A 55,326-nucleotide genomic window follows, 5' to 3' on the forward strand; every position below is an offset into this window, starting at 1 on the left:
GCCTGGTCTGCAGCACGTCCCGGGCGACCGCGGCCGAAGGGACGCCGAGCGCCTGCGCGAGCAGCTTGCGCAGGTGCAGGACGTACGTCTGGAGCGTGGTCAGCCCGGTGCGCGGCGGCCGCTCGCCCCACAGCTCGGTCATCAGGGACTGTACGGGCACCATCCGGCCGTCGTTGAGCAGCAGCAGGGACAGGACCTTGCGCGGCTTCATCGCGCTGGGCACCGCCGACTGGTCGCCGTGACACAGCGTCAGCGGTCCGAGGACGCTCACATGCATGGGTGGTGCCACCTCCTCACACATTCACCTGCGGTACGCGCGTACGAACAGGTCGGCGGCCTTCTCGCAGATGGCCGCGGCTTCGTGCCCGGGCAGCGGGCGGGTGCCGTACATCGACTGGTGCAGGCCCTGCTGGACGAGCAGGGCCACGAACTGGCGGGCGACGGTGGCCGGCTCGTCGACGCTCAGCTCGCCGCGCTCGGTGCGGCGGGTGAGCAGGTCGACGAGGTACGTCACGAGCTGCTGGGGCTCGCCGTCCGCGCAGGCCGGGCGCAGCGAGGGGTGGCGGGCCACCTCGGAGATGACCAGGCGGCGCAGCGCGGAGGCGCGCTCGTCGAGCAGGACGCGGAGGACCCGGTGGCCGAAGGAGACCAGGGCCGTCTCGGCGTCCGTGGCGCCACTGGCCTCGCCCCCGTCGGCGAGCGGGGCGTCGAGGCCGGGGGTGAAGCGGGCGGCCACCCGCTCCCGTTCACCCTCGACGGCCGCGAGGAACAGCCGCTGTTTGTCCCCGAAGTGGTTGTAGACGGTCTGCTTGGAGACCCGGGCCTCGTCGGCTATGACGTCCACGCTCGCCCGGGTGTATCCCTCGCGCAGAAAGACGGCGACGGCCGCCTCCAATATGGCCTGTCGCTTGGCGGGCTGAGGGCCCGCCGGCCGGCCCACGGCGCCGCGTGACCGCGGCGCGCTGTCCGTCCGCAAGGCTCCGTCCTCCTGACTCACCGGCTCCGATGCGCTCTTGCCCTCAATGGACTTGCGAGTCTAGCCTTCCATCACTTCACTGGACTAGTCGGTCCAGTCCAATTAATCACGGTCAACGCCCCACGAGGAGAGAGCTCCATGAGCGCACCGGAGAACAGCGACGCCCTGCGCCACCTCACCCTGGCGCCCGAGGCGCAGAACCAGCTGTTCCTGGAGGCCCGTACGGCCAACACGTTCACCGACGAGCCGGTCACGGACGAACAGGTCCGCGCCATCTACGAACTGGTCAAGTACGCACCCACGTCGATGAACCAGCAGCCACTGCGCGTGGTCCTGGTGCGCTCGCAGGAGGCCCGCGCCCGCCTCGTGTCGCATATGACGGGGCGTAACCAGGAGAAGACGGAGAAGGCGCCGCTGGTGGCGGTCCTCGCGGCGGACCTGGACTTTCACGAGGAGTTGCCCCGGCTGGTGCCGTTCATGGAGAACCCGCAGGACATCTTCGCGGAGCCGGGGATCCGCGAGGCCTCCGCACGGTTCAACACCGCGCTGCAGGTGGGCTACTTCATCCTGGGCGTGCGCGCGGCGGGGCTGGCCGCCGGGCCGATGATCGGTTTCGACCACGAGGCCGTGTCCAAGGAGTTCTTCGAGGGCGGCCGGCACCGGGCGGTGTGCGTCGTCAACATCGGCAAGCCGGGGCCCGACGCCTGGATGGGCCGGCTGCCGCGCCTCACGTACGACGAGGTCGTCACCACGGTGTGATCGAGCCGCCTCGGATGCGGACCGCCTGTGCCCCGACGGCGGGGTGCAGGCGGTCCTCTTTGATGAATATCGGCTCTGGCTCGGCTCTGCCTCAGCTCTCGATCAGCTCTCGATCAGCTCATGGAACGCGACGGTGTCGAAGATGTCCTCCATCCTCGTCGCCTTGCCGTCCCGCATCGTCCAGGAGTGCAGGAAGTTCAAGGTCGCGGTGGTGCCGGTGCGCGAGGTCACCTCACGGGTGCCGAGGACGATGACCCGGTCCCCCTGCTCGATGAACTCCCGGGGGCTGAGCTTCATCCCGCCGAGCACGGTCGGGACATGGGCGAGGAACTCCTTGATCCCCGCGTGGCCCAGCTTGGTGCCGCCGAGGCCGTACTTGGCCATCCCGTCCGGGTGGACCCACTCCACGTCCGGGTGCATCCCCGAAAGGATCCCCTCGACGTCCCGGTCGCGGAAGCCCGCGTAGGTCGCCCGGATGGCCTCGATGTTCTGTGACGCCACTGTGGTTCGCATTTCCTCGGTATCTTCTCGGATGGGGCGGCGGATCAGGCGGCAGGGGAAGCGGGAGCGGCCGGGCGCGGCTTGACGTGCTCGGGGTACAGCGCCTCGAGGGTCTGCCGCACCCCCTCGCGCCACGGCACCCGGCAGGGGCCGGTGAGCTCCAGGCGCCGCGCGGGGTTGAACTGGTAGGTCTCCCGGGTGACCTCACTGGGCACCAGCTTGGCCTCGACGCCGGTGAGTTCTTCGAGGTAGCGCACGCAGTCGGTCATGCCGACCGGCTCGTCGCCGCCCCAGTTGACCAGCGTGGCGGGCACGGACGCGGCCGCCCACAGGCTGGGCACCTGGCCGACCAGGTCGTCGGTGTGCAGCAGCGAGCACCAGTTCTGGCCCTCCAGCGGTACCGGTATCGGCTCGCCGGCCAGCATCCGCTTGAAGTAGAGCATCGGCACCCCGCCGTAGCCCCCGGGCCCGTACGCGATGTTGAGCCGGGCGATGGTGGTCGGCAGGTTCAGCACGCTCGCGAAGGCCCGTACGGCGCCCTCGGCGGCGATCTTGCCCACGGGGTAGGCGGGCAGCCAGTCGGCGACCCCGTCGACGGGGTCGTCCTCGGCGTACGGGTGGTCCAGGGTCTGCCGCTTGTAGAGCGCGCCGGTGGAGACGTACAGATACGCCTCCGCGCCGCGGCAGTGGGTCATCAGCCGGCCGCAGGCGACGGAATTGACCTCGGCCGCGGCGTTGAAGTCACCGTCCTCGCCGCGCCGCACCGCCGAGTGGATGACGTGGGTGAAGTCGTCGGGGAGCCTGTCGTACGCGGCGCCGCCGAGGTCGTTCATGTCCCAGCGGTACGTCCTGATCCCGCGGGCGCTCAGCTCCTCCTCGACGCCCGGGGTGGCGAACCGGCCCAGACACCACACTTCGTTGCGGGTGGCCAGCGCCTCGGCCACCGGGCGGCCGACCTGTCCGCTGCCGCCCGTGACCAGGATCTTCTTGCCTTCCAACCTGCTCTTCTCCTCTTGCTTGCCCAGCTCGCCTTGCTCGCCGGCCTTGGTCGGCCGCAGCCTACGTGCCGTCACCCAGGGCGCGGTCCAGCTCCCTGCGCAGGATGGCCTGGAAGGCCGCGACATGCTGGGGCCCCATCAGGGTGTAGTGCTCGCCCGGCACGTCGACGTAGCGGTTGGCCTCGGTGGTGTGCTCGTCCCACCTGCGCAGCTCGTGGTTGAGCCAGTCCTCCTTGGTGCCGCGCAGCGGGATGGCGTAGAAGACCGTCATCGACCGGGTGGTGCCGGTGGGCGTGTAGCTGCGGCCGAGGTCGGTGAGCCCGTTGGCGAGCTCGGCCCAGGCGGCGAACTTTCGTAGATCCAGATCGAGCTCGGCCAGCCGGCCGGCCGGGGCGATCTCGAGGAAGTGCGCCAGCTGCTCCTCCTTGGGCAGCCCGCGCAGCTGCCCGGGGAGGTCGAGGGACTGCTTCTTGTTGATCAGGTCGAGGAAGAACGCGAGATTGGTCGCGGTCTCGACGAAGTCCAGTTCGTCCATGCGGGACTTGATGTGCGGCGGGAGGTTGAGGCTGCCGACGAAGTCCACGCGCTCGCCCTGGGCCTCCAGCGCCTTGGCGATCTCGAAGGCCACGGCGCCGCCGTACGAATAGCCGGCGACGGCGTACGGGCCGTGGGGCTGGGTGGCGCGGATGGCGTCGACATACGTGCCGACCATCTCCTCGAAGCTCTCGAAGGGCCGCTCGCCCTCGTTGAACCCCCGGGCACGCAGGGCGTAGAAGGGCCGGTCGCCGACGAAGTACTTGGCCAGGTTGACGAAGACCAGGACCTCGCCGACGCCGGGGTGCACACAGAACAGCGGCGTCTTGTCGCCGGCGGCCTGCAGCGGGACCACCGGGTCGTACGCCGCGGCGGCGGCCGAGCCGCCCTCGCCGAGCCGGGCGGCGAGCCGGCGTATCGAGGGGGCGGTGAGCACGGTGATGATCGGCAGGTCCCGGGCGCCCAGGCGGCGGCCCACCTGGCGCCGCAGCCGCAGGATGTCCAGCGAGGTCCCGCCGAGGTCGAAGAAGCTCGCGGTGACGCTGACCTCGCCCGGGGCCATGTCGAACATCTCGGCGTAGATCTCGGCGAGCACCCGCTCGGTCTCACCCTCCGGCGCGGTGTATCCGCCGAGCCTGCGGGTGGTCAGCTCGGCGACGCGCGCGATGACGTCGTCGAAGCCGCCGGACTCCAGGCGCGTACGCATCCGCCGGCGCAGCGTCTTGCCCAGACTGGTCTTGGGGAACGCCTCCTTGGGCAGCGGCAGGATGAGGGAGGGCCGGAACCCCCAGTGCATCACCACGGTGGCGCGTACGGCGGTGAGCAGCCGGTACAGGCCCGCCTCGTCGTCCTCCGCCCCCTCGGGGCTGACCGCGATCACCAGCTGCTCGGTGTCGCTGCCCGGCCGCCGGGTCGGGAAGGCCGCGACATAGCCGCCGGCCACGCCGTCCAACTGCTCCAGCGCGGCCTCCATCTCATGGCTGAAGTAGTTGACGCCGTTGACGATGATGCTGTCCTTGCTGCGCCCGACCAGGGTGAGCCGGCCGTCGTCGATACGGCCCAGGTCGCCGCTGCGGAACCAGCCGTCGGGGGTGAAGGCCTCCCGGGTGGCCTCCTCGTCGCGGTAGTAGCCCGTCGTGATCATCGGGCCGCTGAGCTGCAACTCCCCCACCTCGCCCGCGGGCAGCGCGCGATGCTCCTCGTCGGCCACCCGGATGGTCAGGGCTTCGACGGGCGTGCCGAGGTTGGCGAACTCCTGGCCGGCGTCGGCGGCCGGGAAGTCGCGGTTGTAGATGCTGCCGGCGCAGGTCTCGGTCATGCCGAAGGCGGGCCAGAGCGCGGACCGCCGCAGCCCGTACGGGGCGTAGTGGGCGAGGAACGCCTCACCGGTGGCGACGACGTTGGCCTCGCCGCCGCTCACGATGTGGCGCAGCGCGCTCAGGTCAAGCCCCTCCCCGCCCGACGCCGTTTCCTCGGCGAGTCCCTGCGCCGCGGAATTCAGCGGGCCGAGGAGGAAATTCGGGGTGAAGGTCATTGTCACCTTGTGGCGGGAGACGATGCGCAGGAATCGCAGCGGCTCCTCAAGGATGACCGAGGCCGGGGCGTGCAATTGGTTCGCCCCTACGTAAAGCGGCAGTATATGCGCTTCGAGAAGCGCCGCGACATGGTCGTAGGAAATCCAGTTGAAGGTGGTGTCGGCGGCGGAGAGCCGCTGCTTGCCCGCCTTCCCGGCCATGGATGCCAGAAGATTTCCATGGGAGAGCATCACGGCTTTGGAATGTCCGGTGGAGCCGGAGGTCAGCACCAGCAGGGCGAGGTCTTCCGGTGCGGCCCGGTGGATCTCCGGCGTGGGCTCACCGCCCCCGAGCCCCTCCACGGGCGCCACGGCGAGCCCCGGCACATCGGGCAGCTCGGCGCGCATCGCCTCGGTGGTGACCAGCAGCGGGCGGTCGAGCAGCCGGTCGACATGGGCGAGCCCAGCGGCCCAGCGGGCGGGGTCACCCGGCACCGGCACCATGGGGCAGGGGACGAACCCGCCCAGCAGACAGGCCCAGAAAACGGAGAGGAATTCCCTCTGGTCATCCAGCAGCAGTGCGACTTTATCGCCCGGCCTCAGCCCGCGGGTCCGCAGGCCGGCGAGCAATCGGAGCGCGGAATCGAGAAGCTCCGGATAGGACTGGCGTATGGATTCGCTCTCCGCGCCGTCGGGCAAGTAACCTACCCCCGAACGGGGGTACTCCACCGCTGCCCTGACCAGCAGTTGGGCCACCGAACGCAGTTCTTTGGCGTCTTCGGGCGTTGAGTATTGCAAGGACTGTATCGGCATGACCCATTTGACCCTTCCCCCCCGATTCCGAGGCCCTGAAGGTAACAGCCTCGAACATTCGCACTCCATGACTCTCCAGCCAGACCCTAGCGACGCTCTAGCGAATCCCTGCTTGACTCCGTGGGTCCGCGATATATCGTGTCTACCAGGAGACGCGATATGTTGCGTCACATCTGCCACGGGGTTCCGGTCGGGGGTCCCGCCGGCGTCCAGTCAGGGGAGGTCAGGGATGTCAGCCCGATCGAAGTGGTCGTTGACCGAACCACAGAAGCTCACCTTCGACGACCCCGTATCCACCCTCCAGGTGCGCGTCGTGGGCGGCACCGTCAACGTGGTCGGCACCGACACCGGCCCCGCCCGCCTGGAGCTCGCGGAGATCGACGGCCCACCGCTGACCGTCACCCACGAGGGAGGCACGCTGACGGTCGGGTACGACGACGTCCCATGGAAGGGCTGGCTCAAGTGGCTCGACCGCAAGGGCTGGAGCCGTACGGTCCACCTCACCCTCGCCGTGCCCACCGGTACCAGCGCCTCGGTCGGCGGAGTCGGCGTCGGCGCCGTCCTCTCGGGGCTCAGCGGCCGCACCGATGTGCACGGCGTCTCCGGCGACGTCACCCTGGTCGGGCTGACCGGCCCGGTCCGCGCCGACACCGTCTCGGGCCGGGTCGAGGCCCAGGCCGTCACCGGGCGGCTGCGCTTCAACTCCGTCTCCGGCGACCTGACCGTCATCGAGGGGTCGGGCGACTCGGTACGCGCCGACACCATCAGCGGCGACATCCTGCTCGACCTCGCCCCCGCCACCGCACCGGGCGGCGCGGACATCACCCTCACCACCGTGTCCGGCGAGATCGCGATCCGGCTGCCGCACCCCGCCGACGCCGAGGTCGAGGCGCACACCGCGAGCGGTGCCGTCTCCAACGCCTTCGAGGATCTGCGGGTCACCGGCCAGTGGGGGGCCAAGCACATCGCCGGCCGGCTCGGCGCGGGCAATGGCAGGCTCAAGGCCACCACCGTCTCGGGTGCGATAGCGCTGCTGCGCCGCCCGCCGTCCGACGACGACACGCCCACCGACGACACGCCGGCCCCCGACACTCCCGCGGACGTCCCACCCGCCCCGGCGCAAGGCCCTGACCGCCCCGAGGGAAAGGTCCTCTGATGCCCCCCGTATTCGCCCACGGCCGGCTGCGGCTCTACCTCCTCAAGCTGCTCGACGAGGCACCGCGCCACGGCTACGAGGTCATCCGCCTGCTGGAGGAGCGCTTCCAGGGCCTGTACGCGCCCTCCGCCGGCACCGTGTACCCGCGCCTGGCCAAGCTGGAGGCCGAGGGCCTGGTCACCCACACCACCGAAGGCGGCCGCAAGGTCTACTCCATCACCGACGCCGGCCGCGCGGAACTGGCCGACCGCGGCGGCGAGCTGGCCGACCTGGAGGTCGAGATCCGCGAGTCCGTCGCCGAGCTCGCCGCCGAGATCCGCGAGGACGTACGCGGCTCCGCCAGCGATCTGCGGCGCGAGATGCGGGAGGCGGCGCGGCAGGCCCGCTCCTCCGGCAACGGGCCGGCCGACTCGGCCGGCTCCGGCGGCTCCGGCGGCTCCGGCGGCCCGGGCGGGAAGCCCGGGCCGTGGGAGGGCCCGTGGGGGGACAAGGAGGCGTGGCGGCTGGCGAAGGAGGAGATGCGGCGCGCCAAGGATGAGTGGAAGGAGCAGGCGCGCCGGGCCAAGGAGGAGAGCCGCCGCGCCCGGCAGGACGCCCAGCGCGCCCGGCAGCAGGCCAAGGACGCCCAGGACTTCGCGCGCGAGGAGATGCAGCGGATGGCCCGGCGGCTGCAGGAGCAGACACAGGAGCACCTGAGGACGGGCGACTGGCAGAGCGCGGTGCGGGAGGGGCTGGCCGAGGTGTCGCGCGGCATGAGCCGTATCTCGCGGCAGGGCGCCGGGGCCGCGGAGCGGGGGGAGCCGTGCGGACCGGCCGAGCCGGGGATCGTCGTCGAGCGCGCGGACGCGCCGGAGGCGGCGGCCGGGCACGAACCGGAGTGGGCCCGGGACTTCACCCCGTCCGGCGACCCGGCCCGCGATCTGGACCGGCTCCTGGACCGCTTCCGCGACGACGTCCGCGACACGGCCCGCGACCACGGCGTCAGCGCCGCCCAGGCGGCCGAGGCCCGGCGGCGGCTCGCGGCGACGGCGGCCCAGATCACGGCGCTGCTCCGGGGGCAGGCGAAGGGATAGGCCCCGGTCCTCCCCATGCGCCGGCCGTTCTTCGCCCTCGGCTTCCCGCCGCCACGGGGGCGTGGCGTCGCGAACAGTCTTGACCTCAACCTCGGTTGAGGTATCAGGATCGCGGGCGGAGGCGAGACCGCCGCCGCCCGCGATCCTGAAGGAGATCCCCATGCCCGGCGCCACCAGCCCGCTGCCCGACCTGTCGCGTCCCGACGTCGGCGCCGCCCTGTTCTCCACCTGGAGCGTCGGCACGCCGGAACGGCAGCGGGCGACGGTGGACGCCCTCGCCGCCTCCTGGAACGGCCGCTCCTGGCCGACCCCGGAGCTGCTCTCGCAGAACGTCTACGTGGGGACGGACGGCGACACGCTGATGCACCACTCCCAGTGGACGAGTGAGGAGGCGTACCTCACCTTCGTCCGCGCCCACCGCCAGGCGCGGGTCGACGAGATCGACGCCGCCGTGCCGGGCATCGAGCGCAACGGCATCGCCAACTACCGCCGCTACCGGGGCTTCGACACCCGGACGGAGGGCGATCCGCGGGTGCCCGGGTGCATCGTCGCCATCAAGGCCGACTTCGACGACCCGGACCCGGACCTGCGGCGGAAGTGGATCGACCTGGTCATCGAGGCCCTGGAGACCGATCCCGCCCCGAGCCCCGGCCTCATCTCCGCCGACTTCCACCTGATCGTCAGCGGCGCCCGCCATCTGGCCAACAACCGCGTTGAGGTGCTCAACTACGCCCAGTGGACCAGCGAGGAGGCGTACGACGCGGCCATCGCGGCCGACGATCCGACCCCCGAGTGGGAGCGGGTCCGTCACTTCCCGGGCTTCAAGGGCACCACGGCCAAGCGGTACCGCTTCGAGCGGAGCTTCGTACGGCCGTAAAGCCGATAAGAGGCCTCAGACCGTCAGCACGACCTTGCCGAAGAGCTCCCCGCCCGCCATCTTCTCGAACCCCTCGCGGGCCCGGTCCAGCGGCAGCACCGAGTCGATGACCGGCCGCACCCCGCGCGCCGCGCAGAAGCTCAGCAGGTCCTCCAGCTCCTCCTTGCTGCCCATCGTGGAGCCGACGACCTTCAGCTCCAGGAAGAAGATCCGGTTGAGCTCGGCGGACTTGGGGCTGGGTCCGCTGGTCGCGCCCGAGATGACCAGCGTGCCGCCGGGCTTGAGCGACTTGACCGAGTGCGACCAGGTCGCCGCGCCGACCGTCTCGATCACCGCGTCCACGCGCCGTGGCAGCCGCTCCCCCGGCTCGTACGCGCCCTCGGCGCCCAGGTCGACCGCGCGCTTGCGCTTGGCCTCGTCCCGGCTGGTGGCCAGCACCCGCAGCCCGGCCGCCGCGCCCAGCACGATCGCCGCGGTGGCCACGCCGCCGCCAGCGCCCTGGACCAGGACGCTGTCGCCGGGGCGCACGCCCGCGTTGGTGAACAGCATGCGGTAGGCGGTCAGCCAGGCCGTCGGCAGGCAGGCCGCCTCCTCGAAGGAGAGCTCCTGGGGCTTGGGCAGCAGATTCCAGGTGGGGACGGCGACCTTCTCCGCGAACGTGCCCTGGTAGCGCTCGGTGAGGATGGAGCGGGGCTCGCGGGGGCCGACGCCGTGCCCGCTCTGGCCGATGACGGAGTGGATGACGACCTCGTTGCCGTCCTCGTCGATCCCGGCGGCGTCACAGCCGAGGATCATCGGGAGCGACTCGTCGCCGAGGCCGACGCCGCGCAGCGACCACAGGTCGTGGTGGTTGAGCGAGGCGGCCTTGACGGTGACGGTCGACCATCCGGAGCGCTCCTCGGGCTCGGGGCGCTCGCCCAGTTCGAGGCCGTTCAGCGGCTGGTCACGGTCGATACGTGCGGCGTAGGCAGCGAACATGATCCCGACGATAGGCGCGGCGGCCGGGCGGCGGAACCACGCCGCAGTGTGACACGCACCGCGCGCCCCCGCCCGCGGGCCGCACGACCGGGCCGGCCGACACCCGCGCGGCCGCAGCTGCCCCGGGCGGCCGGCGCGCCCGCGCTACCGAGGCGGGTGAGTGGCGGGGGGCCGTACGGCGGCCGGGCCGCTGCCTCGTGTGGAGGCGGCGGCCCGGCCCGTACGGGATGCGGCCCCTGGCGGGGCGGGCGTCAGCGGCGCGCCACGCCCTCGGCGCGCGCCGCCGCCGCGACGGCCGCGGTCACGGCCGGGGCGACCCGCTCGTCGAACGGCGAGGGGATGACCTTGTCGGCGCTCAGCTCGTCGGCCACCACGGCGGCCAGCGCCTCGGCGGCGGCGAGCTTCATGCCCTCGGTGATCCGGGAGGCCCGGACCTGCAGCGCGCCGGCGAAGATGCCCGGGAAGGCCAGCACGTTGTTGATCTGGTTCGGGAAGTCGCTGCGGCCGGTGGCGACGACAGCGGCGTACTTGTGGGCGACGTCCGGGTGGATCTCCGGGGTCGGGTTGGCCATCGCGAAGATGAAGCAGCCGGGCGCCATCTTCGCGACCGCCTGCTCGGGGACCGTGCCGCCGCTGACCCCGATGAAGACGTCCGCGCCGTCCAGCGCGGCCTCCATGGGACCGGCCAGCCCGGCCTTGTTGGTGAAGCCGGCCAGCTCCCGCTTGACGGCGGTGAGGTCCTCGCGGTCGGCGGACACGATGCCCTTGCGGTCACAGACCGCGACGTCGCCGATGCCCGCCTCGACGAGGATCCTGGCGATGGCGACCCCGGCGGCGCCCGCGCCGGAGATGACGGCGCGCAGCTGGCCGAGGGAGCGGTCGGTCAGCTTGGCCGCGTTGCGCAGGGCGGCGAGCGTGACGACGGCAGTGCCGTGCTGGTCGTCGTGGAAGATCGGGATGTCGACGCGCTCCTGGAGCTTGCGCTCGATCTCGAAGCAGCGCGGGGCGGAGATGTCCTCCAGGTTCACGCCGCCGAAAGAGGGGGCGAGCCGGGCGACGGTCTCGACGATCTCGTCCACCTCGCGGCAGTCGAGGGCGATCGGCACCGCGTCGACGCCGCCGAACTGCTTGAAGAGGATGGCCTTGCCCTCCATCACCGGCAGGGAGGCCTCCGGGCCGATGTCCCCGAGCCCGAGCACCGCGCTGCCGTCCGTGACGACCGCGACGACCTGGGACTTCCAGGTGTACTCATGGACCAGCTCGGGCTTTTCCGCGATGGCGCTGCAGACCTTCGCGACGCCCGGCGTGTAGGCGAGGGACAAGTCTTCCTTGTTCCGCACCGGCACCGTCGCCTCAACGGCCATCTTGCCGCCCCGGTGGAGCGCGAAAGCCGGATCGAAGGGCTCTCCGTCCGCGACACCCTCCGCGTCTCCGGCGCTTCCGTTCGTACTGTCGCTGCGAGGATTCGCGATCTCCGCTGCCACTATGTGACCCCTTTGTCGTATTTCTGTTGAGGGTAGCCGCCCCTGGTTGGGGAGCGGGCGGGCACCGCGTCCGGGTCCCACTGGACAGATATCCGCCGCCTGGAACCAGATACGAACGCCGGGCGCGCCGCACACGCGCCCTGAGCCCCGGGTGAGGGGTGTAACCGCCCGTTCTACCGGAAGGGCTCTTCCGGGGACGAACGATTTCCCGCCGCGGCCGTGTATGTGGTGTTCGATTACCTCGCGTTACCCGCGAAAGCGATTGAATCACCCTTGAACGTCCAACACTCGACACGTTTCCTTATGTGATGAAACGTGATGAACGTCTCGTTCCGCCCATTGGCCGCGGTCCTCCGGCCCGGCGTTTCCGCCGCTGTGCACCACGGGGGTCGCCCGTTATCCGATTTTGACATGGCTGAACGTCTGATCGAGCCAGTCCGGTGGCAAGATGCCCCAATCACACACGGTCGCGACACCCACAAACGTGTTCCGGCCCACACGGATACCCTCTCACCCCGCAGGAGGAGCGAGCATGACCGCCAGCATTACGCGCCGACGGACCGGCAAAAAGCCCAGGGCGGCCGTCGTCGGCGCGATAGCGGTCACCGGTGCCCTGCTCCTGACGGGCTGCGGCGACCAGAGAGACAAGACGAACACCACCAGAGGGGCCACCACGGCGCCGCTCTTCAGCATGTTGCCGAAGAAGATCCAGAGCGCGGGTGTCATCAAGGTCGGCTCGGACATCAACTATCCGCCGGTGGAGTTCAAAAAGGACGGCCAGGTCGTCGGCCTGGACCCGGACCTCGCCGCCGCGATGGGCAAGGTGCTCGGCGTGAAGTTCGAGTTCAACAACGCCGGGTTCGACACCCTGCTGACCGGCCTGCGCGCCAATCGGTACGACATCGCCATGTCGGCCATGACCGACAACAAGGGCCGCCAGGACGGGGTCAACCCGGACAACGGCAAGAAGGTCGGTCCGGGCGTCGACTTCGTCGACTACTTCACCGCCGGCGTGTCGATCTACACCAGGAAGGGCGACGACCAGGGGATCAAGACCTGGGACGAGCTGTGCGGCAAGAAGATCGTCGTGCAGCGCGCCACCGTCTCGCACGACCTGGCGAAGGCCCAGTCGAAGACCTGCGAGGAGAAGAAGAAGGGCAAGATCTCGATCGAGGCGTTCGGCAACGACACCGAGGCCCAGACCCGGCTGCGCGGCGGCGGGGGCGACGCCGGCGCCAGCGACTTCCCGGTCGCCGCCTACGCCGTGAAGACCTCCGGCGGTGGCAACGACTTCGAGATCGTCGGCGAGCAGGTGGAGGCGGCCCCGTACGGCATCGCCGTCGCCAAGGGGAACACCGAGCTGCGCGACGCGCTCCGGCAGGCCCTCGCCTTCATCATCGCGAACGGCGAATACGACAAAATCATCGCCAAGTGGGGCGTCCAGGACGGCGCGGTCCTCAAGGCCATCGTCAACGGTGGCAAGTGATCCGGCCTCCCCTCTCTCACGCGCTCCCGCTGAAAGGCTCTTTCCGTGACTGTTGAGATCGACAAGGTGGGCCCGAAGGACGCCCCGCCACCCCGCGCGCCGGAGACCATCAAGGCCATCCCGGTGCGCCACTACGGGCGCTGGGTCGCCGCGGTCGTCGTCATCGCCTTCCTGGCGTCGATTGTGTACGCCTTTTCCCAGGGGAAGGTGAACTGGGGCGCCATCCCGGACAACTTCTTCAACGACCAGATCCTCACGGGTGTCGGCAAGACCGCCTGGATCACCCTCGCCGCCATGGCGCTCGGCGTGGTCCTCGGCATCATCCTGGCGGTGATGCGGCTGTCCAAGAACCCGGTGACCGCCGCCATCGCCTGGGGCTACATCTGGTTCTTCCGCGGCACCCCGGTCTATGTGCAGCTGCTGCTCTGGTTCAACCTGGGGCTGATCTTCGACTACATCAACCTCGGGCCGATCTACCAGGACGAGTGGTCGGACTTCATGACCCCGTTCCTGGCCGCCCTGCTCGGGCTCGGCCTGAACGAGGCCGCGTACATGGCGGAGATCTGCCGGGCGGGCATCCAGTCGGTCGACGAGGGCCAGACCGAGGCGGCCCACGCGCTCGGCATGAGTCACGCCAAGACGCTGCGCCGGATCGTGCTGCCGCAGGCGATGCGGGTGATCGTGCCGCCGACCGGCAACGAGTTCATCAACATGCTCAAGACCACCTCGCTGGTCATCGCCGTGCAGTACTTCGACCTGCTGCAGGCCGCGCAGGAGATCGGCCAGACCTCCGGCGCCGCCGCTGAGATGCTGTTCCTGGCCGCCGCCTGGTATCTCATCCTCACCTCCGTCCTGAGCGTGGGCCAGTACTACCTGGAGCGGTACTACGCCCGCGGCTCGAGCCGGAGCCTGCCCATGACCCCGCTGCAGCGGATCCGGGTCAACCTGTTCTCCTTCTCCAACCGCTCCGCAGGAGGTGTGGGCACGTCATGACCGCCATGGTGAAGGCCGAGGGCGTCCACAAGTCCTTCGGCGCCGTTCAGGTCCTCAAGGGCATCGACCTGGAGGTCGCGCCCCGCGAGGTCTTCTGTCTGATCGGCCCGTCCGGCTCCGGCAAGTCCACCTTCCTGCGCTGCATCAACCACCTGGAGAAGATCAACTCCGGGCGGCTGTACGTGGACGGCGAGCTGGTCGGCTACCGGCAGAAGGGCGACAAGCTCTACGAGCTCAAGGACCGCGAGGTCGCCGAGAAGCGCCGGGACATCGGCATGGTCTTCCAGCGCTTCAACCTCTTCCCGCACATGACGGCGGTGGAGAACGTCATGGAGGCGCCGGTCCAGGTCAAGCGCGAGAGCAAGGCGGTCGCCCGGGAGCGCGCGCTGAAGCTGCTGGACCGGGTGGGGCTCTCCGACAAGGCGGGCAACTACCCCTCGCAGCTCTCCGGCGGCCAGCAGCAGCGGGTGGCCATCGCCCGGGCGCTGGCCATGGAGCCGAAGCTGATGCTTTTCGACGAGCCCACCTCGGCGCTCGACCCCGAGCTGGTCGGCGATGTGCTGGACGTGATGCGCGGACTGGCCGAGGACGGTATGACCATGGTCGTGGTGACCCACGAGATGGGCTTCGCCCGGGAGGTCGGGGACTCGGTCGTGTTCATGGACGACGGGGTGGTCGTGGAGTCCGGGCACCCGCGCGAGGTGCTCACCAATCCGCGGCACGAGCGGACGAAGTCGTTCCTGTCGAAGGTTCTTTAGGGTTCTCCAGAGCCGTTCGGCAGCGCATGAGCGATACGGGCGGTACGGGCCGGATTCGGCCCGTACCGCCCATACGCGCTTCCGCTACTTCAGCCCGAGCACCATCGCGTCCGAGGGGGAGCACCACACGGCCCGCGCCTCGCCGAACCCCACCTCGCGCAGCGTGTCCGCGTGCCAGCCGACCGGCTGGAACGCCTCGGCCACGCCGTTCGCGTGGTCGGGTCCGTCGGCCGGGTTACCGAAGATCTTGAACCGCTCGGCGGCCGGCGCGCCGAGCGCCGTGTCCGCGGCCGCCGCCTGCCACCACGCCACCCAGTCCTGCGCGCCCTCGGTCCTGGCCCGCTCCTGCCGGGCGTGCTCGAACGCGCGCACGGCGGCGTCGATCCGCGGCGTACCCTCCCCCGGCATGTGGTCGGCGTTGAGGAACACCCCGCCGTCCCGCACCACGCCGGCCAGCTGCCCGTACAGCGCGCGCAGCGCGTCGCTGTCCAGCCAGTGCAGCGCGGTGGCGGTGAGCACGGCGTCGTACGAGCGGTGCGGCAGCTTGGCCGTCCACTCGGGGTCACGCAGATCCGCCGTGACGAACCGGACCCGGTCGTCCGCCGCGAAGTGGCCGCGCGCGATGGTCAGCAGCGCGGGGTCCAGGTCCACGCCCGTGCTGGTCGCGCGGGGGAATCTGCGCAGCGCCCGGTCGGTGATGCTGCCCGTGCCGCAGGCCAGGTCCAGGATCCGCGGCTCCGGGCCGACCAGCGCCTCCACCGCGTCCAGCATCACCCGGAACCGCTCCTCGCGGTCCGGCATGTACCACTCCTGCTGCCGATCCCAGCTCTGCTGCCACGCCCGCCAGTCCGGCGCGGCGACGGTGTCCACCATCGTGCTCTCCCCGTCTCTTCGACGTAATACCCTCGTACCTAGAGCAGCCATTACCGACCCTAGACCCGCCCTCGTAAGGACCACAAGTGGAACTGGCTTATTACTCGGATCTCGCCGTGCGCCTGATCAACAGCGAGGAACCCGCGCGCGGCACCGACACCCTCACCTCGGTCGAGGCCGTGCGCGAGCTCTTCGGGGCGAGCCAGCAGGCGGCGCGGCGCGCCACCGACGCCGATGTCACCCGGCTGAGATCGGTGCGCGCCCGGCTGCGCGCCGTCTTCGAGGCGGCGGCGGGCGGGGACGAGGTGCTGGCCGTGGACCTGCTGAACGCGCTGCTGATCGAGTTCCCGGTCAGCCCGCAGATCTCCGGGCATCAGCACCGGGACGAGGACGGCCGCCCCGACTGGCATATGCACATCGCCGACTACGCGGCCAACGCGGGCGCCGGCTATGCCGCGACCGCCTCCATGGGGCTCGCCTTCCACCTCACCGAGCTGGGCGTGGACCGCCTCGGGATCTGCGAGGCGCCGCCCTGTCGCAACGCCTATCTCGACACATCGACAAATCGATCCCGGCGCTACTGCTCCGACCGCTGCGCCACCCGCGCCAACGTCGCCGCCTACCGCGCCCGCAAGCGCCTGGACGCCGAGCGCTCCGACAGCGCCCCGCGCCAGCCCAGCAGCGACCGCGCGGACCGCGATGGCCGCACCGGCCGCACCGGCCGCACCGCGGACACCGCCCACGACAGCATCCCGGTCACCGACCGCTGACCCGACCCCGCGCCCGGCAGCGGCCGCAGCCGCACCCAACCCCTGGCCACCACCAGGTCGTCCGGCACGACGCCGAACTCCCGGCTGTCGTTCTCCACATACGGGTTGTCCCCCATGACCCACCAGCCGCCGTCGCGCCGCTCCACCGCGCGCTTGACGATCAACAGGTCCTGGCGGAACGGATGCCGCAGCACCACGACGTCACCCGCGCGGATGGCCGCGCCGTACCGGACGACCAGCTGGTCGCCGGGGTTCAGCGTCGGCACCATCGACGGGTTGTACACCTCGGCGAGCCCGATCCGCAGCAGCCCACCGCGCTCGCGGTCCTGCTCCTGCCCGCGATCGTGCAGCTGCTCTCGCATCACGGCACCTCCGGTCACGTACACATTCAGCATCCCAGGCATCCCAGGCTGCCACTGGACTTTTGACCTAAGCCCCCCGGGGCACCCGAGAAAAGCCTTCCCCCACGGAGTAATCTCGCACCTGAGAAGACGATCACTAAGGAAGGACAGCTGTATGCTCTCCCGCCTGTTCGCCCCGAAGGTCAAGGTCAGCGCGCACTGCGACCTGCCCTGCGGTGTGTACGACCCGGCCCAGGCCCGTATCGAGGCCGAGTCCGTCAAGGCCATCCAGGAGAAGTACCAGGCCAACGAGGACCCGCACTTCCGGGCTCGCGCCACCGTCATCAAGGAGCAGCGCGCGGAGCTCGCCAAGCACCACATCTCGGTGCTGTGGAGCGACTACTTCAAGCCGCCGCACTTCGAGAAGTACCCGGACCTGCACCAGCTGGTCAACGACGCCCTCAAGGCTCTGAGCGCCGCCAAGGGCTCCACGGACCCGGCCACGGGTCAGAAGGCTCTGGACTACATCGCCCAGATCGACAAGATCTTCTGGGAGACGAAGAAGGCCTGATCCCGGATCAGCCTTCGGGACCGCACCCGGTCCGCAGATCGCCGAGCACGGCGGCCTGACGGACCGGGTGCGGCCTTGTTACCGGCCTTCTTTCCGACAGGCCTTCTCACGACAGGCGTCGCCCTCGCCCGAGTTCCGCGAGGCGGGCCAGCGCGGGCAGCGCGTCCGCGATCGCCTGTCGCTGTTCGGCGGTCAGCCGGGACAGGAGCGGCGCAAGATGCCGCGTCCGGTCCTCGTGGCGCGACCGGCCGATCTGCCGGCCGGCCTCGGTGATGTGAACCAGGACAGCGCGCCCGTCGCTCGGGTCCGGGCGGCGCTCCACCAGCCCGTCCCGCTCCAGCCGGGTGACCAGCTGGGTGATGGCGGGCTGGGTGACCTGCTCGGTCCTGGTGCGTTCGGACAGCGCCGCGGCCGCCCGGGGCGCGGACCTGGAGATCGTCGCGGTGAACGACCTCGGCGACGTGGCGACCATGGCCCATCTTTTGGCCTACGACTCGATCCTGGGCCGCTTCCCCGGGGAGATCACCGCCGAGCCCGGCGCGATCCGCGCCGGCGACACGACCCTCAAGATCCTGGCCGAGCGCGACCCCGCCGCCCTGCCCTGGGGGGACCTCGGGGTGGACGTGGTCATCGAGTCCACCGGCATCTTCACCGACGCCGCCAGGGCCCGCGCGCATGTCGAGGGCGGCGCGAAGAAGGTCATCATCCCCGCCCCGGCCAGCGGCGAAGACGTCACGATCGTGCTCGGCGTCAACGACGACGCGTACGACCCGGAGCGCCACACCATCATCTCCAACGCCTCCTGCACCACCAACTGCCTCGGGGTGCTGGCCAAGGTGTTGCACGACGCCGTCGGCATCGACTCCGGCATGATGACCACCGTCCACGCCTACACCCAGGACCAGAACCTCCAGGACGCCCCGCACAAGGACCTGCGGCGCGCCCGCGCCGCGGCCCTCAACGTCGTCCCCACCTCCAGCGGCGCCGCCAAGGCCATCGGCCTCGTCCTGCCCGAACTCCGGGGCCGGCTCGACGCCTACGCCCTGCGGGTCCCCGTCCCCACCGGCTCGGTCACCGACCTGACCGTCACCACCCGCCGCCCCACCACCGTGAACGAGATCAAGGAGATCTACGCCCGGGCCGCCGCCGACCCGGATCACTCAGCCGTATCAGCACCTCGCGCCGCCTCGCCGAGGCGCCGGGCGATGCGGCGCACATCGGCCCCGGTGGTGCGCCAGTTGCTGAAGGCCGCCCGCAGCGCGGGGACGCCCGCGTAGCCGGTAGGGGTGAGGAAGACCTCGTCGGCCAGCGACTCGGCGAAGGCGGCGAGCCGTTCGGGGGTCGGGTCCTCGGCCAGGGTGAAGCAGACGACGTTCAGCCGGACGGGCGCGAGGAGCCGCAGCCCTGGGGTGGCGTCGACGGCCTCGCCCAGGGCCTGGGCGCAGTCCGTGCAGCGCTCGACGATGTCGCGGTGCCCGTCCCGGCCGTAGGCCCGCAGCGTGAACCAGGCGGCGAGGGCGCGCAGGCGGCGGGAGTTCTCGGGGGTGAGGTGGACGAGGTCGGGGATCGCGCCGAGCGGGCCGAGGTAGGCGGCCGCGTTCTGGAAGACGCGGGTCTGCAGGTCGCGGCGGCGGGTGAACTGGACGGCGCTGTCGTACGGCACATTCAGCCACTTGTGGAGGTCCACGCAGACCGAGTCGGCCGCGTCCAGGCCGGCCACGAGGTGGGCGTGGCGTGGGGAGAGTGCGGCGAAGGCGCCGAAGGCGGCGTCCACGTGGAGCCAGAAGTCGTGGCGCTCCTTCAGCGCGGCGACGGCGCGCAGGTCGTCAAAGTCGACGGTGTTGACCGTGCCCGCGTTCGCGACGACCACGCACGGGCCGTCGGCCCGGTCCAGCGCCTCCTCCAGCGCGGCCGGGTCGACCGCCTCCCGCCCGGGCAGGGTCGCCACCGGGACCAGCGCGCCGCGGCCCAGGCCGAGCATGGACAGGGCCTTGGCGACGCTGGAGTGCGGGCTGCCGGACAGCACTCGCACCGGCCCGAGGGCCGCCGCTCCGGCCTCGGCGACCGAGACGCCCCGGCGCTCCCCCAGCCACTCGCGGGCGATTGCCAGGCCGACCGTGTTGGACATCGTGGCGCCGCTGACGAACGCGCCCTCGTGGGCCGCGCCGAGGCCGAACAGCTCACGCAGCCAGCCGACCGTCTGCCGCTCCAGGTGCTGCCCGGTGCCGTCCAGCGAGGAGTTGGAGTTCTGGTCCAGGGCCGCGGTCAGCCAGTCCCCGGCCAGCGCGGCCGGGGTGGTGCCGCCGGTGACGAACCCGAGGTAGCGCGGCCCGGGGCTCGCTCCGAAGGCGGGCTCCCAGCGTTCGGCGAACTCCGCCAGCGCGGCCCGCAGTCCGGCCCCGTCGGCGGGCAGCGGTACCGGCTCGGGCGGCCGTACGGAGGGGACCACCGGCCGCTCCTCCAGCCCGTCGAGAACGCCCGTGGCGAGCAGCCGGGTGGCCTCCAGGGCGTCGGGCAGGTCGGCCAGGTCATGGGCGAGTCGAGGGTGCATATCGGCTCCGTTCTCCGTCTCGGTGGGTGCTCGGGCCGACCCTAGGCAGGCAGGAGGTCAAGGAGCCTGGTCCAATCGTGGAAAACTGGACCAGTGGGCGACGTCCGTACGACCGATGTCCGTAACGGCGATCTCAGCGATCTCCGTATCAGCGCTGAGCAGCTGGTCAGGATGGTGGGCGAGTGGCGCGAACCCGGCACTTCCCTGGTCGCCGCGCTGGCCGGGGCCATACGGGAGGCCGTGCTGGACGGTCGGCTGCGCACCGGCGGCAGGCTGCCCGCCGAACGCCGCCTGGCCGCCGCGCTCGGCGTCAGCCGCGGCACCCTGACCGCGGCGCTGACCACACTGCGGGACGGCGGGTGGCTCCACACCCGGCACGGCAGCGCCAGCACCGTACGGCTGCCTCCCGCGGCGGCCGCGCACATCGCGCCCCTCTCCGCGACCGGGGAGGCCGGCGCCATGGACCTGCGCCAGGCCGTGCCGGCCGCGCCCCGCGCGGCCTATCAGGCGGCCATGCTGCGGGCCGCCGAGCGGGCGGACCCCGTGCTGGCCCAGGACGGGGAGCCGGGGCCGGGGCTGCCCGAGCTGCGGTCGCTGATCGCCCGGCGGCACACGGACGAGGGGCTGCCCACCCGGCCCGAGCAGATCCTGGTCACCTCGGGCGCCCGCGCCGCCCTCGCGCTGATCGCCGCGCATCTGCGCCCACGCGTCGCGGCCGTCGAGATCCCCACCTATTTCGGCGCCCTCCCCTTGCTGCGCGGGGCCGGAGCACGCCTGACCGGTTGCCGGGTCACCGGCGACGGCTGGGACCTCGACCAGCTCGACGACTCCTTCCGCGCGGCCCGCGGCGGACTGGCCTACCTGGTGCCCGACTTCCAGAATCCGACCGGCGCGCTCATGACGCCCCGTACCCGGCGGGCCGTCGCCGAGTCGGCCGCACGCCACCGGGTCACGGTCGTCGCGGACGAGACGATGCGCGACCTCGACCTGCGCGAGGACGCCGGGAGCCGGGCGGCGCCGCCCCGCATCCGCCGCGCCCTGCTGATCGGCTCGGCGGCCAAGACCGTGTGGGGCGGTCTGCGCATCGGCTGGATCCGGGGGCCGGCCGGCCTGATCGGCGAGCTGAGCCGCGACCCGCTGTGCCCGCCGCTGTCCGCGTCGCCGATGCAGCAGCTGGTGGCCGCCGAGCTGCTGAGCGACCCGATGCCGGTGCTGCTGCCGCGCCGGGCGGAGCTGCGGCGGCAGCGCGACCACCTGGCCGGGCTGCTGGCCGGGGACGAGCGCTGGAGCTTCGGCGTCCCATCCGGAGGGCTCGCCCTGTGGCTGCGGCTGGCCGGCGCGCGGGCCGACGCGGTGGCGGCGCGGGCCCGTGCGCTGGGGGTGGAGGTGTCGCCCGGCCCGGGCTTCGCGGCCGACCGCACGCTCACCCACTACCTGCGGCTGCCCTACACCCCGCCGACCTCTGCGCTCGACCGCGTCGCGGCCGTCCTGGACGCGGCGTACGGGCCCTGACAGCAGCGCGCCACCGGGCCCTGACGGCAGCGCGTACGGGCCGCGACGAAGGGGTCCGCGGCGCACACCGGTTGATGTGAGGACGGATGTGCACGACGCTGGATCTGCGCGCCCTGGTGACCTCCTCCCCTCGGAGGCCGGGGCCAGGCGTGGTGAAGGTGGGAAAGATCGACGATGACGGGCCACGAGAGCGCCCTTCCCGGTAGCGACGGGCTCGGCGACCGGCGGGTCGACCCGTTCGACGAGGCGGCCACGGCCAGGGCCACGATCAGCGCTGACGCAGTCGTGACCAGCTGGAACGAGGGCGCCCGGCGGCTGCTCGGCCACCTCCCCGCGGAGGTGGTGGGGCGGCGGGCCGCCGCGCTGCTCGCCGAGGAGGTCTCCCCTGCCGACGTACGGGCCGTCATGGCCCTCTCCCGCTGGAGCGGCACGCTGACCCTGCGCCACCGTGACGGCCGCCCCGTGCGGGTCCGGCTGCTGGCCCACCGCGGCGAGCCGGCCGACAAAGCTCCGGGCGACTGGCTGCTGGCCGCCGCGCTCCCGGGCCCTGCCGGCGGAGGCGATGACGTCGAGGGCGCGGAGGCCGCCAGGGCCATCGAGGAGGCGGGGGACGACACCCTGCTGGCGCTGGCGTCCCAGCAGTCCCCCTGCGCGGTGGCGATCTACGACAACATGCTGCGGCTGCGCAAGATCAACGCTCAGATGGCCCAGGTGATCGGCGCGCCCGAGGACGAGGTCCGCGGCCTGCGGCTGTCGGAGATCGGCGGGAAGCTGGAGAGCGAAGAGCTCGAACAGCACATGGCCGAGGTGTTGGGCACCGGGGAGCCGCGCGATGTGGAGACGTACCGCCGCGTCGGCGCCGAGGCCCACGCACACGCCTGGTCCGCCCGCCTCGCCCCGCTCAGGACGGCGGACGGCGAGGTGCACGGCGTCTGTCTGGCCGCCCATGACATCACCGAGCAGTACCTCGCCCGGCAGCGGCTGCTGCTGCTCAGCGAATCCAGCGTGCGCATCGGCACCACGCTCGACGTCACCCGCACCGCGCAGGAACTGGCCGACGTGGGCGTCCCGGGCCTGGCCGACTTCATCAGCGTCGACCTGCTGGAGCGGCAAGGCCATGGCCAGGAGGCCGAGGGGGCCGGGGCCGAGGCGTTCGGCGAGCCGCTGCCCGGCCCGCTCGTCGGCCCCGTCGTACTGCGCCGGATCGCCCACCAGTCCATCCTCACGGGCACGCCGGAGGCCGTGGTGAAGCTGGGGCAGGCGGACACCTATCCGGAGTACTCCCCGCAGGCCACCTCCCTGGCGGCGGTCCATCCCATCATCCACCGCGAGACCGACCCCGCCATCAGGCGCTGGGCGGCCGAGAACGCCGCCCTCGCCGCCACGCTGCGCACCTACGGCTTCCACTCGATGATGTCCGTGCCCATCCGGGCCCGCGGGATCACCCTCGGGGTGGCCGTCTTCTCCCGCCACACCCGGCCCGATCCGTTCACCCACGACGACGTGCTGCTCGCGGAGGAGATCACCACCCGGGCCGCCGTCTGCCTGGACAACGCGCGCCGCTTCACCCGGGAGCGCGACACCGCCCTGGCGCTGCAGCGCAGCCTGCTGCCCCAGACGCTGCCCAGGCCCACCGCGCTGGACGTCGCCTTCCGCTACCAGCCCGCCGGGCCGTACGCCGGGGTGGGCGGCGACTGGTTCGATGTGATCCCGCTGTCCGGGGCGCGGGTCGCGCTGGTCGTCGGCGACGTGGTCGGCCACGGGATCCAGGCCTCGGCCACGATGGGCCGGCTGCGTACGGCGGTACGCACACTGGCCGACGTCGACCTGGCGCCCGACGAACTGCTCACCCACCTCGACGACCTCGTCATCCGCCTGTCCGCCGAGGGCACCGCGGGCACGCCCACCGGGGACGCCGGGGCGACCGAGGACATCACGCCCACCGGGGACGTCGGGGCCACCTGCCTGTACGCGGTCTACGACCCGGTCGCCCGCCGCTGCTCGCTCGCCCGCGCCGGCCATCCGCCGCCGGTCCTGGTGGCCCCCGACGGCACGGTGAGCCCCGTCCAGGTGCCGGCCGGGCCGCCGCTGGGCGTCGGCGGTCTGCCCTTCGAAGCGGTCGGATTCGACATGCCCGAGGACGCGGTGCTCGCCCTCTACACCGACGGCCTGATCGGCGGCCGGGGCCGCGACCTCGACGAAGGGCTCACCGCCCTCACCGGCGCGCTGTCCCGCCTCACCCCCTCCCTGGAGGCGGGGTGCGACAGCGTCCTGCGGACGCTGCTCCCCGAGCACGGCGCCTCCGACGATGTCGCCCTGCTCCTGGCCCGCACCCGCGGTCTGGACGCGTCGCGCGTGGCGACCTGGGACGTGCCCGCCGACCCGGCCCTCGTGGCCCGGGCCCGCCGGGATGTGACGGACCAGCTGATGGCCTGGGGGCTGGAGGAGGCCGTGTTCACCACCGAACTGGTCGTCAGCGAGTTGGTCACCAACGCCATGCGGCACGCCACCGCGCCCATCCAGCTGCGTCTGATCTACGACCACACGCTGATCTGCGAGGTCTCCGACGGCAGCAACACCGCCCCGCATCTGCGCCGCGCCCGCGTCTTCGACGAGGGCGGCCGCGGGCTGCTGCTGGTCGCCCAGCTCAGCCTGCGCTGGGGCAGCCGGCACTCGGCCATCGGGAAGACGATCTGGGCGGAGCAGGCGCTGCCGTCGTCCGAGTGACGGTGGACCGCTTCGGCCTCACGCCGAGGCCTCCCGGACCGAGGGCGGGACGGGGCGCGCGCCGTCGCGGGTGAGCAACAGCGGGCGGAGCGGGCCGTCGTTGCGCAGCAGCCACTGCCGGTACGCCGTGCTGGCCCAGGCCGCCTCCAGGTAGGAGTCCCTGAGGTCGGCGAAGAGGGCGTCCGTGTCGGGCGGTTCTGCGGCGCGGGAGGCCAGGGACAGGCGGAGGGTGAGGGGGTCGTCGCGCAGGGGGCGGATGGTGAGGCCGGGGCGGGGGGTGGCGGTGGGGCGGCAGGGGGTGATGAGTTCGCCGGAGGCGACCAGGTCGGCGGCGGTGGGGTAGTCGCCGTAGACGACGCGGGGGCTTTGGCCCGCCGTGGCGAAGGCGCGGCGGAGGGTGGCTTCCTGGCCGTCCAGCGCGGGGTCGACCATCCACTGGTCGGCGGCGAGATCGGTGAGGGGGACGACGGGGCGGGCGGCGGCCGGGTGGGCGGCGGGGAGAGCGACGAACTGGGGCTCGCGGGCGACGAGGACCCGTCGCCGTACGCCGTCGGGGAGGCGCAGCGGCGCGTCCTCGGCCTCGTGGACGTAGGCGACGTCCAGTTGGCTCTCGGCGACCATCCGCAGCAGCGAGTCGGCCCAGACGTCTATGTGGATGGCGGTGTCCGCGTCGGGGAAGCGGGCGCGGAGCCGGCGCAGCCATCCCGCCACGGCCTGGCTGCCCGTGCTGCCGACGCGCAGCCGGGTGCCGGTGGCCCGGCCGGCCTCCTGTCTGGCCTCGGCGACCAGGGCGTTCATGTCGGCCACGATGGGCCGGGCCCGGCACAGCACGGAGCGCCCGAGCGGGGTCGGCCGGCTGCCGGTGAGCTCGCGCGAGAACAGCGGGCCGCCGATGGCGTTCTCGATGCGTCTGAGCTGGGTCGTCAGCGAGGGCTGGCTCATGCCCAGCTGCCGTGCGGCCTTCCGTAAGCTGCCGGCGTCGGCGATGGCGCACAGTGCGCGAAGGTGCCTGACCTCGAGCTCCACGGCGTGAGCATAACGGGGCATCAGGACGTCACACCAGACACTCAATGCCCACGAACACCACATCCCGGGCAGCCGATTGGCGCCAACGGGACAGCCGGAAGTGCGACGGCGCATGGGGGCTATGTGATGGTGCTATCGCCAGTTGATATCTCCGCGTGGCGCCGGATCTGACCAAGACTTCGGGGCACCAAGCGTTCATCCCACGGCCTCGGCCCGCCACCCCACACCACGGCGGCCGACCGGGGCCTGACGGACGATGAGGAGCCCCCCACATGAGATTCTCCACGTCGGCGCTCGTGGCCACCCTGGGCCTCGGCCTGGCCTCGACCCTGTCCGCCGTACCCGCCTCCGCCGCCGCACCCGGCAGCGATGCCGTCAGCCACACCGCCAAGTCCGCGTACATCGCGAGCGGCGACAGCCGCGGCGACTCCGACGCCTTCCTCAAGGCCGTGATCAAGTCGGTGCTCGCCAAGCGGGGCGTGGTGCCCGGCACGCAGGCGGTCACCGTCACCTACAGCGCGAGCAAGGCGCCGACCTTCAAGGCCGTCATAGCGCGCAGCGCGCAGATCTGGAACTCCTCGGTGAGCAACGTGCAGCTGAAGGAGGGCAGCAGTGCCGACTTCGAGTACCGCGAGGGCAACGACCCGAGCGGCTCGTACGCGAGCACGGACGGCCACGGCAACGGCTACATCTTCCTGGACTACGCGCAGAACCAGCAGTACAACTCCACCCGCGTCGCCGCGCATGAGACCGGCCACGTGCTCGGCCTGCCGGACCACTACTCCGGTCCGTGCAGCGAGCTGATGTCGGGCGGCGGGCCGGGGACGTCCTGCACCAACGCCCAGCCCAACGCGGCCGAGATCAGCAGGGTGAACCAACTGTGGGCGAACGGCCTCGCCGCCCTCGGCAAGACGCTCGAGGTGAACGCCCGATAGGGCCACGACCAGCACCTCGCACCGCACCCGGCATCCGCTCCACGCCGGGTGCGGTCCGGTGTCCGCGGGGAGTACGGTAAAGGCACCGGGAGCATTTCGCACATACCGGCCGGATTCCCCCAGGCTGGGGCCCGAGCCGCGGGGAGTGAGCACCATGGAGACCATCGTCACCGTGGCCGTGATCGCCGCGCTGATCGCCGTGGGCGTGGTGGTGATCCACCGGCTGAACGGCCAGCACGGCAATCGGGTCTCCGCTCTCCGCTATGGCGACACCCCGCCCGGACAACGCCCCCTGCGGCACCATCGCGCCCTCGGCCGCCGGCGGCCGGGCCACCGCGTCGGCCCCGGCCGGAACCGGCGGGCCTGAGCGGCCGGGCCCGAGCGGTCCGGGCCCCGGCCCCGGTCAGTCCTCCCGCAGGGCGTCGGCCAGCGTCGGCACCGGGCACAGCACGTCGAGCAGCCCGCCCACGCGCAGCGTGCGCAGGATCAGGGGGCTCTCACAGACCACCCGCAGCCGTCCGCCGCGGTCGCGCACCCGGCGGTAGGCGCGGCACAGCAGCTCCACCCCCGAGCAGTCCAAGAAGCACGTCGGGGTCAGGTCGATGACGACGGCGGGCGCGGGCGGGGAGGTGGCCCGGTCCAGCTCCAGGCCGACGCACTCCCGACCGACGATGTCGATCTCGCCGTGGAGCTCCACGACCGTGTACCCGCCGACGCCGTACGCGCAGGCGCGGGGCTCCGCACTCCGGTCCGCCCGGAAGTGCTCGGGGGTGATGGCGGCAGGCCAAGGTGCCTCCCGGCGGGGAGCGCCTTGCTGCGTCATCGCGAAATCACCTCGGAACGGCACACTGCCCCCTTTCACCGTCGATAGGGTCCCGGAAGCAGACAGAGCCCGCATCGGGACGGATACCACCGGGGTCCTGGGTGACGTGCCGCGAGCGTAGAGGGGTGACCGCCGGTTACGGAGGTAGGCACCCCATATTTCCCGGAGTAAATGCGCTCGTACGAGTGAATTTCTGCTCTTACTATTGACAGTTGGTCAGACGTACTTTACCCGATGACGCCGTTACTCCCTCCGGCGCTCACTTCCCCCGACTGCGTGACGGCCAGAGCCAGGTCGTCCACGACCTCGAAGGCGTCATCGAGCCGGACCATGCGCAGCAGCCGGGTGAACCGCGGGTCGACGATCACCAGCCGCAGCCGCCCGCCGCGCTCCAGCACGCGATTGCGCAACCGGCACAGCAACGACACCCCGGCACAGTCCAGGAAGGTCACCATCCGCAGGTCCAGGACCAGGTTCGGACGCGCCGCGCGGGCGAGGGAATCCAGCCGGGCGGAGATCCTCGCCGCGGCGAAGATGTCCAGCTCACCCGTGATCTCAGCCACCGTGACGCCACCGAGCACACGCACCCGGGCACCGAATGCGGGCCGATCGTCAAACATGAAAGCCCCCTTGGGGTGAGGGAGGCGCGACTCCGTCAGTACATGACATACCCACCTATCCGCTCACCAGTCAACGGACGAGGGGGCAAGTGTCGTTGGCCTATCTACGGTGATGTCATGAACAACGCCCCGCGGCCCCTGCGGCGGCGCCTGACCGCCGTCAGCAGCGTGAGCGCGGCGGCCACCACGGCCAGCAGGCCGCCGCCCACGGTCAGCAGCCACGCGGGGATGCCCCCTATGGTCAGCAGCTTGTGGTCGTACGTGACGCGCTGATAGGTGCCGTCCTTCTCCGCGCGCCGCAACTCATGGTCCCCATTGATGAGTTCCGGCCGCGGAAACGACTGCTCAAAGCCCGTCAGAAACATCCGCCTCCCCGCCAGCTCCGCCAGGTCACCCAGCGGCGCCTGCCCCGGGGTGAACCACCCGGCGTAGGTCACCCGCGGCGCCCCGCCCCCGATGTCGCCGCGCGGCTCCATGCGATGCGGCGCCAGTACGTACAGCTCGAGGTTCTGCGGTGTCTTCGCCAGCCGCGACAGCCGCATCGGATAGACCAGACGGTTCGAGTCGAAGGTGAGCCGCAGCGGGTCGAGCGTCCCGCCGAGCACCTCCTTGGCGTCTTCGCCTCGGGCGTCCGCCGCGGGCGCCAGGCGCACCGCGACGTACTCCCACTTGGCGCGCACATACGGCTTGAGCCCCTCCGCCAGCCGGTCCGGCAGCTGGAAGCCGTGCTCTTTCAGCCAGTCGCGCAGCGCGCCCGGGTCGGTCGCGGTGAGCCGGGCGACGTCGAACGGGCCGAGCCGCTCACGGCTGACGACGCCCACGCGCGGGGGCGCCTTCGCCCCGGCGCCGTCCGGGGCCCCGGCCCCGTCCACGTATCCGACCTTTCGGTCGTCGAAGGGCCAGTCGCCCGGCCTCGGCCAGAAGTAGTGACGCGTCCGGTGGACCGGCGCGGTGACCTCACGCACCTCGTCGAACAGGGCGCGGTTCCCGAGCCGGACCGTCGCCCGGTGCGGCACCGGCATGATCCACGCCGCCTCGTGGGCGTCGCCGCCCACCGTCAGGCTCATGACGATCTCCTCGGTGCGGCCGTCCCAGCGCACCACCGACGCCTCCCGCGCCACCGCCACCGTGGTGTTCCGGCCGGGCACCAGCCCGCCGCAGCCGCAGGCGTAGGCCGGCCACACCAGCGTTCCGAGCTGGAGCGACACCAGCGCCAGCAGCACCAGCCCGGTCCGCCGCCACACCGGCCGCGACATCCGTCCCCGGAGGTACCGCACTCCGCACTCCCCCGCCCGCGGCCCCGGCTCCGCCGTACCGCATTTCACCGTGAATACTGTGTCCGTGGCCCGCCTGCTCGGCGGACACGACCTCAGACGGCGGCCGCGAGGGTTCCGGTTCCTCGGCTGGAAAGGTGGAAAGCTCCAGATCTCAGGGCGCAATGTTGGCACATACCGGCGCGCCCGGTGACTGCGCGCCCCACGAGACTGGGCCACAAAGCCCGACCGGGCGCCACCCGGCCCGCACACCCGGGCGGCGGCCGGATGGACGACACCCTCGAAGGGGCAGCAAGATGACGGGGTCACGCATAGCGGCCGTCGGCCACTACCAGCCCGCGAGGGTGCTCACCAACGACGACCTGGCGGCCATCGTCGACACCAGCGACGAATGGATCCGCTCCCGGGTCGGGATCCGCACCCGGCACATCGCCCGCGCGGACGAGACGGTGGACGAGATGGCCGCCGCGGCGGCCAGCAAGGCCCTCGCCACGGGCGGGCTCGCGCCCGCCGACATCGACCTGGTGGTCGTCGCCACGTCCACGGCGATCGACCGCAGCCCCAACATGGCGGCCCGCGTCGCCGCCCGGCTCGGCCTCGGCTCCCCCGCCACCCTGGACATCAATGTGGTGTGCGCCGGCTTCACCCACGCCCTGGCCACCGCCGACCACACCATCCGGGCCGGGGCGGCCACCGCCGCCCTGGTCATCGGCGCCGACAAGTTCACCGAGGCCGCCGACTGGACCGACCGCTCCACCTGCGTGCTGCTCGGCGACGGCGCCGGCGCGGCCGTCGTGCTGGCCGATGACCGAGCAGAACGGGCAGACGGGGCAGCCGGGGCAGACGCCGCCGGCCTCCCGGGGATCGGGCCGGTGGTCTGGGGCTCGGTGCCCGAGATGGGCCACGCCGTACGCATCGAGGGCACCCCGCCCCGCTTCGCGCAGGAGGGCCAGGCCGTCTACCGCTGGGCCACCACCCAGCTGCCGCCCATCGCGCGCGAGGTGTGCGCGCGGGCCGGGATCACCCCCGAGGAGCTGGCCGGGGTGGTGCTGCACCAGGCGAACCTGCGGATCATCGAGCCGGTCGCGCGCAAACTCGGCGCGACGAACGCGGTCATCGCGCGCGATGTCGTCGAGTCCGGCAACACCTCGGCGGCCAGCGTGCCGCTCGCGCTGTCCAAGCTGGTCGAGCGGCGGGAGATCGCTCCGGGCGCACCGGTGCTGCTCTTCGGCTTCGGCGGCAACCTGTCGTACGCGGGGCAGGTCATCCGCTGCCCGTGAGCGTGCTGTCGCGTCCGATTCGTTCAAGACCGGCGGCCGCCCGCGTGCCTACGCTGCAGGCATGACAGCACGATTCGACGCGATCGGCCTGGTCGTGACCGACCTGGCCGCCTCACTCGCCTTCTACCGACGCCTCGGTGTAGACATCCCCTCCGACGCCGACACCCAGCCGCATGTCGAGGCGCCCCTGCCGGGCGGGCTGCGCCTGATGTGGGACCCCATCGAGACGGTCCGCTCCTTCGACCCGGACTGGACGCCGGCGTCCGGCGGGTCGGGGCGGATCGGGCTGGCGTTCGCGTGCGACAGCCCGGCGGATGTGGACAGGACGTACGCCGAGCTCGTCCAGGCGGGCGTGCGCGGACACAAGGAGCCGTGGGACGCGTTCTGGGGGCACCGCTACGCGACCGTCCTCGACCCGGACGGCAACGGCGTCGACCTGTTCGCGCCCCTGGCCGACTGATCCGGGGGCAGTCCCGCTGGGCCGGCTACACCAGCAGCCGGCCCAGCGACACCCCGGTCAGCGCCCTGACCTCGCGTGCGAGATGGGCCTGGTCGGCGTATCCGGTGACGGCCGCGACCTCGGCGAAGGCCGTCCCCGCCCGCGCCGCGTCCAGCGCGCGGTTCAGCCGCAGCACCCGGGCCAGCGTCTTGGGGCCGTAGCCGAACGCCGCGAGCGACCGCCGGTGGAGCTGCCGCTCCCCGAGTCCCACCGCGGCGGCGACCTCCGCGACGCTCCGGCCGCCGGAGAGCCCCGCGAGGACCGCGCCGACCGCCGGATCGGACGGCTCCGCACGGCGCAGCCGGTCCAGCGCGACGGCCTCCAGGAGGCGGCCGACACCGCGCGGGCCGGTACCGTCCGGGCCGGTACCGTCCGTGCCCTCCGCCAGCCGCTCGGCGAGCCGCCGCACCTCCGCGCCCGGCCACAGCGCCGCCAACGGCACCCGCTGGTCCCGCAGTTCGTGCGCGGGCACGCCGAGCACGGCGGGGCCGGTGCCGGGGGCGAACCGCAGCCCGACCCAGCGGGTGCCCGGCGGGCCCTCGGCGAGGTGGGCCCGGGTGTCGGGCCCGGCCACGAACAGCTCCCCGCCCGCGGCTGCCGGGTTGCCGTAGCTCCAGATCACATCGGTGCAGCCGTCCGGCAGCACCCGCTCCGTCCCGGCCCCGGCGGTACGGGACCACACCACCGCGCGGCCGCCCAGCGGCCCTGATCCCCACTCCTGGTACAGCACCTCGTCAGGGCACCTCGCGCAGATACATCGCGCCACAGGAATGACAGAAGGGCACCGAGTCGTCCGTGGCCCAGACCTCCGCCGACTGCGTCTCCGCGTCCGGGTCCAGCTCGCGCCCGCACATCGCGGTCGTGCCGTTGGCGCGGACCATGTGCCAGATCTTGACCGGAGCGCCGGCCACCCGCCCCGAGCTGCCCTCTTCGTATTCGGCGCGCATCTCGTGCTGCATGCGTACACCTCCTGCTCTCTCCATGGTCCCGCCCGCCGCGACCGTGCGCCAGCGGGTACGCCGGAAACACGGACCAGCCGGTCAGCGTCGTGACGTGGTCGAGCGCCGCCATCCCGGCCACCGAGTTGCCCCGCGCGTCGAGCCCCGGGCTCCAGACGCACAGCGTGCAGCGGCCCGGTATCACCGCGAGGATGCCGCCGCCGACGCCGCTCTTGCCGGGCAGGCCGACGCGGTAGGGGAAGTCGCCCGCCGCGCCGTATGTCCCGCAGGTGAGCATGACCGCGTTGATCCGCTTCGCCTGGCGCGGCGAGAGCAGCCGGGAGCCGTCCGCGCGCAGCCCGTACCTGGCCAGGAAGCCGCCCGCGAGGGCCAGGTCGCGGCAGGGGGACCTCCCAGCGGTAGCTGGGGGGATCATCTCGATCGAGCACTGGGCCGCGACCTCCTCCGGAAGGGAGTGCCACCCAGCGGTGGCCGGAGGAGCCTGGTGGTCCATGGTGCGGTGCTGTTCCTGCGCGTCGTCGAGCGGATCGGAACGCACGATAACCGGAGTGCCTCGCATCGCTTGTGACAGGGATTCATCACCGAGTGTCTTCGTGGGTATGCAGGGGGTGACAGTCGGGCCGCGAGGGGTGGCCCCGCACGACGCGAACGGAGGCGGCCATGGCCTCACCCATGTCCGCAGGGGACTTTTTGGCGGCTCTGCAACGAGAGGGCCTGCGGGTGGTGCAGGTCGGCGACTGGCGGCACCACAACAGAAACCACAAGGGGCCCTGGGGCGAGGTGCACGGCGTCATGATCCACCACACGGTCACCTCGGGCACCGACCTGACCGTACAGATCTGCCGGGACGGCTTCGACTCGCTGCCCGGCCCGCTGTGCCATGGGGTGATCGCCAAGGACGGCGAGGTACACCTGGTCGGCTACGGCCGCGCCAACCACGCGGGCCTCGGCGACGACGAGGTGCTGCGCGCGGTGATCGCCGAGAAGGCCCTGCCTCCGGACAACGAGGCGAACACCGACGGCAATCGCTATTTCTACGGCTTCGAGTGCGAAAACCTGGGCGACGGAAAGGACCCCTGGCCGGAGGCTCAACTGGAGGCGATCGAGCGGGCCGCGGCGGCGATCTGCCGCCACCACGGCTGGACGGAGCGCTCGGTGATCGGCCACCTCGAATGGCAGCCGGGCAAGACGGACCCGCGCGGCTTCACCATGGCCTCGATGCGAGCGCGCATCCGCGACCGGCTGAAGTGACCGCAGGAGATGACCGCAGGAGATGACCGCCGGAGATGACCGGCTGGGATGACCGGCTGAACCGGCCGGAGCGAGCGCCGGCGACCGTCGGCTAGCCGTCCGCGGCCTCCTCCCGGTAGGCCGCCGCCTCCTCCAGGTCCAGCCTGCGCAGCAGCGTCCGCAGCATCTCGTCGTCGATCTGCCGGGCGTCGCGGAGCTCCACGAACACCGCGCGCTCGGCACTGATCACCTCACGGGCCAGTCGGCGGTAGGTGTCGTCGGCCGACTCCCCCGTCACCTCGTTCACCGCCCCGAGCCGCTCCCACACCGCGTTGCGGCGCCGCTCCAGCACCGCGCGCAGCCGGTCGGCGAGCGGTCGTGGCAGGGCGTTGCGCTCGTCGGCGAGGAGTTCGTCGAGGCGGTGCTCGGCGGCCCGGGACGCCTCGTTCTGGGCCTGCGCCTCCGCCAGGGTCTCGGCCTGGGCGTCCCGGCCGGGCAGCGGCAGCAGCCGGATCAGCGGGGGCAGGGTGAGCCCTTGGATGACGAGGGTGCCGATGACGGTCGTGAAGGTCAGGAAGAGGATGAGGTTGCGAGCCGGGAAGGGGTCTCCGCCGTGCACGGTCATCGGGATGGAGAAGGCGATGGCCAGCGAGACCACCCCGCGCATCCCGGCCCAGCCGACGACGACCGGCGTGGTCCAGTCGGTCTCCGGCTCCCGCTCGCGGATCCGGCGGGAGACCGTCCGGGGCAGGAAGGTCGCGGGGAAGACCCAGAGGAAGCGTACGCACACGACCGCGAGGAAGAGCATGGCCGCGTACCAGGCCGCCTCGCCGGCCCCGTACTCGCCCAGGCCCCGCAGCACGACCGGCAGCTGCAGCCCGATCAGCGCGAACACCGCGCACTCCAGCACGAAGGCGATCATCTTCCACACCGCCGTCTCCTGGAGCCTGGTGGCGAAGTCCACCTGCCAGGAGTGGTGCCCGAGGTAGAGGGCGACCACGACGACCGCGAGCACGCCCGAGGCGTGGACCTGTTCGGCCGCCAGGTAAGCGACGAAGGGGATGAGCAGCGAGAGGGTGTTCTGCAGCAGCGGATCGCGCAGCCGGGTGCGCAGCCAGTGCAGCGGCACCATGAGGATCAGCCCGACCCCGACGCCGCCGACGGCCGCGAGGGCGAATTCCTTCAGGCCCCCGTGCCAGGTGGCCCCCTCGCCCACCGCGGCGGCCAGCGCCACCTTGTAGGCGGTGATGGCCGTGGCGTCGTTGACCAGGGACTCCCCCTGGAGAACGGTGGTCATGCGGGAGGGCAGGCCGACCCGCCGGGCGATGGCCGTCGCCGCCACCGCGTCCGGCGGGGCGATGACCGCGCCCAGGACGAGCGCGGCGGTCAGCGGCAGGCCCGGCACCAGCAGATAGGCGATCCAGCCGACCGCGACGGTCGCGAAGAGCACATATCCGATCGACAGCAGGGCGACGGGACGGATGTTGGCGCGTAGGTCCAGGTACGAACTGTCGAGCGCCGCCGTGTGCAGCAGGGGCGGCAGCACGAGGGGCAGCACGATATGCGGGTCGAGTGTGTACTCGGGCACCCCGGGCACATAAGAGGCGGCGAGCCCGACGGCAACCAGCAGCAGCGGGGCCGGCACCGGCGTGCGGCGGGCCGCGCCCGCGACGGCCGCGCTGCCCGCTACCAGCACCAACAGTGGAAATACGTCCATGAACCAGCCCGTCCCGATCGTCTTGTCGGTTTAGTCTGGCAATCATGAATGAGTGTCCCCATGTTCCCGAGCTGCCGGTGCCCGAACCGGAGCCGAGGTACGAGACCTGCCGGGAGTGCCTGGCCGTGGAGAGCCACCCGGTGCAGTTGCGGCTGTGTCTGTCCTGCGGGCATGTGGGCTGTTGCGACTCATCGCCGTTCCAGCACGCCACCGAGCACTACAAGGAGACCGGACACCCCGTGATGCGCAGCTTCGAGCCCGGCGACAGCTGGCGCTGGTGCTATGTGGACCACATGATCCTCTAAGGACTGCCGCATCGATGGTGCGGACCGCTAGCCTTCACTCATGATCCGAACAGCGATGCCTTCAGCGGGGAGAGGGCCGGAAAGGAGCCTGTCACCAGCGGTTCCTTCAACGAAGCGACATCTCTTTCGAATTGAGACCGCAGACCTCTAGCCACTGTGCGTACTCATGTGCTTACTATGAGTGATATCGAGGACCTTCGGGTCGGCGTTCACCCATGACGGGGGCCGTGCCTCGTCCGGGCGACACCGAGCCGCAGATCGCGATAGCGTCGCAGCCGAACCACGTGCCGCGCCGGTCCGTTTCTCCCTCCACCATAAGGGCTCACGACCGGCGCTCCAATCAGCTCAGCTCAATCAGCTTGTGTCACCTTGGAGGTGAGGGTGTCCCAGATCGCAGGCGAGCCCGGGACCCAGGACTTTGTAGAAGTCCGGCTGCCCGCTGAGGGTGCCTACCTGTCGGTGCTGCGGACGGCCACGGCCGGCCTCGCAGCCCGCTTGGACTTCACCCTCGACGAGATCGAGGATCTGCGCATCGCCGTCGACGAGGCGTGCGCGATCCTGTTGCAGCAAGCCGTGCCCGGCAGTGTGCTGAGCTGCGTCTTCCGCCTGATCGACGACGCACTGCAGGTGACCGTCTCGGCTCCGACCACCGACGGACGCGCTCCCGAGCGCGACACCTTCGCCTGGACAGTGCTCTCCGCGCTCGCCGGCAAGGTCGACTCGACCGTCGCCGAGGACCGCGCGGTCAGTATCAGCCTGTACAAGGAGCGCGGCGCCGGCCCCGGACAGCCGTGACGGAAAGGGGGGCTCCGTGAGCACCGCATCATCGCGGGGAGTGCGTACCCCGGCCATCCCGCACCCGCCGGCCCAGCCGCATCCCGCGGACCCGGAGGCGGCAGGAGACCGACCAGAGCGGGCGGACCACATGGATCAGCATCAGCACGAGCGGCACGAGCGGCCCGATCCGCACGACCGCAGCGGAGCGCGGGCGATGTTCATCGAGCTGCGCCGGCTGCCGGAGGGTTCCACGGCCCGCGCCGAGCTGCGCAACAGCCTCGTGCGGATGCATCTGCCGCTGGTGGAGCATCTGGCGCGGCGTTTCCGCAACCGCGGCGAGCCGCTGGACGACCTCACCCAGGTCGCCACCATCGGGTTGATCAAGTCCGTGGACCGGTTCGACCCGGACCGCGGTGTGGAGTTCTCGACGTACGCGACCCCCACGGTCGTCGGCGAGATCAAGCGGCACTTCCGCGACAAGGGCTGGGCGGTGCGGGTGCCGCGTCGGCTGCAGGAGCTGCGGCTCTCGCTGACCACGGCCACCGCCGAGCTCTCCCAGCGGCACGGCCGCGCCCCCACGGTCCATGAGCTGGCCGAGCATCTGAGCATCTCCGAGGAGGAGGTACTGGAGGGCCTGGAGTCGGCCAACGCGTACAGCACGCTGTCCCTGGACGTGCCGGACACGGACGACGAGTCCCCGGCGGTCGCGGACACGCTCGGCGCGGAGGACGAGGCGCTGGAGGGCGTCGAGTACCGCGAGTCGCTGAAGCCGCTGCTGGAGGATCTGCCGCCGCGCGAGAAGAAGATCCTGCTGCTGCGCTTCTTCGGCAATATGACCCAGTCGCAGATCGCGCAGGAGGTCGGCATCTCGCAGATGCATGTCTCGCGGCTGCTGGCCCGCACTCTCGCGCAGTTGCGGGAGCGGTTGCTGGTGGAGGAGTAGAAGCGGTCAGAGGTCAGGGAAAAGACCGAGAAGAGAGATCGGGCGAAGAGGGATCAGGCGTCGCGCGGGCCGATGCCCAGGGCCTCTGTCGCCGTCGGGTTGATCAGCAGTGCCAGGACGGCGAAGGCCGCGACGGCGGTGACCACCCCGACGGCGATCAGCCCGCCGCCGTTCTGCACCAGCGTCCAGGCCACGGGCAGCGCCATGAGCTGAGTGATCATCGCGGGCCCGCGGCTCCACCGCCGGCGGAGCCACAGCCCGCGGGCCGCGGCCAGCGGCAGCACGGCCAGCGCCAGCACGGTCACGCCGAGCATCTCGGCCTGCTGCGGGCTCTCCGGGTCCCCGGTCAGCCCCATGATCAGTACGTACACCCCCATGCCGACCAATACCACGGCCTCGGCGGCGGCCAGCACCGCGGCCGCCGTGATCCGGGTCGGGCGGGGGCCGGAGGGGACAGCGTCGGCGGGGGTGGCCTTGGCGGCCTTGGTCCCCCCGGCTCCCTTGGCCTGGGCGGCCGGCTCGGCCGTCGCCCGGGGATTCTTCGGAGCCGTCGCAGTCGGCTTCGCCGTCTTCGCGGGCCTGGCCTTCTTGGCGGTGGCGGACTTCTTACTGCTCACCCCAGCAGCGTAGCCGCCGCCCGGGTCGGGCCGGGGCCAGGCCGCGGTTATGGCCGGTTCACGGTCAGTGGGTAGGCTGCATCGCATGCGCGCGCTCATCGTGGTCAATCCGGCAGCAACCACCACCAGTGCCCGCACCCGCGACGTCCTGATCCACGCGCTCGCCAGCGACCTGAAGCTGGACGTGGCGACCACGGAGTACCGGGGGCACGCCCGCGACCTGGCCCGGCGGGCCGCGGAGGGGGGCACACACGAGCTGGTCGTCGCCCTCGGGGGTGACGGCACGGTCAACGAGGTGGTCAACGGGCTGCTGCACCACGGCCCTGATCCGGACGCGCTGCCCCGTCTCGCCGTCGTCCCCGGCGGGTCCACCAATGTCTTCGCCCGCGCCCTCGGCCTGCCCAACCACGTCGTGGAGGCGACCGGCGCCCTGCTGGACGCGTTGCGGGACGGCACCGAGCGCACCGTGGGCCTCGGGCTCGCGGCGGGCACCCCGGGCACCCCGGACGAGTCGGTGCCCGCCCGCTGGTTCACCTTCTGCGCGGGCTTCGGCTTCGACGCGGGCGTGATCGGCCGAGTCGAACAACAGCGCGAACGCGGCAAGCGTTCGACCCACGCGCTCTACATACGCCAGGTGGTGCGGCAATTCCTCGGCGAGCCGCACCGCCGCGAGGGGACCATCACCCTCAAGCGACCGAACGAGGACCCCGTCGAGCGGCTCGTGGTGTCCATAGTCTGCAACACCGTCCCGTGGACCTATCTGGGCAACCGCCCGATCTACGCCCTGCCCGAGGCGTCCTTCGACACCGCCCTTGACGTGCTTGGACTCTCCAAACTGTCCACGTCGGCGGCCACCCGCTACGTGACCCAGCTGCTGACCTCCAGCCCCGATCGAGGGCCCCGCGGCAAGCACGCGGTCTCACTGCACGACCTGACGGACTTCACCTTGCAATCGCAGGCGCCACTGCCGTTTCAGATGGACGGTGACCACCTGGGACTGCGTACGAGCGTGACGTTCACAGGCGTACGCCGTGCACTGCGTGTGATTGTGTGAGTGAGACCGCAAAAAGTCCTTCCAGTCGAACGTTTAGCCTGGCTTCCACCCCCCGGAAGTAGGGCTGTGACAGAGCCGACACCAAGGAATCAAAAAAAACTTTCCGGAAGGGGTTGTATCCGCCGCCGAGGTTTGCGAATCTCTTCTTGGCGATCGGGACGGCCTCCAGAAGGCCCCCTTGAGAGCCCGAATCCCCTTCCTCATTCCACGGGACCGCACCAGCCCCAACTGGTTGACGTCCCTACCCTTGTCGAGGGGTTCGTGAAAGCGTTCACATTCACAAGCACTTTTCCGCAACACGAGGAGATGGAGCAGCCATGGACTGGCGTCACAACGCCGTTTGCCGCGAGGAAGACCCCGAGCTGTTCTTCCCCATCGGCAACACCGGTCCTGCGCTGCTGCAGATCGAGGAAGCCAAGGCCGTCTGCCGCCGCTGCCCCGTCATGGAGCAGTGCCTGCAGTGGGCGCTTGAGTCCGGCCAGGACTCCGGCGTCTGGGGTGGACTCAGCGAGGACGAGCGCCGCGCGATGAAGCGCCGTGCCGCCCGCAACCGGGCACGCAACGCCAGCGCCTGACGCCCACACCCCGTGGCCCCCGAGCCGCAGCGCGCAGTAACCCCGATGCGCACAGCAACGTGAGCTTTGAGCCCCGGACCACTCCCGGTCCGGGGCTCAGTGCTGTGCTCAGAATGTGAGTGTGTGCTGAAGGTCTCACCCGAAAATCCGGCCCGGCGAGACCCGTCGCGCCCCAGCCCGGCGAGACCCGGCGCCGGGTCAGTGCTTCTCCGCCCGTACCGGAATGTCCAGGACGACCCGGGTGCCGCGCTCGGGCGCGGGCACCATGTCGAACGTCCCGCCCAGTTCCCCCTCCACCAGCGTGCGCACGATCTGCAGGCCGAGGTTGCCCGCCCGCTGCGGGTCGAACCCCTCCGGCAGCCCGCGCCCGTCGTCCTCGACGGTGACCAGCAGCCGCCCGTCCGCGCCGGTGCCGCCGCGCACCGCCGCCACCTCGACCGTGCCCAGCTCCCCCGGCCCGAAGCCGTGTTCCAGCGCGTTCTGCAGCACCTCGGTCAGCACCATGGACAGCGGGGTGGCGACCTCGGCGTCGAGGATGCCGAAGCGGCCGGCGCGATGGCCGGTGACCTTGCCCGGGGATATCTCGGCCACCATGGCCAGGACCCGGTCGGCGATCTCGTCGAACTCGACCCGCTCGTCCAGATTCTGGGACAGCGTCTCATGCACGATCGCGATCGAGCCGACCCTGCGCACTGCCTCGTTGAGCGCCTCCCGCCCCTGGTCGGAGTCCATCCGGCGGGCCTGGAGCCGCAGCAGGGCGGCCACGGTCTGGAGGTTGTTCTTCACCCGGTGGTGGATCTCCCGGATGGTGGCGTCCTTGGTGATCAACTCGCGCTCGCGGCGGCGCAGCTCGGTGACGTCCCGGAGCAGGACGAGCGAACCGATGTGCGTGCCCTTGGGCTTGAGCGGGATGGCCCGCAGCTGGATGACCCCCTCGTGGCCCTCCACCTCGAACTCGCGCGGCGCCCAGCCGCTCGCCAGCTTGACCAGCGCCTCGTCCACCGGCCCCCGTACGGGGGCGAGTTCGGCGGTGGTCTGGCCGAGGTGGTGGCCGACCAGGTCGGCGGCCAGGCCGAGGCGGTGGTAGGCGGACAGGGCGTTGGGGCTTGCGTACTGGACGACGCCCTCCGCGTCGAGCCGGATCAGCCCGTCGCCCGCGCGGGGCGAGGCGTCCATGTCGACCTGCTGCTCAGGGAAGGGAAACGATCCTGCGGCGATCATCTGGGCGAGGTCGGAGGCGCTCTGGAGATAGGTGAGCTCGAGTCGGCTGGGGGTCCGGACGGTCAGCAGATTGGTGTTACGGGCGATCACTCCGAGCACCCGGCCCTCCCGGCGGACCGGGATGGACTCGACCCGGACCGGGACCTCCTCCCGCCACTCGGGGTCGCCCTCCCGGACGATACGGCCCTCGTCGAGGGCGGCGTCGAGCATCGGGCGGCGGCCGCGGGGGGCGAGATGTCCGACCATGTCGTCCTGGTAGGAGGTGGGCCCGGTGTTGGGGCGCATCTGGGCCACCGACACGTAGCGGGTGCCGTCGCGGGTGGGGACCCACAGGACGAGATCGGCGAAGGAGAGGTCGGAGAGCAGCTGCCACTCCGATACCAGCAGGTGGAGCCACTCGAGGTCGGAGTCGCTGAGCGCGGTGTGCTGGCGTACGAGGTCGTTCATGGAGGGCACGTTGTGAGCCTACCCGGACATGCCTTTCAGCCTTTCCGCGCAGAGCCGTGGACAGGCGAGACTGGTCTAGTCCACAATAGGCGCACTGCGATCTTCCGCCCTCCCCGCACAGGAGGGTGGATCGAGGCACACGGGGTGCTCTGCCCTGACCGCTCCGGGGGCCTCAGATCGGCCGGCTGCGGCCGATGCAACTCCGGGCTGCGGTGCCGGGCGGGTTGAGGGTCCCGCTCTGGCGCCGCGGCCCGCGGGTAGCTGCCCCTTGTTGCCGCCCTCGCACTGCTCGGCCCCAGAGGGCCTCCCAGGCTTCGGGCGGCGCGCCGGCCTCCGACCGGCGTCCTCTCTCCCCCGAACAGCTCTCTCCCAGCAGCTCTCAGCGTCCCGAACAAAAGGCTCCCGCGCTTCGCGGGGAAGCGCGGGAGCCGGTGGGGGGTGGCAGCCTCAGCGGGTCTCGGTCACCTTCGCCAGCGCGCGCGGCGCGACCAAGCCCTGATGGCCGCCCTCGCATTGCTCGGCCCCAGGGGGCCTCCCAAGCTTCGGACGGCCGGCCGGCCTCCGACCGGCGCCGTCGCTCAGCGCGTCTCGGTCACCTTCGCCAGCGCGCGCGGCGCATCGGGGTCCTGGCCTCGGGCGATGGTCACCTCGTACGCGAGCAGCTGCAGCGGCAGGATCTCCAGGATCGGCTGGACCTCCTCGGCCACTCCGTCCGTGGGCAGCGCGAAGCCCGCCGAGGCCTGGTCGACCTCGGCCTGGGCGCCGATGACGACCAGGTCCGCGCCGCGGCCGCGGAGCCGCTCCAGGACCGGCTGCAGGGCCTGGCCGCCCTTGCCCTCGGTGACGATCGCGATCACCGGCGAGATGTTGTCGACCATGGCCAGCGGGCCGTGCAGCAGGTCGGCGCCGGAGTAGGACAGCGCCGGGATGTAGCTGGTCTCCATCAGCTTCAGCGCGGCCTCCTTGGCGGTGGGGTAGCCGTAGCCGCGGGAGGTGATGACCATGCGCTCGGCGAAGCGGTAGCGGCCGGCCAGCTGCTTGACCTCGTCCTGGCGGTTCAGGATCTGCTGGGCCAGTTCGGGGAGGACCTTGGCGGCCGCGCCGTCGCCGCCGCGCAGGCCCTCGACGAAGAGGTAGAGGGCGAGCAGTTCGGCGGTGTAGGTCTTGGTCGCGGGGAGCGCGTTCTCCGGGCCGGCCAGCACGTCGATGTGGAACTCGGAGACGGCGGCCAGCGGGGAGTCGGGGTTGTTGGTGACCGCGAGGGTGATCGCTCCGGCCTCGCGGGCGGCCTCGGTGGAGGCGACCAGGTCCGGGGAGCCGCCGGACTGGCTGACCGTGATCACCAGTACGTCGGTCAGGTCCTGCTCGGCTCCGTACGCGGTGGTGGTGGACATGGAGGTGAGGCCGCACGGCTTGCCCAGCAGGACCTCGATCAGATACTTCGCGTACAGCGCCGCGTTGTCGGATGTGCCCCGCGCGGTGAGGAGTACGAAGCGCGGGTTGCGCGCGGCGATGCGCTCGGCGGTCTCACGGATGCGGGGCGCGCCCTCGTCGAGGATCCGGCGCAGCACCGCGGGCTGCTCGGCCATCTCCCCGGACATGATCCGGCCCGGCTGGTCGCTGTGCTGGGCCGGAGTCGTGGCGGACATGCTGGGTGCCTCCAGTTGGCTGTGCTGTGCCGGGCCCGCGGTGCGGGCCGAGCGGGGCGGTGGTGTCATCCCCCGGCCACGCCGCCGGTGATGACCTCCGCGGCGGCCAGCCCACAGACCCGGGCGGCGCCGTGAGTCGCGATGTGCAGCGCTCCGGTCGGCGGCGCCTGGGGTACGCCCATCTCGACGACGACCGTCTCGGGCCGGGCGGCGAGCAGGGTGTCCAGGGCATCGGCCATCCAGGGGTGGCGGTGGACATCGCGTACCACTGCGACGATCCTACGATCCGCCGCCTCCCTCAGCACATTTGCGATCAATGCGGGCGCACCACCGCTTTCGGCGTCCCGCCGGCCGTAGGTGGCGGTTCCGGTGCCGGGGAGCAGCCGGGCCAGTTCGGCGGCGACGCCCCAGGGGGTTTCGTCGCCGACGGCGATGTTGGCCACGGGGGTGAAGGCGGCGACGAACGCGGGGCCGGCGGGCGGCTCGTACGGCTGCTCGCCCGGGGTGGTCCGCAGCGCCCGGCGGGCGGCGCGCAGGCCCGCCTCGGGGGCGGGCGCGATCCCCTCCGCAGCCCCCGGCCCTCCGGAGTGCCGGGCCCAGTCGCCCAGGGCGCGCACCCGGGCCGCGGCGTCGGCGAGCCGTGCCTCGGGCAGTTCCCCGGCCCGTACCGCGGCGACCAGCGCGTCGCGCAGCCGCACCACGGTGTCCTCGTCACAGAGCCCGCCGCCGACGCAGATCGCGTCGGCGCCCGCGGCGATGGCGAGCACGCTGCCGCGCTCGATGCCGTACGCGGCGGAGATGGCCCGCATCTCCATGCCGTCGGTGACGATGAGCCCTTCGAAGCCGAGGCCGCCCTCGGTGACGGGGGCGCGCAGCAGGCCGTGCAGCGCGGCCTGGCTGAGGGTGGCGGGCAGGGCGGGGTCGAGCGCGGGCACCAGGATGTGGGCGCTCATCACGGCCTTGGTGCCGGCGGCCACGGCGGCCCGGAAGGGGATCAGTTCGCGGGCGGTGAGGGTGTCGAGGTCGGCGTCGATGCGCGGCATGGCGTGGTGGGAGTCGACGGCGGTGTCGCCGTGCCCGGGGAAGTGCTTGGTGCAGGCGGCGACCCCGGCGCCCTGCAGGCCGCGGACGTACGCGGCGGTGTGGCGGGCCACGAGGTGCGGGTCGGCGCCGAAGGCGCGTACGCCGATGACCGGGTTGTCGGGGTTGGAGTTGACGTCGGCGGACGGCGCCCAGTCGAGGTTGACGCCGCACGCGGCGAGCCGGCGGCCCATCTCGCGGGCCACGGCCTGGGTGAGGGCGGTGTCGTCGACGGCGCCGAGCGCCAGGTTGCCGGGGAAGGAGGAGCCGGTCCGTACCTCCAGCCGGGTGACGTCGCCGCCCTCCTCGTCGATGGCGACGATCAGGTCCGCACGCTCGGCGCGCAGTTGGGCGGTGAGGGCGGCGAGTTGCTCGGACGAGGCGACGTTGCGGCCGAAGATGCCGACGGAGGCGAGTCCTTCACCGAGCCGCCGCAGCACCCAGTCGGGGGCGGTGGTGCCGGTGAAGCCGGGCTGCAGTACGGCCAGGGCGTCCCGGGTGAGGGTGGCCGAGCCGCGGGCGAAGGTCGTCATGGAGAAGGATCATCCCTTCACAGCGCCGGAAGTGAGACCACCGACCGCCTTGCGTTGCAGGAACAGGAACAGAAGCAGGATGGGAACGGCGAAGAGCGAGGCGGCGGCCATGGTGGCGCCCCAGTCGTCGCCGAAGGCCGTCTGGAAGCTGGACAGCCACAGCGGCAGCGTCTGGGCCCCGGGGTCCTTGTTCAGGATGAGCACGAGCGGGAATTCGTTCCAGGCCGTGATGAAGCCGAACAGGGAGGTGGCCATCAGCCCGGGCGCCAGCAGCGGGAAGATCACCCGGACGAACGCCTGCGGCCGGGTGCAGCCGTCGACCATCGCCGACTCCTCCAGTTCCTTGGGCACGGCGGCGACGTAGGAGCGCAGGGTGAGAACGGTGAAGGGCAGCACCATGACCGTGTAGAAGAGGGTCAGCGGCACCAGGCTGTTCAGCATCTCGCCATCGCGGACGATCATGTAGATCGCGATCACCATGACCTCCCAGGGCGCCATCTGGGCGATCATGAAGGTCACCACGAAGCCGCGGCGCCCCTTGAAGCGCATCCGGGCGAGAGCGAAGGACGCGAGGAGCGCGACGATCAGCGAGAGCGCCACCGCCGAGACGGTCACGGTGAGGGAGTTCCCGACCAGGGTCCAGAAGTTCTGGGCGTCCATCGCCGTCTTGAAGTGTTCGAGGGTGGCGTTGGTCGGGAACCAGACCGGGTCCTCGGAGATGATGTCCGAGGTCGGCTTGAGGGCCGTGCTGAACATCCAGTAGACGGGGAACGCGAAGACGACGAAGAGGACGACCGCCGTCGCATGGGGCCACAGCCGCCCGGCCAGGCGCTTCACAGCTCGTCCTCCTCTTGTCTCAGCACAATCCGCAGATAGTAGGAGGTCAGGGCCAGCAGGATCAGGATGGTCAGCAGCGAGATCGCCGCGCCCATGCCGTAGTGCTGGTTGCCCACGCCCTCGATGAAGGCGTAGACGGGCAGGGTCTCGGTGAGCCGGTCCGGGCCGCCCTCGTTGATCGCGAAGACCTGGGGGAACGACTTGAAGACCCAGATCACCTCGAGGAAGACCGTGGCGAGCAGGAACGGTTTGAGGAAGGGCAGGGTCACGGAGGTGAAGCGGCGCCAGGCGTCGGCGCCGTCCAGCGCGGCCGCCTCGTACAGCTCCTTGGGGATCGTCGTGGTCGCCGCGTAGAGATTGATCGCGACGAACGGGATCGACTGCCAGACGATGAGGACGGTGATGACGAAAAAGGTCGAGAACTGGCTGTCGGTCCAGTTGTAGTCGGCCATCGAGTGCCAGCCGAGCTTGTCCAGGACCCAGTTGACGACCCCGAAGCGGGACGCGAACAGCCACTGGAAGACGGTCGTCGCCGCGATGACCGGCATCGCCCAGGCCAGGACGAGACCGGTCGACAGCAGTAGCCGCATCTTCGTCCCGAGCCGCGCCAGCAGCAGCCCGACCAGGGTCCCCAGCACCATGATCAGTACGACGTTGACGGCCGTGAAGACCACCGACCTGACCGTGACCCGCCAGAAGTCCTCGCTGGTCAGCGCCTCGCGGTAGTTGTTGACGCCGTTCCACTCGGTGAGGTGCTGGATCAGCTGCCGCATGTTGAGGTTCTGGAACGACAGCATGCCGTTCTTCACCAGCGGCCAGCCCAGCAGCACCATGGTGGCGGCCAGCGCGGGCAGAAGCAGCAGATAGGGCGCGGTGGCGGCGATCCGGCCCCGCCCCGGGGGCGCTCCGTGGCCCGGGCCCGTACGGCCCGGCGTCGCCCCGCGCCCGGGGGCCCCGGCCGCCGCCGGGCGGCCGGGGTCCTTGCGTGTGGTCACGACAGCCATGACCGTTACTGCTCCTGGCTGAGGCGCTTGTTCAGCTCGTCCTCGACCGACTTGGCCGCGTCCGTCGGCGACTTGCCCTTCAGCACGGCGGTCATATAGGTCTTGATCGGGTTCGGGGCGTTCTCCACCGGGGCCCACTCGGGGATCAACGGGGTGGTGCCGCCGCCCGCTGCGGCGGGCGCGGCGGCCTCGGCCGCGGCGTTGCCCTTGAGCTGGGACTGCAGCGACTCCTTGTCGGGGATCACGCCGCCTTCCTTCGCCAACTGCCCCTCGTAGGTGTCCGACAGCGCGATCCTCAGGAACTCCTTGGCCAGCTCCTGCTTCTCGCTGCCCGCCGCGACCGCGAGGTTGGAGCCGCCGAGGAAGACGCCCTCCGGCTTGTCCGCGGTCTCCCCCGGGATGGTGAAGTAGCCGATGTCCTGCTCGATCTTCGGGTTGGCCTTGATGGCGGTGGCCGCCTCCCAGCCCATCCCGATGAAGGCGCCGGTCCTGCCCTTGGCGAAGACCTCGGCCTGCTGCGGGGTGGCCTCGTCCTTGTCCTTCGGGGCCTCGCTGAAGGACTGGTACTGCTTGTAGATGTCCATGGCCTTGGCGACCTTGGCGTCGGCGAGATTGGAGACCCACTTGGCGCCGTCCTTCTTGACGAGGTCGGCGCCGGTGCCGATGGTCAGCCCGTCGAAGAAGTACCAGTTCTGGCCCGGCAGATAGATCGGCTCGGCGTCCGTCTTCTGCTGGATCGCCTCGAGGTCCCGGAAGAACTCGGTCCGGGTCTTGGGGGTGTTCTTGATCCCGGCCTGGGCCCAGATCTTCTTGTTGTAGACCACCACACGGTTGGCCGCGTACCACGGGGCGGCGTACTGCTTGCCGTCGTAGACCGCGGACTTGTTGAGCGAGTCGGCCCAGTCAGCGCCGATCGACTCCTTCAGGTCGGTCAGCTCGGCGAGGCCGCCCGTCTGAGCATAGGCAGGTGTCTGCGTGCTGCCGATCTCGATCACATCGGGCGGGTCGGACTCCGAGAGCGCGGTGGTCACCTTCTGCTGGATGCCGTTCCACTGCTGGACCTCCAGCTTCAGCTTTGCGCCCGTCTTCTTCTCGAACGCCGCCTTGACGTCCCTCGTCCAGCCGTCGGGGGTGGACCCGTCCATCGCCCATACGGTCAGCGTCTGGCCCTTGAAGCCGTCCGCCCCGGTCTTCTCGTCGTCATCGCCGGCCCCGCAGGCCGCGACGGTCACCAGCATCGCCGCGACACCCGTCGCCGCAAACAGCCCACGCTTCACAGCTCACTCCTCAAAGGACCGGAAGAGAGGTTTAATGGTTTAGACCAGTGCCCGCAGCTTGGCCTAGACCTTTAGGGGTGTCAAGGGTGACCAAGAGTCGCCATCGGCTCCGTTACCGGACCGACACCTGACGACATTCGGGCCGAGCAGCCGCTCACGGCCAAGGCCGTGCCACGATGTGAGCCGCTGAAAACGGAGGAGCCGGTGACCGCAGCAGACCAGGGGTCGGAAAGGCGCGCGATGGAGACCGAGGGGGCGACGGCGGCGGCCGCGACGGCTACCACAGCCACGACAGCCACAGCCGAGGGCGGCACCAGCCCTGCCAACAGCTCCGGCAACAGCCCCGGCGGTACGCGCACCGCGCGCGTGCCCAAGTACTACCGCCTCAAGCGGCACTTGCTGGAGATCACCGAGACCCTGCCGCCCGGCACCCCGGTCCCTCCCGAGCGCACCCTCGCCTCCGAGTTCGACACCTCCCGGACGACCGTGCGGCAGGCGCTTCAGGAACTGGTCGTCGAGGGGCGGCTCGAACGGATCCAGGGCAAGGGCACCTTCGTGGCCAAGCCCAAGGTTTCCCAGGCCCTTCAACTGACCTCGTACACCGAGGACATGAAGGCCCAGGGCCTGGAACCCACCTCCCAGCTCCTGGACATCGGCTACGTGACCGCCGACGACCGGCTCGCCGGGCTCCTGGACATCGCGGCCGGCGGCCGGGTGCTGCGCATCGAGCGGCTGCGGCTGGCCAGCGGCGAGCCCATGGCCATAGAGACCACCCACCTGTCGGCGAAGCGCTTCCCCGCGCTGCGCCGCAGCCTGGTCAAGTACTCCTCCCTCTACACGGCCCTGGCCGAGGTGTACGACGTCCACCTCGCGGAGGCCGAGGAGACCATCGAGACCTCGCTGGCCACCCCGCGCGAGGCGGGGCTGCTGGGCACCGATGTCGGGCTGCCGATGCTGATGCTCTCGCGCCACTCGCTGGACGCGGCGGGCGAGCCGGTGGAGTGGGTGCGGTCGGTCTACCGCGGGGACCGCTACAAGTTCGTGGCCCGGCTGCAGCGGCCGAACGGCTGAGCCCACGCCACCAAAGTCACGTCCGGCGTCCTTATCTTTCCCATACCGATATACGGACGGGTAGTGACGTCCACCTGACCTCTGGCTTAGATTTCCTGCGCATTAAGCAAATGATCAGTCACTTACGCAGGTGCCCAGCCGCGGGACGGAGCCGCCGCCAATGTCAGGAACACCCGGTACGCAAGGCAGGAGACCGGTCGTCACGCCCTCGCGCGTCGTGGCCGGTCTCTGCCTGATCGCCCCCTTTGTGGCGATGCTGTGGGTCGGCTCGTACGCCAAGATCGAGCCCACCTTCATCGGCATCCCGTTCTTCTACTGGTACCAGATGCTCTGGGTGCCCGTCTCGGCCGCGCTGACGACGGTCGCGTACATCCTGGTCCGCCGTGAGAAGCGGGCGCTGCGCTCGGCGGAGCAGGCACAGAAGGGAGGTGCGGCGGAATGAAGAACGACGTCAACGGCGTCGCACTCGCCGTCTTCATCTTCTTCTTCGTGGCCGTCACGGTCATGGGCTTCCTGGCCGCGCGCTGGCGAGCGGCCGAGAACGCCAACAACCTCGACGAGTGGGGCCTGGGCGGCCGCAGCTTCGGCACCTGGATCACCTGGTTCCTGCTCGGCGGCGACCTCTACACCGCGTACACCTTCGTCGCCGTCCCGGCGGCCATCTACGCGGCGGGCGCGTCCGGCTTCTTCGCCGTCCCGTACACCATCCTGGTCTACCCGCTGATCTTCCTCTTCCTGCCCCGGCTCTGGTCGGTGTCGCATAAGCACGGGTACGTCACCACCTCGGACTTCGTCCGCGGCCGCTTCGGCTCCAAGGGCCTGTCGCTGGCCGTCGCGGTCACCGGCATCCTCGCCACCATGCCGTACATCGCCCTCCAACTCGTCGGCATCCAGGCGGTGCTGGACGTGATGGGCGTGGGCGGCGGCGAGAACACCAACTGGTTCATCAAGGACCTGCCGCTGCTGATCGCCTTCGGCGTGCTCGCCGCGTACACCTACTCCTCGGGTCTGCGCGCCCCCGCGCTCATCGCCTTCGTCAAGGACACGCTGATCTACATCGTCATCGTGGTGGCGATCATCTACATCCCGATCAAGCTGGGCGGCTTCGACGACATCTTCGCCAAAGCGGGCCACTGGTTCTCCGAGCCGAACCCGAAGACCGGGGCGCCACGCGGCGCCCTGGCCAGCGGCGAGAAGGCCCAGTGGGCCTACGCCACCCTTGCCCTGGGCTCGGCGCTCGCGCTGTTCATGTACCCGCACTCGATCACCGCGACGCTCTCCAGCCGCAGCCGCGAGGTGATCCGCCGCAACACCACGATCCTGCCGCTGTACTCCCTGATGCTGGGCCTGCTGGCGCTGCTCGGCTTCATGGCGATCGCGGCGGGCGTGAAGGTGGACAACAACCAGCTCGCCATCCCGCAGCTGTTCGAGGACATGTTCCCGGACTGGTTCGCCGGCGTGGCCTTCGCCGCAATCGGCATCGGCGCGCTGGTCCCCGCGGCCATCATGTCCATCGCGGCGGCGAACCTCTTCACCCGCAACATCTACAAGGACTTCCTGCGGCCGAACGCCACGCCCGAGCAGGAGACGAAGGTCTCCAAGCTGGTCTCGCTGCTGGTCAAGGTCGGCGCGCTGATCTTCGTGCTCGGCATGGACAAGACCGTCGCGATCAACTTCCAGCTGCTGGGCGGCGTCTGGATCCTGCAGACCTTCCCGGCCCTGGTGGGCGGCCTGTTCACCCGCTGGTTCCACCGCTGGGCGCTGCTGGCCGGCTGGGCGGTCGGCATGGTCTACGGCACCTGGAAGGCGTACGACACCCCGGCCGCCACCCAGAAGCACTTCGGCAACGTCGCCGAGATCCCCGGCATCGGCGAGATCGGGTACATCGGCTTCACGGCCTTCGTGCTCAACGTCGCCGTGGTGGTCGTCCTCACCCTCGTCCTGCGCGCCGTCAAGGCCCCGGACGGTGTCGACGAGACGTCGCCCGCCGACTACAAGGCGGACGCGGGCGACCCGGGCGTCAAGGCCGAGCTCCCCCCGGCCACGGCGGGCGCTCCCGGCGGCCACTGACGCCTCGGCCGCTTCGTATCGACGGGCCGCCGTCCTCCCTGAGGGGACGGCGGCCCGTTCGCATGCACCGCGACCACGCAACCTCGATCGTGCGGGCGACATCCCTACCAGTATGGAAAAGCGCGCGGAATCCACGGGTGTCTTCGGCTGCGTGGTGGCGGTGGTCGGCGGGGCCGTGGGATTGGCGGCGTGGCTGCGGGGCTCGCGCCCCGGGATTCAGGGTTCCTTCGAGGGGGAGCGCGACTTCAGCCTGCTGTATGTGGAACTGCCGCTCATGATGTTCGGCGTCCCCCTGCTCACGTACGCCATGTGGGCGTTGGCGCGGACCACGCTGCGGCACCGGATGGGGCGTACGGCGTGGGTGGTGGCGTCGGGTGCGGTGGTGGCGGCCACGCTGGCCGGGCTGGCGTGGGGGTGTTCGGAGTGGCTTGCGGTGCGGGTCCGGGACTTCGTGCACGTCGGCGACCTGTAGTCGGTAGCCGAGCGGGTCTCAGCGGCGGCGAGCACGGTGAGCATCTGCTCCGCCGCGTCGAAGGCGATGACGGCGTCGAGGGGGTTGGAGCAGGTGGGCGAGCAATAGTTCCCGAGTTCTGCGTTCGTCCCCCAGCTCCTGGCACGACTGAGAGTGCCTGGACCTGGGCCCATCACCTCGTCCGGGTGACTGCAGGCTGTTCTGACCCAACCTCGCCCCTGGTGCGCAACCCTCATCCCTGTCGCTGCGACACAAGGTCGAGCTGCACAACCTCACCGGCCGTATGGTCGAGTGCCCGCTGGACGAGATGAACCGGCCGCGGGCCTCGGTGGAACCGCAGTTGCGGATCCCGCCAGGCGGAGCGGAGATCGAGGCGCTGTTCGCGGGGTGGCGTGAGGAGCTGGTGACCTGCCGCAAATTCGGCCCGGCCGCCCGTAATTACGCGGTGGCCCGGCTGGCGGCGGACGTGGGACTGCGGATCAACGAGGCACGGATGCTCGACCTGGACGACGTCCGGTGGGGGCTGGGCCGCTTCGGTAAGCTCAACGTCCGGCACGGCAAGGGCTCCCGGCGACGGGGCCCGAAGCCGCGACTGGTGCCACTGATCAACGGTGCCGACCGCAACCTGCGGTGGTTCATCGAGGACGTGTGGGGCCACTTTGACGCCGACCACACCAGGCCGGGCGCCCCGCTGTTCCTCTCCGAGCGCAAGAACCGGGACGGTTCCTGCTCGCGGGCGACTGCGGATGTCTACCGCCGGTCGTTGGCCGAGGCCGCCGCTCAGCACCTGCCGATCCGGGCCGGGAAGCTCACCCCGCACGTGCTGCGGCACTTCTGCGCCTCCCAGCTCTATCTCGCCGGCATGACCTTGTTCGTGATCCAGGAACTACTCGGACATACCTGGACCGGAACCACGGCCCGGTACATCCACGTCCACGGCACCCATGTCGAAGCCGCCTGGGCAGCCGGGCAGCAGCGCACCACCGACCGATGGAAAGGTCTGGTCCAGTGAAGTGGAACCTTCGCCTGGCGGCCGCCAACCGCGGCATCTGGAAGGCCGGCGAACTCCAGCGGATGCTCGCCGGACGCGGCGTTGTGATCAGTGCGGGGAAGATGTCGGGCCTGTGGTCCGGCCAGCCGAACACCGTCAAGCTCGACGAGCTGGACGTCATCTGCGCGGTGCTCGGCTGCAGCGTCGAGGAACTGCTCCTGCCCGAGCCGGAGCGAGTGCCAGAGCCAACGCCGGCGACCGACTCACAGGCCACCGCGGTGGGCCAGCCCCGGGCCATCACCCCGCGTCCCCGCACCGGCAGGTCCCTGCCTCCTCGATGAACTGCGTGCACTGCGGCAAGCCGCTGCCCGAAGGATCGCGGCGAGACCGGGCCTACTGCGACCGCACCGTCGCTCGTCCTGTGCGCGATGGACGGCCTGACGGCGGTGCTGGAGAATCGCCCGCCCGGCAAGCCCGTGAAGCTCACCGAAGTCCGTACGCGAATACCGCGACACGCTTCCAGCCATCGGGTCGCCGAGGTCCTCACCGACCTGGAACTGCTCGAAGACGACACCACCTTGGCGATCCGCCCCTGGATCGACGACCGCACCGCCGAACTGCCCGCCGGGTTCGCCAGCGACGTCCGTGCCTGGCTGCTGGTCCTCCTCGACGGTGACAGCCGTGCCAAGCCCCGGTCCCGCACCTGTCTCTACGTCTACTTCGGCAGCGTCCGACCCCTGCTGGGCCGCACTCGCTCGCCAGCGGATTGCCTCCTTCCGCAACGTCGAAGTCGAGACGTCGATGTTTGAGGAGTGGGACGACCGCGGTCGACGCTTCGTTGTTCTCGTGGCCGCGTCGTCGTGGCACTGGGTCGACCCGTCGATTGGCTGGCAGCGAGGCACGTACCTGCACGCTTTTCGGCACGGGTCGTTCGTCCTGCCTGACCTCCATCGGCCGGTCTCGCCCCTGTGCCCGCCCTGGTGTTCAGTGTTCGAGTCGGCCGGCTGTTGACCCTCGACTTGGTGGAGGGCTCAGAGTTCTGGGTGTGGAGAGCGAGATGCGCAGTATTGGTGAGATGGCCCGGGACAGTGGCCTGAGTGTGAGCGCCCTGCGGTTCTACGACGGTGCTGGCCTGTTGGTCCCGACCTGGGTGGATCCGGTGAGCGGCTACCGCTGGTACGGCCCCGAGCAGCTTGAAGAGTCCCGATTGCTGGCCCGGCTGCGCCGCGCGGGTATGCCGTTGGCGGACATTCGGCTGGTGCTGGCCGGCTGGTCCAGCGCGGACACCGACCTGGTACGGAAGCTGCTTCAGGCGCATCTGCGCCGTCTTGAACTGGGGTTGTCCGATGCCCGCAGTGAGTTCTCCACGCTCCGAGCGCTACTCGAATACAGGGAGAATCCCATGACCATGCTCCGCACCGCCACTGCCCGGCTGGCTGTCTCCGCGCCCGAGCTGGCCGCCGCGGTGGACGCGGTCCGCTTCGCCGCCAGTACCGACCCGGAGCTGCCGACGCTCGGCGGCCTCCTGTTCGACATCGAGGGTGAGGTACTGCACGTCGTGGCCACCGACCGGTACCGGATGGCTGTCGCACAAGCCGGAACCACTGGCCATGGCGGACCCCGTGTGCAGGTCATCGTGCCGTCCCCGCTCGCCGATGCGATGCGGGCGCTACTGAGCGACGACGCGTCCGTCCAGCTCACTGTGGACGGTGACCGCGTGGCCCTGGAGACGGGGGACCGTCAGGCCGCCGGCCAGTGCCTCGATCACGACTTCCCTGACTACCGCCGCCTCGTCCGCCTGCCGGCAGGGCGCCGCGCCCTCGTCGATGTCACGGCTTTCCGGGAGGCGGTGCAAACCGGCCCCGTCCGTGCAAGCGAGGTGCGCGGGCAGGACGGTGTTCCCTGTGACCTCAGCGTGCTCAAGGTGGCGGCCGACGGCGTGGTGATCGTCTGCGAAGACGGTGACGACGGCGAGGACCACGTCGCCGTCAACCGCGAGTTCTTGCTGCATGCCCTCGCCGCCGGAGACCGGGAACAGCTGATCCTGGAGTTCGGTGCCCCTACGGCGCCCCTGGCGATCCGCCGGACCGACACCGAGGACACCTTTTCGATACTGATGCCTGTCCGCCTGGAGAACTAACCACTGGGACGGACACTCGGTCACTGTTGATGGTCAACTTGGGGACGGGTTCAAGGCGCTGCAGTTGTAGTCCTTGGGCTCGGCCTCTGCGGTGCGGGGGCCGGGCAACGTGGCCGCAGCGAGATCGAGGCGAGCGTCCATGTCGAGGTTGACCTCACCGTACATCTCCTTATCTGGACATTTTCGAGTAACGCCTGAACCGGCGCCGTGGCGATCGAGGTGCAGGGTTCGTTGGGCCATTCGAGTGGAGGCTCAGGGAGGCCGATGTGCGGGTGGTCAAGGACCGTGATGGCGGTGTCGTTCGGCGAGTGCGGTTGGTCGACGGCAACGGTGAGTTGGTCGCGGCGGCCTGCCGGTTCCTGATCATCTGGTCGACCGGGGTTTCTCGTCGCACAACGCGAGTTCCGGAGCCGGGATGCCTTGCGGCTGCTGGCGTTCCTGCGGCGGGCACCGTCGCGTCGGCCCGCCCCCCGATGCAGATGCGCCTTGACCCCGCACTTGCCCGGGTGCCGGACCGGCATCAGCCGTTCATGGGCCGCGCGAGCCGTCAGCAGCCGATGCGCCGCACGGTGACGGTCAAGCAGCCGCGGCGACTGCCGCGTCCGGTGGACGAGGCGGTGCTGGAGCAGTTCATCGGCAGTCTGAAGCGGCTGCGGGACCTGGCGGTGTTCCTGCTGATGCTGGACGGCGGACTGCGGCCGGGCGAGCTGTTGTCGCTGCACCTGGACGACGTCTCCTACGGCCGGCGCCGGGTGACGGTCCGCAAACGCGACGACCACCCGCGCGGGGTCCGCGGCAAGTCCCGCACCGAGCGGGTGGTGGACCTGCACGAGCCTCGCACCCTGGACGCGGTCAGCCGCTACGTGATGCACGAACGCCCGCCCGACGCGACCAGCCCGTTCGTGTTCCTGGTCGGAGGCAAAGGCGCCCTGCTCAATATGCGGGGCGCACGCCCCGGTTGTCACGGGGGTCAACTCCCCCACATGGAAAGGTGATCGAGAGTGAGCACCGAAGGGCGACCGCTGCGCGCCGACGCACGACGGAACAGGGAGCGCGTCCTGCGCACGGCCCGCGAGGCCTTCGCCGCCGAGGGCATCGCGGTCCCGCTGGACGAGATCGCCCGCCGGGCGGGGTCGGACCGGGCACGGTCCACCGCCATTTCCCCACCAAGGAGGCGCTGTTCGAGGCGGTCGTCCGCGAGCACCTGGAGCAGTTGACGCGCGAAACCCGCGCCGCCCTGGCGGACACGGCGGCCGGGCCGGCGTTCTCCGCCTTCCTCACCAAGATGACCTCGGAAGCCGACGCGAAGCAGGACCTGTCCGAGGCGATCACCGAAGCGGGCGGACACATGGGCCCCGAAACCGAGGGCCTGGCGGCGGAGCTGCGCGAGGTGTTCGACACACTGCTCCACCCGCGCCCAGGCGGCGGGGCGGTACGGAAGGACGTGGACGTGGCCGATGTGCAGGCCATCGTCGTGGGCGCACTGGTGGCCGGACGCCGACGCGGCAGGAGCGACCGGCCCGGGAGGCCGGCAGAGGTGATCTTCGACTGCCTGCTCCCCCGCGAGGCCGGCCTCGAAAAACGGCACTGACAGGCCGGCGGCCGGCGAGTGACACCGACCGGCATCCCTCGCTCTGGTACTGAGTGAAGCGTGCT

The 55,326-nt window shown here is 71.1% G+C and carries 56 protein-coding genes and 3 pseudogenes (1 of these 59 running past the window's edge); 33 read left to right on the forward strand and 26 right to left on the reverse strand.

Features of this window, described 5'->3' with window-relative positions; genetic code table 11:
• Positions 1-277: the beginning of an AfsR/SARP family transcriptional regulator gene (locus PV419_RS07850; RefSeq protein WP_319687023.1), read on the reverse strand. Its footprint begins 539 nt before the window's first position; only the first 277 of its 816 coding nucleotides appear in the window; it begins with the start codon at positions 275-277; its stop codon lies beyond the left edge, outside the window.
• A 24-nt stretch (positions 278-301) separates the two neighbouring features.
• Entirely contained in the window at positions 302-976 is a 675-nt protein-coding gene (locus PV419_RS07855) for a TetR/AcrR family transcriptional regulator (RefSeq protein WP_319687025.1), read from the reverse strand.
• A gap of 138 nt (positions 977-1,114) precedes the next feature.
• Between PV419_RS07855 and PV419_RS07860 the strand changes: the two genes are divergently transcribed.
• The gene (locus PV419_RS07860) at positions 1,115-1,735 is read left to right on the forward strand and encodes a malonic semialdehyde reductase (protein ID WP_319687027.1); all 621 of its coding nucleotides are present in this window, start codon (positions 1,115-1,117) and stop codon (positions 1,733-1,735) included.
• A gap of 102 nt (positions 1,736-1,837) precedes the next feature.
• On the opposite strand, the gene PV419_RS07865 is transcribed toward PV419_RS07860, so the two are convergent.
• From PV419_RS07865 to PV419_RS07875, 3 genes are all read right to left on the reverse strand, one after another.
• Positions 1,838-2,248 carry a nuclear transport factor 2 family protein gene (locus PV419_RS07865; RefSeq protein WP_319687029.1) on the reverse strand — a complete coding sequence of 137 codons (411 nt, stop codon included), beginning with the start codon at positions 2,246-2,248 and terminating at the stop codon, positions 1,838-1,840.
• A 32-nt stretch (positions 2,249-2,280) separates the two neighbouring features.
• Positions 2,281-3,234 (reverse strand): NAD(P)-dependent oxidoreductase, encoded by a 954-nt coding sequence (locus PV419_RS07870; RefSeq protein WP_319687550.1) that lies wholly within the window; start codon positions 3,232-3,234, stop codon positions 2,281-2,283.
• A gap of 61 nt (positions 3,235-3,295) precedes the next feature.
• On the reverse strand, positions 3,296-6,094 hold the full coding sequence (locus PV419_RS07875) for a non-ribosomal peptide synthetase (protein ID WP_319687031.1): 2,799 nt from the start codon (positions 6,092-6,094) through the stop codon (positions 3,296-3,298).
• Between the two features lie 229 nt (positions 6,095-6,323).
• On the opposite strand from PV419_RS07875, the gene PV419_RS07880 reads away from it, so the two are divergent.
• The 3 genes from PV419_RS07880 to PV419_RS07890 all read left to right on the forward strand — a co-directional run bounded on the left by PV419_RS07880 (position 6,324) and on the right by PV419_RS07890 (position 9,200).
• Positions 6,324-7,250, forward strand: coding sequence for a DUF4097 family beta strand repeat-containing protein (locus PV419_RS07880; RefSeq protein WP_319687033.1), 927 nt, complete (start codon positions 6,324-6,326; stop codon positions 7,248-7,250).
• Positions 7,250-8,323, forward strand: coding sequence for a PadR family transcriptional regulator (locus PV419_RS07885; protein WP_319687035.1), 1,074 nt, complete (start codon positions 7,250-7,252; stop codon positions 8,321-8,323). Before PV419_RS07880 ends, PV419_RS07885 begins: the two co-directional genes overlap by 1 nt.
• 160 nt (positions 8,324-8,483) lie before the next feature.
• On the forward strand, positions 8,484-9,200 hold the full coding sequence (locus PV419_RS07890) for an antibiotic biosynthesis monooxygenase (RefSeq protein ID WP_319687037.1): 717 nt from the start codon (positions 8,484-8,486) through the stop codon (positions 9,198-9,200).
• A gap of 15 nt (positions 9,201-9,215) precedes the next feature.
• Here the strand turns inward: PV419_RS07890 and PV419_RS07895 are convergent, their stop codons facing one another.
• Positions 9,216-10,178, reverse strand: coding sequence for a zinc-binding dehydrogenase (locus PV419_RS07895; protein ID WP_319687039.1), 963 nt, complete (start codon positions 10,176-10,178; stop codon positions 9,216-9,218).
• 251 nt (positions 10,179-10,429) lie between these two features.
• Positions 10,430-11,662 carry an NADP-dependent malic enzyme gene (locus tag PV419_RS07900; protein ID WP_319687041.1) on the reverse strand — a complete coding sequence of 411 codons (1,233 nt, stop codon included), beginning with the start codon at positions 11,660-11,662 and terminating at the stop codon, positions 10,430-10,432.
• Between the two features lie 532 nt (positions 11,663-12,194).
• On the opposite strand from PV419_RS07900, the gene PV419_RS07905 reads away from it, so the two are divergent.
• Genes PV419_RS07905 through PV419_RS07915 form a run of 3 tightly spaced genes read left to right on the forward strand, consistent with a single transcriptional unit; the run spans position 12,195 to position 14,899 of the window.
• A complete protein-coding gene (locus tag PV419_RS07905; protein ID WP_319687043.1) occupies positions 12,195-13,148 on the forward strand; it encodes an ABC transporter substrate-binding protein in 954 nt (317 codons plus the stop codon).
• Positions 13,149-13,193: 45 nt separating this feature from the next.
• The gene (locus tag PV419_RS07910) at positions 13,194-14,141 is read left to right on the forward strand and encodes an amino acid ABC transporter permease (protein WP_319687045.1); all 948 of its coding nucleotides are present in this window, start codon (positions 13,194-13,196) and stop codon (positions 14,139-14,141) included.
• The gene (locus tag PV419_RS07915) at positions 14,138-14,899 is read left to right on the forward strand and encodes an amino acid ABC transporter ATP-binding protein (protein WP_319687047.1); all 762 of its coding nucleotides are present in this window, start codon (positions 14,138-14,140) and stop codon (positions 14,897-14,899) included. Before PV419_RS07910 ends, PV419_RS07915 begins: the two co-directional genes overlap by 4 nt.
• Positions 14,900-14,983: 84 nt before the next feature.
• Here PV419_RS07915 and PV419_RS07920 read toward each other — a convergent pair whose 3' ends face one another.
• Complete coding sequence (locus PV419_RS07920; protein WP_319687049.1) at positions 14,984-15,772, reverse strand: class I SAM-dependent methyltransferase; 789 nt, start codon at positions 15,770-15,772, stop codon at positions 14,984-14,986.
• A gap of 86 nt (positions 15,773-15,858) precedes the next feature.
• On the opposite strand from PV419_RS07920, the gene PV419_RS07925 reads away from it, so the two are divergent.
• Positions 15,859-16,542 (forward strand): CGNR zinc finger domain-containing protein, encoded by a 684-nt coding sequence (locus PV419_RS07925; protein WP_319687051.1) that lies wholly within the window; start codon positions 15,859-15,861, stop codon positions 16,540-16,542.
• A 59-nt stretch (positions 16,543-16,601) separates the two neighbouring features.
• Here the strand turns inward: PV419_RS07925 and sodX are convergent.
• Positions 16,602-17,171 (reverse strand): annotated as a pseudogene (gene sodX / locus PV419_RS53210) (nickel-type superoxide dismutase maturation protease); the annotation flags it as partial.
• Between sodX and sodN the strand changes: the two are divergent.
• On the forward strand, positions 17,059-17,454 hold the full coding sequence (gene sodN, locus PV419_RS07935) for a superoxide dismutase, Ni (protein ID WP_319687053.1): 396 nt from the start codon (positions 17,059-17,061) through the stop codon (positions 17,452-17,454). The pseudogene sodX and the gene sodN sit on opposite strands and share 113 nt — an antisense overlap.
• Positions 17,455-17,560: 106 nt before the next feature.
• On the opposite strand, the gene PV419_RS07940 is transcribed toward sodN, so the two are convergent.
• Positions 17,561-17,926, reverse strand: a complete 366-nt coding sequence (locus PV419_RS07940) for a MarR family winged helix-turn-helix transcriptional regulator (RefSeq protein ID WP_319687055.1) — start codon at positions 17,924-17,926, stop codon at positions 17,561-17,563.
• Here PV419_RS07940 and PV419_RS07945 point away from each other — a divergent pair.
• Entirely contained in the window at positions 17,814-18,731 is a 918-nt protein-coding gene (locus PV419_RS07945) for a type I glyceraldehyde-3-phosphate dehydrogenase (RefSeq protein ID WP_415925255.1), read from the forward strand. The two genes, PV419_RS07940 and PV419_RS07945, sit on opposite strands and share 113 nt — an antisense overlap.
• Here PV419_RS07945 and PV419_RS07950 read toward each other — a convergent pair.
• A pseudogene (locus tag PV419_RS07950) lies at positions 18,632-20,005 on the reverse strand (pyridoxal phosphate-dependent decarboxylase family protein); the annotation flags it as partial. The gene PV419_RS07945 and the pseudogene PV419_RS07950 sit on opposite strands and share 100 nt — an antisense overlap.
• Before the next feature lie 93 nt (positions 20,006-20,098).
• On the opposite strand from PV419_RS07950, the gene PV419_RS07955 reads away from it, so the two are divergent.
• Positions 20,099-21,517, forward strand: a complete 1,419-nt coding sequence (locus PV419_RS07955) for a PLP-dependent aminotransferase family protein (protein WP_319687060.1) — start codon at positions 20,099-20,101, stop codon at positions 21,515-21,517.
• A 174-nt stretch (positions 21,518-21,691) separates the two neighbouring features.
• Positions 21,692-24,244, forward strand: a complete 2,553-nt coding sequence (locus PV419_RS07960) for a SpoIIE family protein phosphatase (RefSeq protein WP_319687062.1) — start codon at positions 21,692-21,694, stop codon at positions 24,242-24,244.
• An 18-nt stretch (positions 24,245-24,262) separates the two neighbouring features.
• Here PV419_RS07960 and PV419_RS07965 read toward each other — a convergent pair whose 3' ends face one another.
• Positions 24,263-25,291 (reverse strand): LysR family transcriptional regulator, encoded by a 1,029-nt coding sequence (locus tag PV419_RS07965; protein WP_319687063.1) that lies wholly within the window; start codon positions 25,289-25,291, stop codon positions 24,263-24,265.
• 251 nt (positions 25,292-25,542) lie between these two features.
• On the opposite strand from PV419_RS07965, the gene snpA reads away from it, so the two are divergent.
• Entirely contained in the window at positions 25,543-26,205 is a 663-nt protein-coding gene (gene snpA, locus PV419_RS07970) for a snapalysin (protein WP_319687065.1), read from the forward strand.
• A 154-nt stretch (positions 26,206-26,359) separates the two neighbouring features.
• On the forward strand, positions 26,360-26,572 hold the full coding sequence (locus tag PV419_RS07975; RefSeq protein WP_319687067.1) for a hypothetical protein: 213 nt from the start codon (positions 26,360-26,362) through the stop codon (positions 26,570-26,572).
• A 36-nt stretch (positions 26,573-26,608) separates the two neighbouring features.
• Here PV419_RS07975 and PV419_RS07980 read toward each other — a convergent pair whose 3' ends face one another.
• The 3 genes from PV419_RS07980 to PV419_RS07990 all read right to left on the reverse strand — a co-directional run bounded on the left by PV419_RS07980 (position 26,609) and on the right by PV419_RS07990 (position 28,904).
• Entirely contained in the window at positions 26,609-27,028 is a 420-nt protein-coding gene (locus PV419_RS07980) for an anti-sigma factor antagonist (RefSeq protein ID WP_319687069.1), read from the reverse strand.
• Between the two features lie 227 nt (positions 27,029-27,255).
• Entirely contained in the window at positions 27,256-27,648 is a 393-nt protein-coding gene (locus PV419_RS07985) for an STAS domain-containing protein (RefSeq protein WP_319687070.1), read from the reverse strand.
• A gap of 104 nt (positions 27,649-27,752) precedes the next feature.
• Positions 27,753-28,904, reverse strand: coding sequence for a DUF2330 domain-containing protein (locus PV419_RS07990; RefSeq protein ID WP_319687551.1), 1,152 nt, complete (start codon positions 28,902-28,904; stop codon positions 27,753-27,755).
• Positions 28,905-29,218: 314 nt separating this feature from the next.
• Between PV419_RS07990 and PV419_RS07995 the strand changes: the two genes are divergently transcribed.
• Both PV419_RS07995 and PV419_RS08000 read left to right on the forward strand, forming a co-directional pair.
• Positions 29,219-30,202, forward strand: coding sequence for a beta-ketoacyl-ACP synthase III (locus PV419_RS07995; protein ID WP_319687071.1), 984 nt, complete (start codon positions 29,219-29,221; stop codon positions 30,200-30,202).
• A 61-nt stretch (positions 30,203-30,263) separates the two neighbouring features.
• On the forward strand, positions 30,264-30,662 hold the full coding sequence (locus tag PV419_RS08000) for a VOC family protein (protein ID WP_319687072.1): 399 nt from the start codon (positions 30,264-30,266) through the stop codon (positions 30,660-30,662).
• Between the two features lie 25 nt (positions 30,663-30,687).
• Here the strand turns inward: PV419_RS08000 and PV419_RS08005 are convergent, their stop codons facing one another.
• The 3 genes and pseudogenes from PV419_RS08005 to PV419_RS08015 form a co-directional block, all read right to left on the reverse strand.
• Complete coding sequence (locus PV419_RS08005) at positions 30,688-31,428, reverse strand: DUF6597 domain-containing transcriptional factor (protein WP_415925273.1); 741 nt, start codon at positions 31,426-31,428, stop codon at positions 30,688-30,690.
• 7 nt (positions 31,429-31,435) lie between these two features.
• The gene (locus PV419_RS08010) at positions 31,436-31,660 is read right to left on the reverse strand and encodes a hypothetical protein (protein ID WP_319687073.1); all 225 of its coding nucleotides are present in this window, start codon (positions 31,658-31,660) and stop codon (positions 31,436-31,438) included.
• A gap of 64 nt (positions 31,661-31,724) precedes the next feature.
• Positions 31,725-32,090 (reverse strand): annotated as a pseudogene (locus PV419_RS08015) (glutaminase); the annotation flags it as partial.
• A gap of 230 nt (positions 32,091-32,320) precedes the next feature.
• On the opposite strand from PV419_RS08015, the gene PV419_RS08020 reads away from it, so the two are divergent.
• Positions 32,321-32,911, forward strand: a complete 591-nt coding sequence (locus tag PV419_RS08020) for an N-acetylmuramoyl-L-alanine amidase (protein WP_319687074.1) — start codon at positions 32,321-32,323, stop codon at positions 32,909-32,911.
• 91 nt (positions 32,912-33,002) lie between these two features.
• Here the strand turns inward: PV419_RS08020 and PV419_RS08025 are convergent, their stop codons facing one another.
• On the reverse strand, positions 33,003-34,607 hold the full coding sequence (locus PV419_RS08025) for a Na+/H+ antiporter (RefSeq protein ID WP_319687075.1): 1,605 nt from the start codon (positions 34,605-34,607) through the stop codon (positions 33,003-33,005).
• A gap of 44 nt (positions 34,608-34,651) precedes the next feature.
• Here PV419_RS08025 and PV419_RS08030 point away from each other — a divergent pair, with 44 nt between their 5' ends.
• The 3 genes from PV419_RS08030 to PV419_RS08040 all read left to right on the forward strand — a co-directional run bounded on the left by PV419_RS08030 (position 34,652) and on the right by PV419_RS08040 (position 36,632).
• Positions 34,652-34,912, forward strand: coding sequence for a UBP-type zinc finger domain-containing protein (locus PV419_RS08030; protein WP_319687076.1), 261 nt, complete (start codon positions 34,652-34,654; stop codon positions 34,910-34,912).
• A gap of 381 nt (positions 34,913-35,293) precedes the next feature.
• A complete protein-coding gene (locus tag PV419_RS08035) occupies positions 35,294-35,707 on the forward strand; it encodes an anti-sigma regulatory factor (RefSeq protein WP_014176550.1) in 414 nt (137 codons plus the stop codon).
• Between the two features lie 40 nt (positions 35,708-35,747).
• Entirely contained in the window at positions 35,748-36,632 is an 885-nt protein-coding gene (locus tag PV419_RS08040) for an RNA polymerase sigma factor SigF (RefSeq protein ID WP_415925274.1), read from the forward strand.
• 53 nt (positions 36,633-36,685) lie between these two features.
• On the opposite strand, the gene PV419_RS08045 is transcribed toward PV419_RS08040, so the two are convergent.
• Complete coding sequence (locus tag PV419_RS08045) at positions 36,686-37,249, reverse strand: hypothetical protein (protein ID WP_319687077.1); 564 nt, start codon at positions 37,247-37,249, stop codon at positions 36,686-36,688.
• 85 nt (positions 37,250-37,334) lie between these two features.
• On the opposite strand from PV419_RS08045, the gene PV419_RS08050 reads away from it, so the two are divergent.
• A complete protein-coding gene (locus PV419_RS08050; protein ID WP_319687078.1) occupies positions 37,335-38,303 on the forward strand; it encodes a diacylglycerol/lipid kinase family protein in 969 nt (322 codons plus the stop codon).
• A gap of 317 nt (positions 38,304-38,620) precedes the next feature.
• Positions 38,621-38,878 carry a WhiB family transcriptional regulator gene (locus PV419_RS08055; protein WP_003953983.1) on the forward strand — a complete coding sequence of 86 codons (258 nt, stop codon included), beginning with the start codon at positions 38,621-38,623 and terminating at the stop codon, positions 38,876-38,878.
• A gap of 198 nt (positions 38,879-39,076) precedes the next feature.
• Here the strand turns inward: PV419_RS08055 and PV419_RS08060 are convergent, their stop codons facing one another.
• The 6 genes from PV419_RS08060 to PV419_RS08085 form a co-directional block, all read right to left on the reverse strand.
• Positions 39,077-40,546, reverse strand: coding sequence for a PAS domain-containing sensor histidine kinase (locus PV419_RS08060; RefSeq protein ID WP_319687079.1), 1,470 nt, complete (start codon positions 40,544-40,546; stop codon positions 39,077-39,079).
• A gap of 578 nt (positions 40,547-41,124) precedes the next feature.
• Entirely contained in the window at positions 41,125-42,195 is a 1,071-nt protein-coding gene (locus PV419_RS08065; RefSeq protein ID WP_319687080.1) for an SIS domain-containing protein, read from the reverse strand.
• Between the two features lie 65 nt (positions 42,196-42,260).
• Complete coding sequence (locus PV419_RS08070) at positions 42,261-43,808, reverse strand: glycoside hydrolase family 3 protein (RefSeq protein ID WP_319687081.1); 1,548 nt, start codon at positions 43,806-43,808, stop codon at positions 42,261-42,263.
• Positions 43,809-43,817: 9 nt separating this feature from the next.
• Complete coding sequence (locus PV419_RS08075) at positions 43,818-44,645, reverse strand: carbohydrate ABC transporter permease (RefSeq protein WP_319687082.1); 828 nt, start codon at positions 44,643-44,645, stop codon at positions 43,818-43,820.
• Positions 44,642-45,649 (reverse strand): sugar ABC transporter permease, encoded by a 1,008-nt coding sequence (locus PV419_RS08080; RefSeq protein WP_319687083.1) that lies wholly within the window; start codon positions 45,647-45,649, stop codon positions 44,642-44,644. Before PV419_RS08080 ends, PV419_RS08075 begins: the two co-directional genes overlap by 4 nt.
• 5 nt (positions 45,650-45,654) lie before the next feature.
• Complete coding sequence (locus PV419_RS08085) at positions 45,655-46,926, reverse strand: extracellular solute-binding protein (protein WP_319687084.1); 1,272 nt, start codon at positions 46,924-46,926, stop codon at positions 45,655-45,657.
• A gap of 240 nt (positions 46,927-47,166) precedes the next feature.
• Between PV419_RS08085 and PV419_RS08090 the strand changes: the two genes are divergently transcribed.
• The 11 genes from PV419_RS08090 to PV419_RS08140 all read left to right on the forward strand — a co-directional run bounded on the left by PV419_RS08090 (position 47,167) and on the right by PV419_RS08140 (position 55,261).
• Positions 47,167-47,997 (forward strand): GntR family transcriptional regulator, encoded by an 831-nt coding sequence (locus tag PV419_RS08090; protein ID WP_319687554.1) that lies wholly within the window; start codon positions 47,167-47,169, stop codon positions 47,995-47,997.
• 160 nt (positions 47,998-48,157) lie between these two features.
• Positions 48,158-48,439, forward strand: a complete 282-nt coding sequence (locus PV419_RS08095) for a DUF3311 domain-containing protein (protein WP_319687085.1) — start codon at positions 48,158-48,160, stop codon at positions 48,437-48,439.
• Positions 48,436-50,067: a monocarboxylate uptake permease MctP gene (mctP, locus tag PV419_RS08100; protein ID WP_319687086.1), complete on the forward strand. Its 1,632-nt coding sequence runs from the start codon at positions 48,436-48,438 to the stop codon at positions 50,065-50,067. The genes PV419_RS08095 and mctP overlap by 4 nt, the downstream gene beginning before the upstream one ends.
• A gap of 112 nt (positions 50,068-50,179) precedes the next feature.
• Positions 50,180-50,539 (forward strand): hypothetical protein, encoded by a 360-nt coding sequence (locus PV419_RS08105; RefSeq protein ID WP_319687087.1) that lies wholly within the window; start codon positions 50,180-50,182, stop codon positions 50,537-50,539.
• Positions 50,540-50,822: 283 nt separating this feature from the next.
• The gene (locus tag PV419_RS08110; RefSeq protein WP_319687089.1) at positions 50,823-51,551 is read left to right on the forward strand and encodes a site-specific integrase; all 729 of its coding nucleotides are present in this window, start codon (positions 50,823-50,825) and stop codon (positions 51,549-51,551) included.
• Positions 51,548-51,871: a helix-turn-helix transcriptional regulator gene (locus tag PV419_RS08115; protein WP_319687090.1), complete on the forward strand. Its 324-nt coding sequence runs from the start codon at positions 51,548-51,550 to the stop codon at positions 51,869-51,871. The genes PV419_RS08110 and PV419_RS08115 overlap by 4 nt, the downstream gene beginning before the upstream one ends.
• 87 nt (positions 51,872-51,958) lie before the next feature.
• Positions 51,959-52,339 carry a hypothetical protein gene (locus PV419_RS08120; protein WP_319687091.1) on the forward strand — a complete coding sequence of 127 codons (381 nt, stop codon included), beginning with the start codon at positions 51,959-51,961 and terminating at the stop codon, positions 52,337-52,339.
• Positions 52,340-52,587: 248 nt separating this feature from the next.
• Positions 52,588-53,670, forward strand: a complete 1,083-nt coding sequence (locus tag PV419_RS08125; protein WP_319687092.1) for a MerR family transcriptional regulator — start codon at positions 52,588-52,590, stop codon at positions 53,668-53,670.
• Positions 53,671-54,176: 506 nt separating this feature from the next.
• Positions 54,177-54,665, forward strand: coding sequence for a tyrosine-type recombinase/integrase (locus PV419_RS08130; RefSeq protein ID WP_319687093.1), 489 nt, complete (start codon positions 54,177-54,179; stop codon positions 54,663-54,665).
• 6 nt (positions 54,666-54,671) lie between these two features.
• On the forward strand, positions 54,672-54,887 hold the full coding sequence (locus PV419_RS08135) for a hypothetical protein (protein WP_415925256.1): 216 nt from the start codon (positions 54,672-54,674) through the stop codon (positions 54,885-54,887).
• Positions 54,884-55,261 carry a hypothetical protein gene (locus PV419_RS08140; protein WP_319687584.1) on the forward strand — a complete coding sequence of 126 codons (378 nt, stop codon included), beginning with the start codon at positions 54,884-54,886 and terminating at the stop codon, positions 55,259-55,261. The genes PV419_RS08135 and PV419_RS08140 overlap by 4 nt, the downstream gene beginning before the upstream one ends.
• Positions 55,262-55,326: the final 65 nt, after the last annotated feature.

The organism is Streptomyces sp. ME19-01-6 (genome assembly GCF_033793745.1).
Lineage (GTDB): Bacteria > Actinomycetota > Actinomycetes > Streptomycetales > Streptomycetaceae > Streptomyces.

Coding starts and splice junctions, on each gene's coding strand:
- PV419_RS08000 (WP_319687072.1), top strand. CDS start 30,264: ATGACAGCACGATTCGACGCGATCGGCCTGGTCGTGACCGACCTGGCC.
- sodN (WP_319687053.1), top strand. CDS start 17,059: ATGCTCTCCCGCCTGTTCGCCCCGAAGGTCAAGGTCAGCGCGCACTGC.
- PV419_RS07940 (WP_319687055.1), bottom strand. CDS start 17,926: ATGGTCGCCACGTCGCCGAGGTCGTTCACCGCGACGATCTCCAGGTCC.
- PV419_RS07985 (WP_319687070.1), bottom strand. CDS start 27,648: ATGTTTGACGATCGGCCCGCATTCGGTGCCCGGGTGCGTGTGCTCGGT.
- PV419_RS07860 (WP_319687027.1), top strand. CDS start 1,115: ATGAGCGCACCGGAGAACAGCGACGCCCTGCGCCACCTCACCCTGGCG.
- PV419_RS08105 (WP_319687087.1), top strand. CDS start 50,180: ATGGAAAAGCGCGCGGAATCCACGGGTGTCTTCGGCTGCGTGGTGGCG.
- PV419_RS08050 (WP_319687078.1), top strand. CDS start 37,335: ATGCGCGCGCTCATCGTGGTCAATCCGGCAGCAACCACCACCAGTGCC.
- PV419_RS08030 (WP_319687076.1), top strand. CDS start 34,652: ATGAATGAGTGTCCCCATGTTCCCGAGCTGCCGGTGCCCGAACCGGAG.
- PV419_RS07945 (WP_415925255.1), top strand. CDS start 17,814: ATGGCGGGCTGGGTGACCTGCTCGGTCCTGGTGCGTTCGGACAGCGCC.
- PV419_RS08060 (WP_319687079.1), bottom strand. CDS start 40,546: ATGAACGACCTCGTACGCCAGCACACCGCGCTCAGCGACTCCGACCTC.
- PV419_RS07865 (WP_319687029.1), bottom strand. CDS start 2,248: ATGCGAACCACAGTGGCGTCACAGAACATCGAGGCCATCCGGGCGACC.
- PV419_RS07885 (WP_319687035.1), top strand. CDS start 7,250: ATGCCCCCCGTATTCGCCCACGGCCGGCTGCGGCTCTACCTCCTCAAG.
- PV419_RS07975 (WP_319687067.1), top strand. CDS start 26,360: ATGGAGACCATCGTCACCGTGGCCGTGATCGCCGCGCTGATCGCCGTG.
- PV419_RS08020 (WP_319687074.1), top strand. CDS start 32,321: ATGGCCTCACCCATGTCCGCAGGGGACTTTTTGGCGGCTCTGCAACGA.
- PV419_RS08125 (WP_319687092.1), top strand. CDS start 52,588: ATGCGCAGTATTGGTGAGATGGCCCGGGACAGTGGCCTGAGTGTGAGC.
- PV419_RS08110 (WP_319687089.1), top strand. CDS start 50,823: ATGGTCGAGTGCCCGCTGGACGAGATGAACCGGCCGCGGGCCTCGGTG.
- PV419_RS07920 (WP_319687049.1), bottom strand. CDS start 15,772: ATGGTGGACACCGTCGCCGCGCCGGACTGGCGGGCGTGGCAGCAGAGC.
- PV419_RS07980 (WP_319687069.1), bottom strand. CDS start 27,028: ATGACGCAGCAAGGCGCTCCCCGCCGGGAGGCACCTTGGCCTGCCGCC.
- PV419_RS07990 (WP_319687551.1), bottom strand. CDS start 28,904: ATGTCGCGGCCGGTGTGGCGGCGGACCGGGCTGGTGCTGCTGGCGCTG.
- PV419_RS07995 (WP_319687071.1), top strand. CDS start 29,219: ATGACGGGGTCACGCATAGCGGCCGTCGGCCACTACCAGCCCGCGAGG.
- PV419_RS08010 (WP_319687073.1), bottom strand. CDS start 31,660: ATGCAGCACGAGATGCGCGCCGAATACGAAGAGGGCAGCTCGGGGCGG.
- PV419_RS07875 (WP_319687031.1), bottom strand. CDS start 6,094: ATGCCGATACAGTCCTTGCAATACTCAACGCCCGAAGACGCCAAAGAA.
- PV419_RS07890 (WP_319687037.1), top strand. CDS start 8,484: ATGCCCGGCGCCACCAGCCCGCTGCCCGACCTGTCGCGTCCCGACGTC.
- PV419_RS08080 (WP_319687083.1), bottom strand. CDS start 45,649: ATGGCTGTCGTGACCACACGCAAGGACCCCGGCCGCCCGGCGGCGGCC.
- PV419_RS07880 (WP_319687033.1), top strand. CDS start 6,324: ATGTCAGCCCGATCGAAGTGGTCGTTGACCGAACCACAGAAGCTCACC.
- PV419_RS08055 (WP_003953983.1), top strand. CDS start 38,621: ATGGACTGGCGTCACAACGCCGTTTGCCGCGAGGAAGACCCCGAGCTG.
- snpA (WP_319687065.1), top strand. CDS start 25,543: ATGAGATTCTCCACGTCGGCGCTCGTGGCCACCCTGGGCCTCGGCCTG.
- PV419_RS08095 (WP_319687085.1), top strand. CDS start 48,158: ATGTCAGGAACACCCGGTACGCAAGGCAGGAGACCGGTCGTCACGCCC.
- PV419_RS07965 (WP_319687063.1), bottom strand. CDS start 25,291: ATGCCCCGTTATGCTCACGCCGTGGAGCTCGAGGTCAGGCACCTTCGC.
- PV419_RS08120 (WP_319687091.1), top strand. CDS start 51,959: ATGGACGGCCTGACGGCGGTGCTGGAGAATCGCCCGCCCGGCAAGCCC.
- PV419_RS08025 (WP_319687075.1), bottom strand. CDS start 34,607: ATGGACGTATTTCCACTGTTGGTGCTGGTAGCGGGCAGCGCGGCCGTC.
- PV419_RS07905 (WP_319687043.1), top strand. CDS start 12,195: ATGACCGCCAGCATTACGCGCCGACGGACCGGCAAAAAGCCCAGGGCG.
- PV419_RS08090 (WP_319687554.1), top strand. CDS start 47,167: ATGGAGACCGAGGGGGCGACGGCGGCGGCCGCGACGGCTACCACAGCC.
- PV419_RS08070 (WP_319687081.1), bottom strand. CDS start 43,808: ATGACGACCTTCGCCCGCGGCTCGGCCACCCTCACCCGGGACGCCCTG.
- PV419_RS08065 (WP_319687080.1), bottom strand. CDS start 42,195: ATGTCCGCCACGACTCCGGCCCAGCACAGCGACCAGCCGGGCCGGATC.
- PV419_RS07895 (WP_319687039.1), bottom strand. CDS start 10,178: ATGTTCGCTGCCTACGCCGCACGTATCGACCGTGACCAGCCGCTGAAC.
- mctP (WP_319687086.1), top strand. CDS start 48,436: ATGAAGAACGACGTCAACGGCGTCGCACTCGCCGTCTTCATCTTCTTC.
- PV419_RS07915 (WP_319687047.1), top strand. CDS start 14,138: ATGACCGCCATGGTGAAGGCCGAGGGCGTCCACAAGTCCTTCGGCGCC.
- PV419_RS07960 (WP_319687062.1), top strand. CDS start 21,692: ATGACGGGCCACGAGAGCGCCCTTCCCGGTAGCGACGGGCTCGGCGAC.